The sequence below is a fragment of the Providencia zhijiangensis genome (assembly GCF_030315915.2).
GTDB classification, from domain to species: Bacteria; Pseudomonadota; Gammaproteobacteria; order Enterobacterales; family Enterobacteriaceae; genus Providencia; species Providencia zhijiangensis.
In genome coordinates, this window is the sequence record NZ_CP135990.1 from 1,787,466 (window position 1) to 1,845,136 (window position 57,671).

At 42.1% G+C, this 57,671-nt stretch carries 52 protein-coding genes (1 of these 52 only partly in view); 26 read left to right on the forward strand and 26 right to left on the reverse strand.

Translation table 11 applies throughout. The annotated features are described in order from the left end of the window. Window positions 1-13: 13 nt before the first annotated feature. From QS795_RS08155 to QS795_RS08165, 3 genes are all read right to left on the reverse strand, one after another. A complete protein-coding gene (locus tag QS795_RS08155) occupies window positions 14-481 on the reverse strand; it encodes a YehS family protein (RefSeq protein ID WP_132495915.1) in 468 nt (155 codons plus the stop codon). A 101-nt stretch (window positions 482-582) separates the two neighbouring features. Then, entirely contained in the window at window positions 583-897 is a 315-nt protein-coding gene (locus QS795_RS08160) for an AzlD domain-containing protein (RefSeq protein WP_036948090.1), read from the reverse strand. Next, the gene (locus QS795_RS08165) at window positions 894-1,595 is read right to left on the reverse strand and encodes an AzlC family ABC transporter permease (protein WP_318627137.1); all 702 of its coding nucleotides are present in this window, start codon (window positions 1,593-1,595) and stop codon (window positions 894-896) included. Before QS795_RS08165 ends, QS795_RS08160 begins: the two co-directional genes overlap by 4 nt. A gap of 460 nt (window positions 1,596-2,055) precedes the next feature. On the opposite strand from QS795_RS08165, the gene leuE reads away from it, so the two are divergent. Further along, a complete protein-coding gene (leuE, locus tag QS795_RS08170) occupies window positions 2,056-2,697 on the forward strand; it encodes a leucine efflux protein LeuE (protein ID WP_154603838.1) in 642 nt (213 codons plus the stop codon). A gap of 211 nt (window positions 2,698-2,908) precedes the next feature. Beyond that, window positions 2,909-3,664, forward strand: a complete 756-nt coding sequence (locus QS795_RS08175) for a tetratricopeptide repeat protein (protein ID WP_318627138.1) — start codon at window positions 2,909-2,911, stop codon at window positions 3,662-3,664. 101 nt (window positions 3,665-3,765) lie between these two features. Here the strand turns inward: QS795_RS08175 and QS795_RS08180 are convergent, their stop codons facing one another. From QS795_RS08180 to QS795_RS08200, 5 genes are all read right to left on the reverse strand, one after another. Then, window positions 3,766-4,281: an efflux RND transporter permease subunit gene (locus QS795_RS08180; protein ID WP_418055371.1), complete on the reverse strand. Its 516-nt coding sequence runs from the start codon at window positions 4,279-4,281 to the stop codon at window positions 3,766-3,768. After that, window positions 4,211-5,379, reverse strand: a protein-coding gene (locus QS795_RS08185; protein ID WP_166685554.1) for an IS3 family transposase whose coding sequence is annotated in 2 segments (ribosomal slippage) — window positions 4,211-5,130 and window positions 5,130-5,379 — 1,170 coding nt in all. Because the reading frame shifts where the segments join, the coding sequence is not laid out codon by codon here. Before QS795_RS08185 ends, QS795_RS08180 begins: the two co-directional genes overlap by 71 nt. 67 nt (window positions 5,380-5,446) lie before the next feature. Beyond that, on the reverse strand, window positions 5,447-8,104 hold the full coding sequence (locus QS795_RS08190) for an efflux RND transporter permease subunit (RefSeq protein WP_286270829.1): 2,658 nt from the start codon (window positions 8,102-8,104) through the stop codon (window positions 5,447-5,449). Then, entirely contained in the window at window positions 8,101-9,192 is a 1,092-nt protein-coding gene (locus QS795_RS08195; protein ID WP_318627140.1) for an efflux RND transporter periplasmic adaptor subunit, read from the reverse strand. Before QS795_RS08195 ends, QS795_RS08190 begins: the two co-directional genes overlap by 4 nt. A 112-nt stretch (window positions 9,193-9,304) precedes the next feature. Then, complete coding sequence (locus tag QS795_RS08200) at window positions 9,305-10,216, reverse strand: DMT family transporter (protein WP_286270825.1); 912 nt, start codon at window positions 10,214-10,216, stop codon at window positions 9,305-9,307. Window positions 10,217-10,302: 86 nt separating this feature from the next. Here QS795_RS08200 and QS795_RS08205 point away from each other — a divergent pair, with 86 nt between their 5' ends. Next, window positions 10,303-11,640, forward strand: a complete 1,338-nt coding sequence (locus QS795_RS08205; protein ID WP_154603834.1) for an aminotransferase-like domain-containing protein — start codon at window positions 10,303-10,305, stop codon at window positions 11,638-11,640. 28 nt (window positions 11,641-11,668) lie between these two features. After that, the gene (locus tag QS795_RS08210; protein WP_318627141.1) at window positions 11,669-12,148 is read left to right on the forward strand and encodes an NUDIX hydrolase; all 480 of its coding nucleotides are present in this window, start codon (window positions 11,669-11,671) and stop codon (window positions 12,146-12,148) included. A 6-nt stretch (window positions 12,149-12,154) separates the two neighbouring features. Here the strand turns inward: QS795_RS08210 and QS795_RS08215 are convergent, their stop codons facing one another. Further along, window positions 12,155-12,778 (reverse strand): LysE family translocator, encoded by a 624-nt coding sequence (locus QS795_RS08215; RefSeq protein ID WP_318627143.1) that lies wholly within the window; start codon window positions 12,776-12,778, stop codon window positions 12,155-12,157. A 202-nt stretch (window positions 12,779-12,980) separates the two neighbouring features. Here QS795_RS08215 and QS795_RS08220 point away from each other — a divergent pair, with 202 nt between their 5' ends. Both QS795_RS08220 and ddlA read left to right on the forward strand, forming a co-directional pair. Further along, entirely contained in the window at window positions 12,981-13,856 is an 876-nt protein-coding gene (locus QS795_RS08220; RefSeq protein WP_286270822.1) for a LysR substrate-binding domain-containing protein, read from the forward strand. Between the two features lie 135 nt (window positions 13,857-13,991). Then, window positions 13,992-15,095, forward strand: a complete 1,104-nt coding sequence (ddlA, locus tag QS795_RS08225) for a D-alanine--D-alanine ligase (protein ID WP_286270820.1) — start codon at window positions 13,992-13,994, stop codon at window positions 15,093-15,095. A gap of 70 nt (window positions 15,096-15,165) precedes the next feature. Here ddlA and QS795_RS08230 read toward each other — a convergent pair whose 3' ends face one another. Then, on the reverse strand, window positions 15,166-15,954 hold the full coding sequence (locus QS795_RS08230) for a GNAT family N-acetyltransferase (RefSeq protein WP_154603829.1): 789 nt from the start codon (window positions 15,952-15,954) through the stop codon (window positions 15,166-15,168). A 522-nt stretch (window positions 15,955-16,476) separates the two neighbouring features. On the opposite strand from QS795_RS08230, the gene QS795_RS08235 reads away from it, so the two are divergent. Next, window positions 16,477-17,406 (forward strand): acyl-CoA thioester hydrolase/BAAT C-terminal domain-containing protein, encoded by a 930-nt coding sequence (locus QS795_RS08235; RefSeq protein ID WP_286270817.1) that lies wholly within the window; start codon window positions 16,477-16,479, stop codon window positions 17,404-17,406. 49 nt (window positions 17,407-17,455) lie between these two features. Here the strand turns inward: QS795_RS08235 and QS795_RS08240 are convergent, their stop codons facing one another. Further along, complete coding sequence (locus QS795_RS08240; protein WP_154603827.1) at window positions 17,456-18,238, reverse strand: GNAT family N-acetyltransferase; 783 nt, start codon at window positions 18,236-18,238, stop codon at window positions 17,456-17,458. 118 nt (window positions 18,239-18,356) lie between these two features. Here QS795_RS08240 and yqfB point away from each other — a divergent pair, with 118 nt between their 5' ends. Beyond that, the gene (gene yqfB, locus QS795_RS08245) at window positions 18,357-18,686 is read left to right on the forward strand and encodes a N(4)-acetylcytidine aminohydrolase (protein WP_181477151.1); all 330 of its coding nucleotides are present in this window, start codon (window positions 18,357-18,359) and stop codon (window positions 18,684-18,686) included. A gap of 1 nt (window position 18,687) precedes the next feature. On the opposite strand, the gene QS795_RS08250 is transcribed toward yqfB, so the two are convergent. Next, on the reverse strand, window positions 18,688-19,554 hold the full coding sequence (locus QS795_RS08250) for a LysR family transcriptional regulator (protein WP_318627145.1): 867 nt from the start codon (window positions 19,552-19,554) through the stop codon (window positions 18,688-18,690). Window positions 19,555-19,661: 107 nt separating this feature from the next. Between QS795_RS08250 and QS795_RS08255 the strand changes: the two genes are divergently transcribed. Beyond that, entirely contained in the window at window positions 19,662-20,585 is a 924-nt protein-coding gene (locus tag QS795_RS08255; RefSeq protein ID WP_286270811.1) for a DMT family transporter, read from the forward strand. Between the two features lie 45 nt (window positions 20,586-20,630). Here the strand turns inward: QS795_RS08255 and QS795_RS08260 are convergent, their stop codons facing one another. From QS795_RS08260 to QS795_RS08270, 3 genes are all read right to left on the reverse strand, one after another. After that, window positions 20,631-21,620, reverse strand: a complete 990-nt coding sequence (locus tag QS795_RS08260; RefSeq protein ID WP_154603824.1) for a D-cysteine desulfhydrase — start codon at window positions 21,618-21,620, stop codon at window positions 20,631-20,633. 15 nt (window positions 21,621-21,635) lie between these two features. Further along, complete coding sequence (locus tag QS795_RS08265; RefSeq protein WP_286270807.1) at window positions 21,636-23,063, reverse strand: Na+/H+ antiporter NhaC family protein; 1,428 nt, start codon at window positions 23,061-23,063, stop codon at window positions 21,636-21,638. 200 nt (window positions 23,064-23,263) lie between these two features. Further along, window positions 23,264-23,806: a GNAT family N-acetyltransferase gene (locus QS795_RS08270; RefSeq protein WP_286270806.1), complete on the reverse strand. Its 543-nt coding sequence runs from the start codon at window positions 23,804-23,806 to the stop codon at window positions 23,264-23,266. Between the two features lie 209 nt (window positions 23,807-24,015). On the opposite strand from QS795_RS08270, the gene QS795_RS08275 reads away from it, so the two are divergent. Beyond that, a complete protein-coding gene (locus tag QS795_RS08275) occupies window positions 24,016-24,858 on the forward strand; it encodes an AraC family transcriptional regulator (RefSeq protein ID WP_286270805.1) in 843 nt (280 codons plus the stop codon). Here the strand turns inward: QS795_RS08275 and QS795_RS08280 are convergent. Then, window positions 24,855-25,754: a LysR substrate-binding domain-containing protein gene (locus QS795_RS08280; RefSeq protein WP_286270803.1), complete on the reverse strand. Its 900-nt coding sequence runs from the start codon at window positions 25,752-25,754 to the stop codon at window positions 24,855-24,857. The genes QS795_RS08275 and QS795_RS08280 overlap by 4 nt on opposite strands. 107 nt (window positions 25,755-25,861) lie before the next feature. Between QS795_RS08280 and QS795_RS08285 the strand changes: the two genes are divergently transcribed. From QS795_RS08285 to QS795_RS08295, 3 genes are all read left to right on the forward strand, one after another. Continuing rightward, a complete protein-coding gene (locus tag QS795_RS08285; RefSeq protein ID WP_286270801.1) occupies window positions 25,862-27,046 on the forward strand; it encodes an MFS transporter in 1,185 nt (394 codons plus the stop codon). A 76-nt stretch (window positions 27,047-27,122) separates the two neighbouring features. Continuing rightward, a complete protein-coding gene (ada, locus tag QS795_RS08290; RefSeq protein ID WP_286270799.1) occupies window positions 27,123-28,187 on the forward strand; it encodes a bifunctional DNA-binding transcriptional regulator/O6-methylguanine-DNA methyltransferase Ada in 1,065 nt (354 codons plus the stop codon). 502 nt (window positions 28,188-28,689) lie between these two features. Continuing rightward, complete coding sequence (locus QS795_RS08295; RefSeq protein ID WP_286270798.1) at window positions 28,690-30,096, forward strand: aminotransferase-like domain-containing protein; 1,407 nt, start codon at window positions 28,690-28,692, stop codon at window positions 30,094-30,096. Window positions 30,097-30,193: 97 nt separating this feature from the next. On the opposite strand, the gene ydeE is transcribed toward QS795_RS08295, so the two are convergent. Together ydeE and QS795_RS08305 are read right to left on the reverse strand one after the other, a co-directional pair. Further along, window positions 30,194-31,387: an efflux MFS transporter YdeE gene (gene ydeE, locus QS795_RS08300; protein WP_286270796.1), complete on the reverse strand. Its 1,194-nt coding sequence runs from the start codon at window positions 31,385-31,387 to the stop codon at window positions 30,194-30,196. Between the two features lie 266 nt (window positions 31,388-31,653). Further along, on the reverse strand, window positions 31,654-32,466 hold the full coding sequence (locus tag QS795_RS08305) for a helix-turn-helix transcriptional regulator (protein ID WP_318627146.1): 813 nt from the start codon (window positions 32,464-32,466) through the stop codon (window positions 31,654-31,656). Window positions 32,467-32,568: 102 nt separating this feature from the next. On the opposite strand from QS795_RS08305, the gene QS795_RS08310 reads away from it, so the two are divergent. Then, a complete protein-coding gene (locus QS795_RS08310; RefSeq protein WP_154638482.1) occupies window positions 32,569-33,987 on the forward strand; it encodes an MFS transporter in 1,419 nt (472 codons plus the stop codon). A 42-nt stretch (window positions 33,988-34,029) separates the two neighbouring features. On the opposite strand, the gene QS795_RS08315 is transcribed toward QS795_RS08310, so the two are convergent. Further along, on the reverse strand, window positions 34,030-35,187 hold the full coding sequence (locus QS795_RS08315) for an iron-containing alcohol dehydrogenase (protein WP_154638481.1): 1,158 nt from the start codon (window positions 35,185-35,187) through the stop codon (window positions 34,030-34,032). Between the two features lie 282 nt (window positions 35,188-35,469). Between QS795_RS08315 and QS795_RS08320 the strand changes: the two genes are divergently transcribed. The 3 genes from QS795_RS08320 to QS795_RS08330 all read left to right on the forward strand — a co-directional run bounded on the left by QS795_RS08320 (window position 35,470) and on the right by QS795_RS08330 (window position 37,639). Continuing rightward, a complete protein-coding gene (locus QS795_RS08320) occupies window positions 35,470-36,132 on the forward strand; it encodes a CerR family C-terminal domain-containing protein (protein WP_286270790.1) in 663 nt (220 codons plus the stop codon). A 103-nt stretch (window positions 36,133-36,235) separates the two neighbouring features. Beyond that, window positions 36,236-37,120, forward strand: a complete 885-nt coding sequence (locus QS795_RS08325; RefSeq protein WP_286270789.1) for a 4Fe-4S binding protein — start codon at window positions 36,236-36,238, stop codon at window positions 37,118-37,120. Then, window positions 37,121-37,639, forward strand: coding sequence for a ClbS/DfsB family four-helix bundle protein (locus tag QS795_RS08330; protein ID WP_286270788.1), 519 nt, complete (start codon window positions 37,121-37,123; stop codon window positions 37,637-37,639). A 119-nt stretch (window positions 37,640-37,758) separates the two neighbouring features. On the opposite strand, the gene QS795_RS08335 is transcribed toward QS795_RS08330, so the two are convergent. After that, window positions 37,759-38,652 carry an alpha/beta fold hydrolase gene (locus QS795_RS08335; protein ID WP_286270787.1) on the reverse strand — a complete coding sequence of 298 codons (894 nt, stop codon included), beginning with the start codon at window positions 38,650-38,652 and terminating at the stop codon, window positions 37,759-37,761. Between the two features lie 136 nt (window positions 38,653-38,788). Continuing rightward, a complete protein-coding gene (locus QS795_RS08340; RefSeq protein ID WP_286270786.1) occupies window positions 38,789-39,976 on the reverse strand; it encodes an MFS transporter in 1,188 nt (395 codons plus the stop codon). 110 nt (window positions 39,977-40,086) lie between these two features. On the opposite strand from QS795_RS08340, the gene QS795_RS08345 reads away from it, so the two are divergent. Then, a complete protein-coding gene (locus QS795_RS08345; protein ID WP_286270785.1) occupies window positions 40,087-41,013 on the forward strand; it encodes a LysR family transcriptional regulator in 927 nt (308 codons plus the stop codon). Here QS795_RS08345 and QS795_RS08350 read toward each other — a convergent pair. The 3 genes from QS795_RS08350 to QS795_RS08360 form a co-directional block, all read right to left on the reverse strand. Then, window positions 41,010-41,639: a helix-turn-helix transcriptional regulator gene (locus QS795_RS08350; RefSeq protein WP_154638475.1), complete on the reverse strand. Its 630-nt coding sequence runs from the start codon at window positions 41,637-41,639 to the stop codon at window positions 41,010-41,012. The genes QS795_RS08345 and QS795_RS08350 overlap by 4 nt on opposite strands. 85 nt (window positions 41,640-41,724) lie before the next feature. Next, entirely contained in the window at window positions 41,725-42,693 is a 969-nt protein-coding gene (locus tag QS795_RS08355; RefSeq protein ID WP_286270783.1) for a threo-3-hydroxy-L-aspartate ammonia-lyase, read from the reverse strand. A gap of 44 nt (window positions 42,694-42,737) precedes the next feature. Next, on the reverse strand, window positions 42,738-43,169 hold the full coding sequence (locus QS795_RS08360; protein WP_286270782.1) for a RidA family protein: 432 nt from the start codon (window positions 43,167-43,169) through the stop codon (window positions 42,738-42,740). Between the two features lie 388 nt (window positions 43,170-43,557). On the opposite strand from QS795_RS08360, the gene QS795_RS08365 reads away from it, so the two are divergent. The 5 genes from QS795_RS08365 to QS795_RS08385 all read left to right on the forward strand — a co-directional run bounded on the left by QS795_RS08365 (window position 43,558) and on the right by QS795_RS08385 (window position 54,280). Further along, window positions 43,558-47,292 carry a DUF4132 domain-containing protein gene (locus QS795_RS08365; RefSeq protein WP_286270780.1) on the forward strand — a complete coding sequence of 1,245 codons (3,735 nt, stop codon included), beginning with the start codon at window positions 43,558-43,560 and terminating at the stop codon, window positions 47,290-47,292. Window positions 47,293-47,329: 37 nt separating this feature from the next. After that, window positions 47,330-48,439, forward strand: a complete 1,110-nt coding sequence (locus tag QS795_RS08370; RefSeq protein ID WP_154603801.1) for an ATP-binding protein — start codon at window positions 47,330-47,332, stop codon at window positions 48,437-48,439. A 63-nt stretch (window positions 48,440-48,502) separates the two neighbouring features. Next, complete coding sequence (locus QS795_RS08375) at window positions 48,503-51,061, forward strand: DUF5682 family protein (RefSeq protein WP_286270777.1); 2,559 nt, start codon at window positions 48,503-48,505, stop codon at window positions 51,059-51,061. Then, window positions 51,054-52,214: a VWA domain-containing protein gene (locus QS795_RS08380; RefSeq protein ID WP_318627147.1), complete on the forward strand. Its 1,161-nt coding sequence runs from the start codon at window positions 51,054-51,056 to the stop codon at window positions 52,212-52,214. The genes QS795_RS08375 and QS795_RS08380 overlap by 8 nt, the downstream gene beginning before the upstream one ends. Beyond that, entirely contained in the window at window positions 52,211-54,280 is a 2,070-nt protein-coding gene (locus QS795_RS08385; RefSeq protein ID WP_318627148.1) for an SWIM zinc finger family protein, read from the forward strand. The genes QS795_RS08380 and QS795_RS08385 overlap by 4 nt, the downstream gene beginning before the upstream one ends. 49 nt (window positions 54,281-54,329) lie before the next feature. On the opposite strand, the gene QS795_RS08390 is transcribed toward QS795_RS08385, so the two are convergent. Continuing rightward, entirely contained in the window at window positions 54,330-54,815 is a 486-nt protein-coding gene (locus tag QS795_RS08390; protein ID WP_286270774.1) for a MarR family winged helix-turn-helix transcriptional regulator, read from the reverse strand. 84 nt (window positions 54,816-54,899) lie between these two features. On the opposite strand from QS795_RS08390, the gene QS795_RS08395 reads away from it, so the two are divergent. The 3 genes from QS795_RS08395 (at window position 54,900) to QS795_RS08405 (ending at window position 57,597) form a co-directional block, all read left to right on the forward strand. Continuing rightward, the gene (locus QS795_RS08395) at window positions 54,900-55,778 is read left to right on the forward strand and encodes an EamA family transporter (RefSeq protein WP_154603797.1); all 879 of its coding nucleotides are present in this window, start codon (window positions 54,900-54,902) and stop codon (window positions 55,776-55,778) included. Window positions 55,779-55,838: 60 nt separating this feature from the next. Then, window positions 55,839-56,480 (forward strand): DNA oxidative demethylase AlkB, encoded by a 642-nt coding sequence (gene alkB, locus QS795_RS08400; protein WP_318627182.1) that lies wholly within the window; start codon window positions 55,839-55,841, stop codon window positions 56,478-56,480. Window positions 56,481-56,571: 91 nt separating this feature from the next. After that, window positions 56,572-57,597, forward strand: coding sequence for a threonine aldolase family protein (locus QS795_RS08405; protein ID WP_286270771.1), 1,026 nt, complete (start codon window positions 56,572-56,574; stop codon window positions 57,595-57,597). Between the two features lie 47 nt (window positions 57,598-57,644). Here the strand turns inward: QS795_RS08405 and QS795_RS08410 are convergent, their stop codons facing one another. Then, on the reverse strand, window positions 57,645-57,671 hold the 3' portion of the coding sequence (locus QS795_RS08410) for a TetR/AcrR family transcriptional regulator (protein WP_286270770.1). 561 nt of this gene lie beyond the right edge of the window; only the last 27 of its 588 coding nucleotides appear in the window; the start codon falls outside the window, past its right edge; it ends in the stop codon at window positions 57,645-57,647.

Consider the following 57,671-nt stretch of genomic DNA (forward strand, 5'->3'; position numbering starts at 1 on the left):
ATGGTGATCTGAACTATTTATTTCCGCGTAGGCGCAACGTTAAGCCTTTTAATAGGTAACGTAATAGTTGGTCGCCACATTCACGATAATTTTTATGTTCTGGGTTACGGAAAATAGCACTTAATTCTGGTTTGGAAACTCGGAAATCAACAGATTGATAGATATCCAGTAAATCAACGTCTTTAAGTTCAAAGGCAACACGTAATTTCTTGAAAATAATATTGTTATTGATTCTATCTTCAACTTCTGGAGCTGGGCGACTTTCATCTTTACCACGGCGATGATAAATCAATCCATTCAGAAAATGACCGAGCACAAGGTCACTACATTCAACGTAGTCGGGGTCGGTATCTTTCTTTAACCAAAGGCTCATTTCTTCTTTTGTGACTGAAAAGTCTGCAAGTTTTACGATTTCAACCATCTGAGCATCACTCAAATCCAACATATAACGAACACTTCGTAAAACGTAATTATTTAGCATGGGGGTAATTATCCAACGGATCGATTAAAAAACAGGCTTCTGTTAGCCATGAAACGTCATTATAAAGCAAAGGTAGCTACCGATGCTTTATAAATTATTGGTTAGCCCATAAAGTAAATAAGTCCATAGAAAAAGACTAAAGTTAATCCGACAGTGACCAACATATTTTTCAGTAAAGATGCTGCTACAACGCAAAATAGCGCTCCCCAGAGATAAGGATTATCAGGGAAACTACGTAATTCATGATTTTCTAATAAAATGACAGGGGCACAAATTGCAGTAAGCAAACAAGGCGCAGAATAACTGAGTGCTTGGCGTACAATTAATGGTAATCGTATGGGTAATTGAGGGATCAGAAAAATATAACGTAGAGAGAAAACAACAGCCGTTAAACTGATAATTAAAATCCAGATCATTTTTCTTCCCTTAATAAACGAGAGACACCAACAGAAACAAACATCCCACCAACGCCGGCAATTACAATTGCACTACTGATCGAATACATCGATAGGGCAATCGCAGTAATTAGTGAAAATAAAACACCACAGGCGGTACTTATTTTTTTAGTGAGTGGAACGACAATGGCTAATAGTGTCGCGACAACTGAGAAATCTAAATGTAATTTACTTAAATCACCCACCAAATTTGCCATCACAATGCCGCATAGGCTGGTGACTAACCACACAAGATAGAAACTAAACCCCGCACCAAATAAATAGGCAAAGCTGAGTGCTTGTCGCTTGGCTGCACTAATGGCGAATAGCTCATCAGTTAATAGAAAGCCAATGCTTAAACGTTGTGGTGTCGTGAAATCTTTTACGTGAGGACGCATGGTTAACCCATATAAAAGATGCTGCGATGTAATAAAGAAAACAGAAATCACAATCGTAATATAGCCAGCTCCTGAATTGAGCAAACCTAGAGTGACTAACTGAGCTGCGCCTGCAAAAACCATGGCAGACATTGCGATGCTTTGCCAAAAAGAAAGCCCTGTTTCAATGGCCATGGAACCCGCAAGAACCCCCCACGGAATAACTGCAAGATTTAAGGGTAATGTGTGGACGGCTCCATCCATCATTGCGCGTTGCCATGGCTTTGGTTGTTGAGACGACATCGATGTGCACCTGTATGTTGAAATGTCATTCATTGAATAAAAGTCTAAACAAAGACAATGTTGATTTAACTACAGGTATTTAGAGTAAAAATCATTATTCGATACACTGTAGGCATCCATTGTTATATCGTGAAATGTGGAACAAATCACTATCTCTACCTACAAGCTTTAATTAGCATTAATAACTTACTTTTATTTAATTTATGAAGTTTTATATCATTTAAAAAATATTTTTAGCGCGCTGCTGATTAAGTGATTTTGATTGAAATTTAATTTCAATTTTAAATGTGTAAATCTATACAAATGGCTGGCTATGCAGTAATTAACTAGATTTATATTTCATATATAGATCTGTTAATGGTGATATCTTTTATTAAAAATAAAAGGTGTGTATCATGGTATCCATTAAGCAACAATGTGAATTAATTGTTATAACTTTTATTGAGTTAGCGGGTTTATTATGCTTGAAAATTTAGGTATTACAAACTTATGGACTTATCTTATCGGTGTGATTTTTATTACATTGGTACCAGGCCCTAATTCTCTATTTGTTTTAACGAGTAGTGCAAAATATGGTGTGAAAAATGGTTATAAAGCAGCACTTGGTGTATTTACTGGTGATGCATTGCTCATTTTTTTATCATTTTTAGGTGTTGCGTCTTTAGTCAAAACGTCTCCTATATTCTTTAGCGTGATCAAATATGCAGGTGCTGCCTATCTATTTTACTTAGGTATTAAAACGTTATACTCAGTATTGCATAAAAAAGAATCTGCAGCAGACGTTGATGGGATCATATTAGAAACAAAAGGGACTTATAAGAAAGCTGTCTTTTTAAGTTTGCTAAATCCAAAAATGATCATTTTTTATGTTTCATTCTTCATTCAATTTATTGATCCAGCGTACCCAAGTGCAGGGGTGCCGTTTTTTGTGCTCGGCGTGATATTAGAAGCATGCAGCATGTTTTATCTATCAATGCTGATATTTGGTGCTGTTGCAGTGACCAACATGGTAAAACACAATAAAAAACTATCAAAATTTTCAAATAGCTGTATTGGTGCCGTCTTTTTAATGTTCGGTGCGAAATTAGCATTAACAGCCTAATTTATTGATTTATAAATTTTTATCATAGAATAGCTGGCGAATGTGCCAGCTATTTTTTTGTTTCTAATTTATCTTTTCAGGTTTTTTCCTGTTTGCCTTCAGAGTGATGCCTGTCATCATGGTGCTAATTTAGTCACGACTAAGCAAGCCGCTGTACAAGGAAGTATGAGTACGGCCCAAAACCATCGAGTTGATATTCATTGAGGTTGTTATGCACATTCTGGGATTATTAATCTATTTTATTCCTGCGATTTATTTTGCGGTCCATTCAATAAAGAGTAATCAAAATTCTTATTGGTTGTTCATTTTATTTGTTTTCCCAATCTTGGGTTCAGTTGTTTATGCGCTAGTCATTTGGATGCCAGCTATGCGTTATTCCCGTCATGGGTATAAGTTAGAAAGAGCGATTAAAAAACAATTAGCACCCAATAAAAGCATTAATCAAGCTCTAAAAGAGTATGAATTAAATCCGACCACGAATAGCTGTGTAACACTAGCTGATGCATATACCGATAAAGGTGACTATCAAAATGCGATTAAATACTATCAAGAATCACTGCAAGGAATTAATCAGTATTCACCGGATATTATGTTGAAATATGCAGATGTACTGTATGAAGCGGGGGAATACGCGCGTTGTAAAGAGACGCTAGACTTATTGTGTGAAAAAAATCCAACGTTCAACTCGAATGCGGGGCATTTTTTATATGCTCGTTCTTTAGTACGCTTAGGGTTGGTTACAGAAGCTGATAATGAGTTTCGTGCCTTATTAAGTCATCGTGATCATATTGAATACAAGGTTGCTTACGCTGAGTTTTTATTTGAACAAAAACGAGTAATTGAAGCGATGCCACTAATTGATGAAGTGATTAAAACCTATTCACTTTTACCCAAAGCGGCACAGAATTATAATAAGCACTGGTATCAAACGGCTGTAAAACTAAAAAACAGTAAGTTAATAGAGTAAGTTGGCCTTAAAAAAAGCATTAACGAAACCCTTTTATTGGCTCTCCAGAGTTCACATGGAGAGCCAAATCATCGCAGTTATTCTTAGTATCGTAATTATTCTTACCAGCGTTTTATATTTCTATCAGATTGAGTGACAGATGTACATTTCGCTAATAGCGGCAATGTTTTCTTTTTCAAATCATCCATCAAGCTATAAATAACGGGAACAAACAGTAAGCTGAGTACCGTTGAGCTCATTAACCCCCCGATAACTGCAACTGCCATTGGCGCCCTAAATCCTGCATCGGCTCCCGTTGTGAGCACGAGGGGGATCATTCCTGCAATCATGGCAAAAGTAGTCATAATAATTGGACGAATTCGCTCCTGACCTGCTTCGATAATAGCTTGTTGTCGATTTAAGCCAGTTCTTTCTTTTTCAAGAATAAACTCCACCAGAAGTATCGAGTTTTTGGTGACGATCCCCATCAACATTAAAATACCGATAATGACAGGAAGATCTATCATCGCACCATATAACACTAAGGCGATAATAGCTCTGTAGTGGTCAACTAAAATTGGCCACGGTTTTAGAGTTTTTCCGGTATTGGTTTTCTGATTCGTTTGGTGGTAATCCACCGTTATATTCATGCGGCCTGACTTCGCTGTAATACCCGACGATATAATCCGTTATTGCATGGGCTGCTTCACTGAAGCTGATGTAGCCGGTCACCGGCACCCACTCATTTTTCAGACTTCTGAAGAAGCGCTCCATCGGGCTGTTATCCCAGCAGTTACCACGCCTACTCATACTTTGTTTTATCCGGTATCGCCACAGTAACTGTCGGAACTGCCTGCTTGTATAGTGGCTACCCTGATCACTGTGGAACATGAGCCCGGATGGCTTATTTCGTATTTCCCATGCCATTTTCAGCGCTTTGGTTGTCAGTTTGCTGTCCGGAGAAAATGACATTGCCCAGCCCACGGGTTTCCTTGCGAACAGGTCGAGTACAACGGCCAGGTATGCCCAGCGTTTACCGGTCCAGATATACGTTACGTCGCCGCACCATACCTGATTGGGCTCTGTCACTGCGAACTGTCGCTCAAGGTGGTTCGGGATAGCAATGTGTTCATGACCGCCACGTTTATACCGGTGAACAGGCTGCTGACAGCTCACCAGCCCCATCTCCTTCATTAGCCGTCCGGCAAGCCATCGTCCCATCCGGAAGCCCCTGTGTGTTGCCATTACAGCGATACTTCTTGCACCTGCTGAGCCATGACTGAGGCCGTGCAGCTCCTGAACCTGACTACGTAATACGGCTCTCCTGCCGTCCGGATTGTCAGGCCGGTTTTCCCGGTATCTATAGCTGCTGCGGTGAACTCCGAACACGCAGCAAAGAGTGGCCACAGGATAATGCGCTCTGAGTTTCCCGATCACCGAGACCTGTTCAGGGAGTCTGACATCAAGAGCGCGGTAGCCTTTTTTAATATTTCGTTTTCCATTTCAATACGTTGAATTTTTTTCTTCAGCTCACGTATCTCAATTTGTTCCGGCGTGATAGGGGATGCTTTCGGTGTTTTGCCTGCCCGTTCGTCCCGTAATTGCTTTACCCACCGCGTCAAGGTGGAAAGCCCGACATTCATGGCTTTCGCGGCATCTGCAACTGTATAGTTCTGATCCACAACCAGCTGGGCTGATTCACGTCTGAATTCTGCACTGAAATTTCGTTTTTTCATTAAGGCACCTGTGTTGTTCTGAGGTGAGCATATCACCTCTGTTCAGGTGGCCAAATTTATTAAACCACTACACTCCCCCGATAGAGAATGGTAGTGCCACCAAAATCGTTATAGGTTGCATAAAATCTTTAAACAGAATAATGAGTATGGCGAATACCAGCAGTACACTGAAAAGCATTGTCGTACTAAAACGTTCAAACATGTCGAGCATGAACTCCATATCACCATACTCTAATGGCTCAATGCTTTTTGGTAGTGATTGATATTCAGGAAGTTCGACAGCGTGTTCCAATGCTTCGCCAAGTGATAACCCATCTAAATTACCTTCAATAGACATTTTTCTGGCACGATTTATGCGGTCAATCTGTGATGGTCCATCGCTAAAATTAATGTTAGCAACGGATTTAAGTGGCACAGTTAAATCATTACCGCTACGAATATAGAGATTACGCAACGCGCTTACGTCATTTTTTTGATTGTCAGGTAAAACAACCTGTAACGTTAATTGTCTATCCGGTAAATTAAACTTAGCGCTGCGAGAGTTTGATTCTCCCATTGTAGCCACTCTTAATGTATTGGCGATTTCTTCTACATTAACTGCAGTTCTTCCTAAATCTTGCAGGTCAGGGGAGATAATCAGCTCTTTACGTAAAAGTGGTTTAACAACACGCACATTATTAATGCCATTTACGTTGGCAATTGCATCGCGTAGCTTATGCATTTGAATTTCTAGCTCTTTGGGATCAGCTCCTGTAAAGGTTAATGAAAATTCTTTATTTCCTTCGCTATTACTGAAGGTATAGCGTGCATCTGGAGTTTGTTGTAATAGATGCGAAATTGAGTTTTCAAACTGTTTTTGTGACATTTCACGTTCATTTGGGTCTGTTAGTGTCAGAATTATTTGACCTTTATGCTGAGCGATTCCATCGGCGTCATCACTGATCCCCGCAATGGTATAGATTGACTTTATTTCAGCACGTGACTTCAATTGTTCAGCCATATTCCTAACCGCGTTTTGAGTTTCTTCGACAGGGGTTCCCGGCGGTAATTCCACTTCAATCTGGCTAACACTAATATCGCCTTCAGGCATAAAGCCAATAGGCAGATAAGTAATACTGGAGATTGAACCAATCAAAAATATAAATGCGAATGAAAGGGCGAGTTTGCGATGTTTCAATGTCATCACTAACAATTGAGAATATCGATTGATCCAGTTAGGTACAGAATGTTCGGCCGATTTCTTTTTTGCGGGTAATAAGACATAGGCTGCCATTAATGGCGTGACTAATCGGGCTACTAGTAATGAAGATAAAACAGCCGCGGAAACGGTAATACCAAAAGGCACAAAGTATTTACCAACAAAGCCGCCAATAAAACTGACGGGTAAGAATACCGCTACAATAGTGAGTGTGATGGCGACAATGGCAAAACCTATCGCGTCCGAGGCTTTTAAAGCTGCTAAATAAGGGCGCTCACCTCGCTCTATGTATTTTTGAATATTCTCAATTTCGACAATGGCATCATCGACCAAAATACCGATGACTAATGTCAATGCAAGCAGTGTCATACTATTAAGTGAATAGCCAAATATTGCCAATACCAAAAAGGTGGGAAGAATAGATAAAGGTAATGCAATCGCCGCGACTAAGGTAGCTCGCCAACTTTTTAAAAAGAAGAAGACAATGATAACGGTTAAAAACGCACCTTCTAATAAAGTTTGGATCGTTAAATGGTAGCTTGATTCTGTATATTTCACGGTTGATGAAACAAGCTGAATAGAAATATCTGGGTGTTTCAGTTTTAATTGTGCAAGCTCATGTTCAACATTATTTGCTACCTCGGTATCACTGGAGCCTTTAGCGCGAAATACGGCAAAGCCAACTACATCTTTGCCATTTAATTGCGAAATAGTTTTGGCTGTTTTTTGTCCTTGATAAATTGCAGCAATATCCCCGAGCTTAATCCACTGCTGATTACCAATAGGCAATTGGATATCTTTAATTTCATCCACATCCTTTTTTTCACCTAAAATCCGAATCGTATGTTGTAGGTCATTATATTTAGACGAACCACCCGCGGAGTTTTGATGCACGCTTCTGAGTAATTCATTAATGCTCAGAATAGACAATCGTAATGCTGCAAGTTTATCGGCATCTGGCTCGATGCGAATAACGCTATCAGCACCACCAAGGCGACTGACTTTTTGTACTCCGTGGGCCGTAATTAACTGCTTACTGACTGTATCATCAATAAACCAAGATAAATCGGCAAGGGATTGGCTATCTGATGAAACGGCGTAACGTAATATTGCACCACCTTCGATATCAATACGGTTAATTAATGGTTCATCAATCGTTTGCGGTAAATCACTGCGGATTTGTGCGATTTGTTCACGAATATCATTGGTTGCAATATAGGCATCCACGGTTAAATCAAATTCAACGGTGGTGGTGGAAATGCCTTCTGTGATGGTTGAGGTAATATGGCGGATCCCTGGAATACCAGAGACCGCACGTTCAACGGGTTTCGTGATGGCGTTTTCCATTTCCGTTGGGGATGAGCCATCTTGCGTAATGGTCACTGTGACTATTGGAAAATTAACTACCGGGTTTGCAGTAACAGGCAATTGATTAAAAGAAAATATACCCGCAATCGTGAGCGCTAAGAACATAACGATAGTAGGAATAGGGCGTGTGATTGCCCATGAAGATAGCTGGAGTTTCATTGACTATCCTTGACTGGGGTCACAGTATCATTTTCAGTTAAAAAGGCTTGGGCATTGGTGACAACAACGGCATCAGGCGAAATAGGGGACAAAATCTCGATACGGCCATCATGAATTTTTCCGGTCGTTATTTTTTGCTGCTTCACTTTATTATCAACGACAGTAAAAATAACTCGTTCACCATTATCTAGTGTTCGAATGGCACTGTATGGGAGCGTAGTTTGCAGTTTTTCTGAATTGGAAATAATCGCTGTACCTGATTCTCCGGCTTGCAGATTGTCTTTATTTTCAGCAAGAGAGATACGAACTTTTCCTTGTTGTGAAATAGGATCTACTTTTGGCGCTAAGTAACGTAATTTTCCTGCTATTTGCTGATTATTAGGCGTTTTTAATTGAATAGACATCAGATTTGATAAACGTTTTAATTCTGAAATATGTGCTAAAGCATCAAATTCAATGTCACCATCTTCAATGATTTTAAACAGTAATTGGTTATCTGTTAGCATTCCTCGGATAGCATGGCGCTCACTAATAACGCCAGAAATGGGCGCAACGATCCGTGATTTATCTTGCTGACTTTTTTCTTTGGCAAGCTGTGCTTGCAGTTGGCGAAATTCCGCTTTATTAGCTTCCAATAGCGCATTCGCCGCGACAGATTCAGATTTTGCTTTTTCAAAATCATTAGCAGAAATAACCCCAGTTTTAGCGAGAGGCGCAAGGCGAGAGAGTTCTTTCTGCGCCTGTTCTGCCACGGCTTTTTGCTGCTTAATATAGGCTGTGGCTTTTTCAGTTTCAGCTTGTAACTGACTTACAGATGCATTTTGGAGTGGGGATTCTAATATAGCCAGTAGTTGGTCCTTCTCAACCCATTGACCTTCTTCAACCAGTACATCAATCACCATTTGTTGCTGCAAAGGTGAGCCGATCGCAATCTCATTTTTTGCAACGAATGTGCCCGGTAAGGTCAACGTTTCCACATAGGGTGTTTGTTTAGGCGAAGTCACATTCAATCGCATGGTTTCAGAAAGAGAAACTGGCGATATAAACAGCATGTAGAATAACAAAGAGGTAATACTAAGACGTTTCATAAACCGATAAACCCTAATCGTGATATTGAGGGTAAATTAATGAAATCGCCTCAGCATTACCATAAACCAAAGTTAAACCTTAATTTTCCGTTAAGGTTAGTTATTTCAATACCTAACGTGAAAAACGTTTTGAACCTGCAACACACAAAATGACACCAAGCGTAGACATGATCATGATGCTATTAACTGTTTCATTAAGCAGCCAAGCAGAAAGCACTAAACCAATAAATGGTTGTAATAGCTGCAATTGACTAACGCCCGAAATTCCGCCTTCAGCAAGCCCTCGATACCAAAAAAAGAAACCAATTAGCATACTAAATAGAGAGACATAACCTAGGCCCATCCATGCTTCAAATGGAACAGTAGAAAACGTTGATGGTAAGCGCAAAATACTGAATATCAGCATGATGGGTAACGCTAGAACCAACGCCCAGCAAATGACCTGCCAGCTCCCTAATGATTTTGAAAGTACCGCGCCTTCTGCGTAGCCCAATCCACAGACAATCACAGCAATGACCATATATAAGTCACCTTGCCATGCGTGAGTGGCTCCTTGAAGAATTGCGAAGCCGATTACAAATAAACTTCCCATGACTGAAAACAACCAGAACAATTTGCGAGGGCGCTCGCCTGCTCGTAAAACGCCAAATAAAGCGGTAGACAAAGGAAGCAGTCCTAAATATACAATGGAGTGAGATGAGCTAATGTACTGTAATGCCACCGCAGTTAAGAATGGAAAGCCGAGTACCACACCAAATGTCACGATAAAAAGAGGAATCAAATTTTGTCTTGCTGGAATTTTTTGGCGTAGAACTATCAAAACAATCAGAGCCAAAATCCCAGCGATGGTAGCCCGCAGAATGGTCAAATAATCGGGTGAAAATCCACTGATAGCCAGTTTGGTTGCGGGAAGTGAGCCACTAAAAATAGCAACGCCAATAAAGCCACTGATCCAACCACGAGTGGTATGAGAGGGAGTCGTTATGGAAGCACCGTGCGATGTTAATGATTTACTTTGATTCATAATTGACCGTTATTATTTGTAATTGAGTTTTGCTAAGCTAATCGACATAATCATGACAATCAAAAAATTGTCATAGGTACAATTTCATGACTCAGAATCGTTATAAGCAGTATGTTGACTTGCTTTCAGCGCAGATCATGAGTGGCGAATTGAAAGCGGGCGCTCGTTTACCAACACATCGCCATTTTGCGGAAAAATCGGGAGTTTCTTTAGTCACAGCTTCGCGAGTATATCGAGAGCTTATTGAGCGGGGCTTGATCATCGGGGAAACTGGGCGTGGTACCTTTGTTCGAGATATCAATCTATTGCCCAAGTTAAGTATTGAGCAAGATGTCGCTAAAAATACATTAGACCTGAATTTCAGTTATCCGATTGCGAAAGAACAAACCAAACTATTACGGGAATCGTTACGGGAAATAGCGGTTGGGGGTGATTTGGAAGGAATTCTTTATTATCAACAGCATACAGGGCGAGAGCATGAAAGGCAGACAGTCGCTAAATACTTAAAACAGCGTGGATTAACTCATGCAACGGCAGATACCGTCGCTTTAGTCAGTGGTGGGCAACATGGTTTAGCAACCATTATTTTAGGTATGTTCAGTCCTGGAGATATTATTGCCGTCGATGCTTTAACTTATCCGGGGTTTAAAGCTCTAGCGAAAATCTACCATTTAGAGCTTATATCCGTGCCTACGGCAGAAAATGGTCCAAACTTACAAGCGTTGGATAAGCTATGCCAACAGAGAAAAATTCGAGCCTACTATGCGATGCCGACACTGCATAATCCGCTAGGTTGGGTGATGAGTTTATCGGAACGTAAAAAGCTGGTGGACTTAGCTAGGCAGCACCAATTTTTCTTAATTGAAGACGGGTCTTATGCCTTTTTGCAGCGACCAGCAGTTGTCCCATTAGCAACGCTTGCACCTGAAATTACATTTTATACAACAGGTTTTTCGAAGAATATTGCAACTGGCTTACGTGTCGGTGCGGTACTGGCACCCCAGCAATATATTGAAAATATCGAGCGTATCATCCGAATTACAACATGGAATACACCGGCAATAACCACTGCTATCCTCTGTGATTGGATCGAAAAAGGTGAGGTCGATAGCATTGAAAAAGATAAGCGGCGAGATGCAAAGATCCGGCAAAAAATAGTCCAGAAAATTTTCACTGATATACCCTATATTGCGCATCCAGCCAGCTATTTTGTTTGGCTACCCTTACCGGAAGGTGTGCGCGCAGATGTAGTGGTCAGTGAATTAAAAAAACAAAATATCGCGACTAGCAGTGCGGAGTCTTACAGCACATCAAACGCGGTACCGCAGGCGTTAAGAATAGCAATTAGCACCTTAACCCATGAAGAGTTGGCAGTGGCAATCGAAGCAATTAGGCGCGTTGTATTGTATTTGATTGATTTATAAAGATGATAAGTATGAAGGAATAAAAATAGTGGAACATATCAAACATTTTACTGCGACAGCGATGATCTGTAATGCTCGTGGGGAGTTTCTATTACATGAGCACCCTAAGCTAGGTATTTGGCTACCGCCTGGTGGCCACGTTGACCCAAATGAAGAACCACAAGATACCGTTGTTCGTGAAGTGTTTGAAGAAACAGGTTTACGGTGCCGAGTGATTGACTGTCGCTATCCGTTATACTCGAAGGTTAATGATTCAAAGAATACACTCTCTTTAGCTATTCCTTTAGCTATTTTAAAAGAATTCATTGCTGATAAACACCAAGGAGATCATTGGCATATCGATATGGTTTATCTCTGTGAGCTAATAGATGAAGAAACCCAATGCAATGCGAATTTTCATTGGGTTTCTCTGAATAAAATGAATGACTTAAATCTTCCTAAAGATGTGTATGAACTCGCTATTATGGTTAATGAATACTTTCAAAATGGTTCGGCTCATTCGAAATGAATTCAGTCATGATGAAATATTAAAAAAGAGCAAAGAGATACCTAGCATAATTAATAAGGCACCAATAACTCTATCCATAATGAATTGATATTTAAGAATTTTATTTCTAATCAACGGTGCTGCAAAGAATAGAGCAATTAAACTAAACCAAACCCAATGTGCAAAAGAAATAAATAATCCGTAGCTGAAGTTTAACCATTGAGAGTTACCAGCTTGGATCACTTGGGTGTAGACCGAAACAACGAAAAACATCGTCTTAGGGTTGAGTGCATTAGTTAAAAAACCCATTTTAAATGCGGAAAATGAAGAGGGTATTGATGCCGGATTAAGGTCATCGCTGGCGTTAATTGCTGTTTTGTTTGTTAAGGATTTAAAACCAATATACACCAAGTAAGCGACACCAAGGAGTTTGGCTGTCATAAATAATGTAGGGGAACTCATAATGATTAGAGTTACGCCAAAAATGGTATACAGCACATGAACTTGTACTCCAGCAGCAATACCAAGGGCGCTGAGTAAACCCGTTTTGGTGCCGTAGGAGTAGCTATTTCTGGTGACCATAGCGAAGTCGGGACCAGGGCTAATAACCGCCAAAATAGTGATGGTGGCAACGGCGATAATTTCATTCATAGTGAGATCCTAATGGTAATAAAAACTGACTTAATTTCTGGATGGAAAATGGATTTGATTAACTTGAAGTGTTGATTATCAATAGATTGTAAATAGAGGAAAAGCGATTTATTCTCAATGAAACCTGTCAGTTTTCGTTACCTATTTAATTGTGAAGCTACTCATTTTATAAGCCCCTTAATTTTATGAAGACATTAATTCTATGAAACTGCCTCCATTAACATCGTTACGGTTTTTTGATGTTGCTGCACGCTATGAAAGTATTATTAAAGCCGCGCAAGAGCTGCATGTAACGCACAGTGCAATTAGCCGCCAGATAAAATTACTTGAGGAGCATCTTGGGGTTTTACTGTTTGAACGACGTAACCGAGCTATCTTTTTAACAGAAGAAGGTAAATTGTTATTTCAAACGACGACGCATTTATTCCAACAACTTTCTGATACCGTCGAAATAATTACTCAGCGTCCTCATAACCGAGTTGTTAGTTTATCGTGTGAGCCGACCATCGCTATGAAATGGCTGATCCCTCGTTTAACCAGTTTTTATCAGCAATATCCTGAAATTACCGTGCATTTAATCGCCGCTGGTGGTCCGATTGATTTTAATAAGGCGGGAGTTGATCTTGCTCTTCGCCGTAATGATTTCACGTGGGATGACAATATTTATGCGAAGAAAATATGCGCGGAATGGATGGGTATCATCAAGAAAAATGATAGCCAGCCTTATCATGAGATGAACTTGCTTGTACCGGCCTCACGGCCAAATGTTTGGCGTACATGGCAAGCCCGTAGTGGCATTAATTTACAACATAATAAACAAATTAATTTCGAACATTTCTACCTGTGTTTGCAGGCTGCATTAGCAGGACAGGGTGTTGCTATCGCATCGTTCCTAATGGTTGCTGATGAAATGAACACACAACAATTAATGGCTCCAGAAGGTTTTATTGAAGATGGTTCGGCATATTACTTGCTTTCACCTAAAGAAATAAAAGCAGACACCCCAGCAGCTATTTTTATGGAATGGTTGGAAACAAACGTGAATCAAAGCCTATTGTTGACTCAGCAATCGGCATAAAATTTGTATAATTTTAAGGGTTTGGTTATTTAATCACCGAACCTACTTGCGTAGTGAAGTTTTTATGCCCTAACTATTTCGCTGCGTGCTATATTTCCCAGAATCGTTTTTGATGTCTTTATGTTGGAGTAAATAATGAGCAAAATTCGGGTTGGTGTCATTTTTGGTGGTAAATCCACTGAGCATGAAGTTTCGTTGCAATCAGCTAAAAATATTATTAATGGATTAGATCGTAGTAAGTTTGATGTTTGTCTCATCGGTATCAATAAAGAAGGGCAATGGCATGAGTATGATGAAGCAAACTTCCTGTTACATGGCGATGATCCCGCTCATATCGCGTTAAATACTCCAAAGCGCAGCATTGCCGTTGTTCCGGGCAAACAAAGTGAACAATTCATTTCTCTAGAAGATGCTAAACCTCTCCCGCAAATTGATGTTATTTTCCCAATTGTCCACGGTAATTTAGGTGAAGATGGCTCTTTACAAGGTTTACTGCGTATGGTGAATCTGCCGTTTGTTGGACCGGGTGTTCTAGGCTCATCAGCTTGCATGGATAAAGATGTCACCAAACGCCTTTTAAGGGATGCAGGGCTGCACATTGCACCATTTATTACGCTGCTGAAAAGCAGTCGTGGTGAAATAAGCTATGCTGCAACGGTTGAGAAACTGGGCTTACCATTATTTATTAAACCAGCTAACCAAGGTTCATCGGTTGGGATCAGTAAAGTTAATAATGAAAGCGAGTTTAACGTGGCATTAGATTTTGCATTCTTATTCGACGTAAAAGTGCTGATTGAAAGCGCAGTAAAAGGGCGTGAAATCGAGTGTGCTGTTCTTGGAAATGAACATCCATTAGCTAGCCCATGCGGTGAAATCGTACTGCATGACAGCTTCTATGCATATCACACTAAATACATTGATGAAAATGGCGCGTCTGTTGTTGCTCCAGCGGATTTAGAGCAAGATGTGAGTGAAAAGATCCGTACAATTGCGCTTGAAGCTTATCAAGCTTTAAACTGCAGCGGTATGTCTCGTGTTGATGTATTTTTAACTGAAAAAAATGATGTTGTGATTAATGAAATCAACACATTACCGGGGTTCACTAATATCAGTATGTACCCGAAACTGTGGCAACAAGGCGGTATGACTTATCAAGAATTGATCAGTCGTTTAATTGAACTTGGGATTGAAAAATTCCAGCAAACAGCCGCATTAAAAACAGCCTGTGATGACATTTAATCTCTGATATTTCTCGAAAACTTTGCCGATAGCAGGCTGCTGTCGGCAATATCACGCTAAAGCTAACGCATTAATTCACAACGTTTTTATTACACCAAACATAATTGATGTAACGGAATAACGGCTCAAATCCAAATTTTTTATATAAATCAAAGCCTGCTTCTGAAGCATCTAAGAAGCAATGTTCGACTCGTTGTTGACGACAAAATGCGAGAGCATAATCAATAAGCTGAGAAGCATAACCTTTACCCTGAAACTTAGGTTCAGTACCGATATCGTCGAAACGCGCCAATTCTCCTTCAATGGTCACTGTCATGGATGTTGCGGGTTCTCCATTGACCAATAAGACGAAATGGAACTGTGGTGCGCCTTGCTGCAGGGCATCTTCATGGTAGCGAACATACTCTTGGATCACCGTATCGTGTTCTTCTGAAAGATAGAACGCAGAAACTAATGGTTTAGCCCAAAGGGATAAATCATGGTTTGCGAGCACGATATCTACCTGATTATCAGGCAAATCAACTTCTTTTTGCTGCGACAAAGTTAGCGCCATGGCTGTCGTGACGCTGTCACGTTTATAGTTAAGTGCTTCAATATCTTTGACGACTTTTGGCAGCATCTCTTCGGGGATCACCAAAGTGTGGTTCTTTTTCTGCGATACGAACAGGTTGTATGCTTGCATAAAAGCATGATGAGTAGAGTCGGGTTGCAGATAGATAAAATTGAACGCCGGGGAATTTAATGGCGTTAAATAACAAATTGTATGTTGTGCAATCTGGATACTGTGCTCACAAATCGAAGTCCAAAACGTCTTTTCGATCGATTGGTAATGTCGTAAATAGTAGAGCGGTATATTCATTAGTCAGTTACCTGATACAAAATGTGTTAGTCAAAATGGAGCAAATAACAAATCTAACCCCATGTAAAATTTTGTTAACTTATTGGCAGTAAAGCCTTTGTGAACTATCTATTGATAATAACTAAACCTTTAAAATCAGCAACCGTTGCGGCAGTTGTCATCTTATCTTTGGCCTGAGCTCTCACTCTTATGCAACGTTTTCAGTGTCATTAATCAATATCTATAAAGTAAATTTAAAGATGAATTAAGGCGTTTCGTGCGATATGCAGATAGATTGTCATTTAATGCTATCTTACATTGCACATTTACTCTATAAAATGTCATGTAAATTTATAAAAAGCTTTGTAACTCAATGAGATTATCTTATGAAATTCTCCATTATGATAGTAGAAATAAAGAGATCGTACCTGCATAAATATGCTAAATAGAGTGACGTAAATAAGATAAATAGAGTTGTAAACGTTATATTTTTCAATGTATTGTTTTTGAAAAATAAAAGATGACTGAGGTTACGTTAAGGTAATGCAAAAATTTATATTAGGCGCCCTGTGTTTAGTGAGTTATTCAGTGTTTGCCGAATCAGCTGAAAATCCTTTTGATAGACAAATACTGAAACACGATGGCAAAGAAACTCATTATTACCTGCTTAAAAGTGACTCTAACCCCTCTAAAGAATTATTGGTATTAATCCAAGGCTCCGACTGCAAAAGTGTCGTTAATAACCAAAATATGATTAAGAATTTTAGGGGAGTATTACCTAATAGTGATGTGCTTTTAGTAGAAAAAACAGGCTTAACACCTGATGTGGGGCTAGATGATCCAAATGCCTTAGAAGAGGATTGCCCTGTAGAATATATGAAGAGCGACTCTTATTTTGAAAGAGTGGATAACTATATTGCTGTGCTGAACCAGTTGAAAAATCAGTATCAGCATATTGTTATATTGGGTGGTAGTGAAGGGGCGATAGTGACGAATATTATTGCGTCTAAAGTTGATTTTATTGATGCTGCTATTTCGCTAAATGGTGGCGGACAATTTTTTATTAATGATGTGATTTACAGCATTAATAAAAGTTTACCTGCTGAAGAAGCGCAAGGTGCAATAGAAGGGTTTAACCAGTTTGCAGATGCGGTTTTGCATGACCATTTAGACGATGACCAATTCCCCAGTAATCACGGGCAAAATTGGTGGTATGAAGCCTTAACGATAGATAATAAAAAACTACTTCAAGGTGTTCGTAAACCCCATTTAGTGATCCAAACGCTCACCGATATTAATGTGGACGTGGAAGGTTCACAAAAAATGATGAGTGAGGTTAATAACCCAAATATTACGTATAAAACATATTCCACATTAGACCATTATTTTAAAGATGGTCAGGACAATAATCAGACAGCCGTGGTTATTGCTGATATTCAGGATTGGTATACAAACTTAAATATTAAAAGATAGGTTGGGTAGATACCCAGCTAAAGAATTCTTAGTTGGGTATTTAGGGATTCTATTCTGAAATGTAGCTGTGATATTTAAAAATCGGTTTAAAGCCTAGTTTTTGATAAACCGACAAACCATCGCTAGACGCTTCCAAATAACACTGCTTGATTTTATGTTGAAGACAAACCTCTAAGGCATGTTTAATCAATGCCGTGGCAAATCCTAGTCTCTGGAATTCAATATCTGTACCAATATCATCTAAGCGCGCAACGTCATTGTGTAGCGTGAGTGTTAGTGATGATACAGGGGTCTGCTGATTAAATAAGACAAAATGCATGATATTAGTTTGCTTGTCTAACGCACGCTGGTGATAGCGAATATATTCATCAATGATGGATTCATCATTATCACAATCAAGTTCATTGACTACAGGAAACGCAGTAATAAGCGGTTTCGACCAGTCAGAGAGATTATGATTGCTAAGCTTTATGTGATAGCCATCTGGTAACTGATTTCCCGTTTTGAGTTCATTTCCCGTAAGGTCAAAGACCATCGCTGTTGATTCACCATCATCAATAAGATCATGTTGTTGTATACAATTTGAAAACTTGGGTAATTCATCGGTGTGAACAACTAAAATATAGGGTTTTGATTGTTGTTGAAACAATGTATTTGCCGCTTCAAAGCCAGCAATAGTTGCTCCTGAATGCAAGTAAATATAATTAAAAGCGGGAGTTTTTAGCTCAGTAAAATAGGCAAACGTATTTGGCTCTACATGATGAGTCCTTAGGCAAATAGCAGACCAAAAAATATCTTCTAATGAGTAAAAACACGCTTCGTTGTGAGTCATTTCATGGTGTCCTAATAAATTAACTGAACGTTCCTAGTCTATTGAGGAAATTGAGATTGCTGTCACCATGGTACATGGGATAGCATTTGTTTAATTAAGAAAAGATTAAGGAATATCTGTGAATAATATCCCCGAAACCATCACGTTCTTTGAGCGTTTATTACCGCTAGTTGTTTCCGGTGAAAAAGTGATCACCATTCGTGATGAAAGCGAGAGTCACTACGTACCAGGCTCGGTTGTCAAAGTACATGCTTTAGAAACAGGCAAGTACTATACCGACATTGAAATACTTTCTGTTGAGCCACTAAACTACGATGATATTTCCGAATATCACGCAACTCAAGAAGCGATGACATTAGAGACGTTGAAAGCCTTAATTCGTGAAATTTATCCCACTGAAAACTGCCTGTATGTTATTCATTATCGATTAACAACCGCAAGCGCTTAAATCACGATAATTGTTTTTTCACTAGTTTGATAAATGCTTTTGTGGCTGGAGACGCATCACTGTAATTATTAACAGCGAAGGCAATATCCCGAGTTACGCTGGGAATTAATGGTTTTACGACGATGTTGTTAATATTTTCGGGGATTGCGAGTTGAGCCACAATCGATACGGCTTCATTTCGTGCAACCAATGAAAAAGTGCTAAGAAGCTGGCGAGTTCTAAATTGAATTTTAGGTGTCAGCTTTTGTGCAGAAAATAGTCCCATCACAATTTTACCTGAGCCGGCTTGAGTTAAGTTGAAAGGGTACTCACACAATTGTTTTAGTGTAACCCCGTTGTACTGAGTCAATGGATGGTTTAGCGGCAAAATAGCCACATATTGGTCGTGCTTTATGGGAAAAGTATCAAACCGTTCGTCTGGCAAGACCACAACACCAATATCTATGCGCTTTTCTTGTAACCATTGAGCCACGCTCTCATCATCGCCCTCATCAACAATAATTTCAATGCTGGGGTATTGCTGACGAAAGACCTTTAATAATGGGGGCAGAATACCTGTTGAAGAGCCGGGGCCGAAAGATCCTATCCGTAAAACACCTTTCTTTAATCCATTGGATGCTAGCGCTTCTTGCCGCATTGCTTCTTGAAGGCTCAGTATATGTTGGGCGCGATTTAACAGCGTATTACCAATTTCGGTCAGAGTGACTCGATTTTGTTCCCGCGTAAATAGACTGACATTGAAATCTTTTTCGAGAGATTTAATGGCATGTGAAACCGCAGATTGGGAAATACTCAAAAACATTGCCGCTAAGGTAAAACTTTTTAGCTCAGCAACACGGGTAAATATTTCCAGTTGGCTTAGTGTCATGAGTGAATACTCATTTGATTATGATCTTCGATAACAAATACCTTATCTGTATCGAATGATTGAGTCAATAAAGCGCACAATATCTGATCTGGATGGGGAATATCGCGATGGAATTAAAAATAACAAAAAGGCAAGTTCAACAAAAGTCAGTCAATATTGTTGTTCTGAAAATGATTTGTGTCTCGATTTTATGGGGGGGAACGTTCATTGCTGGTAGGGTGTTACAAACCGATATATCACCATTATTTTCAGCGACGGTTCGCTTTATTTTTGCGAGTGTTTCATTGGTTATTTTGCTGAGCTGCACTCGTATTGGTTGGGTTAGAGTGAATTCGCATCAGTTTTTTCAAATTCTAATATTGGGATGTAGTGGCGTATTTGTCTATCAGGTATTTTTCTTCTATGGATTACAGCTTATTCCGGCATCACGAGCAGCATTATTAGTTGCAATAAACCCCGCAATGATTGCACTAATTTCCTACCTATTATGGCGCGAAAAAATCACGAAAATTAAAGGGGTGGGCATTAGTTGCTGTGTATTAGGCGCCATCATATTACTCTCAGGGAAGAATTCAGATGCGAGTGACTTTTTAATAAACCAAGGGGATCTTGCCATATTGGGCTGCGTGGTGAGTTGGGGTATTTATACTGTGGCGGGTAAAAATGTGATCCGTGAAATTGGCGCTATACATACGGTTGCTTATGCTGTGCTATTAGGAACCGCATTATTGGTTATCGCGTCAAGTATCACGGGGCAATTAACACTTAGCGCGATTACATATTTAACAAATATCGATGTTATGAGCCTGTTATACCTTGGTGTATTAGGCTCTGCATTAGCTTATATTTGGTATTACCAAGGTGTTGACCTGTTAGGTGCAGCTGGGGCTGGTTCATTTATTGCACTTAATCCGTTGACGGCGGTAATAATAGGAACGTTGTTTTTAAATGAAGAAATTACATTCTCTGCGCTATTAGGTGGAGTGGTGATTATCTTCGGGTTATGGCTAACCAATAAACCTCGAGTATAAAATAGGCGCTCTATGGAAATAATTGACTCCATAGAGCGATATTCATTATTTAATGGTTTTGTTGATTTCTGAATAAGCGAACAGGGCTTGAGCTCCGCCAGTATGGACAAATAATACCGGTGTTTTTTCAGTGGAGTTGTCTAAATAATCAATTAAACCTGCCATCGCTTTTCCCGTATAAACTGGGTCAAGAAGGATCCCTTCTTTTTGAGCTAATAGCGCTATTGCATCTAAACCACCGCGGTTTGGCATGCCATACATTGGTGCGAAAAAATCATCCCAAAGTGTAATGTCAGGTGTTTTTTTAATTTGCAGTAATTCTGCTAATTCATTTTGCAGTTTTTCAACTTTTGGTGCCTGATCTTGCTGTTTACGAGAAACGGTGACACCAATGAGTTGTGAAGTAGGGAGTAATTCTTGTAAGCCAATCGCTAAGCCAGCGTGAGTTCCGGCACTGCCGGAAGCTACAATCACTTTATCGAACTCAATATTGGCCGGTTTTTGTTGGGCAATTTCAATCGCACATTGAACATAACCTAATGCGCCCAGACCGTTGGAACCGCCGACAGGGACGATATAAGCATCTTGCAAGTCTAACGATTTAATTAACTCTGCCATTTGTGCTTGTGGATCGGTTAATTCGTCACACATGACGCATTGAGTGCCAAATAAATCGGTCAGTAATTTATTTCCATTATGCAGGAAATTACTGTCTTCGCTTTGAATAGGGTTTTCTAATAGAGCGACACATTTTAGCCCATACATGGCAGCAACAGCAGCAGTTTGACGCACATGGTTTGATTGAATCGCGCCCGCTGTCACGATAATCTTTGCATTTTGGGCTAAGGCATCTGCCATTAAAAACTCAAGTTTACGCAGTTTATTTCCGCCCATTGCTAACGGTGTCATATCATCGCGTTTAATGTAGATTTCTCGACCATATAAACGCGATAAATTATCGAGTCGATTCAATGGGGTCGATGCTTTAAGCAAGTCAACTTTTGCGAATTGAGTTAATTTTTGTTGAAGAGACATCTAAATTCCCCTGTATTAATTGGTAAAGCCTAAATAGAGATAAATGGCAAGTACGAAGCTTGCTGTTACTAATGCATAAGGCATTTGAGTACGGATATGTTCAATATGATCACAATCAGTGGCCATAGAGGCAACAATGGCATCTGCAGAAATAGGTGAGGTCATGTCACCGAAAATAGATCCTGAAATGGCTGCGCCAATCATATATTCAATTGGCATACCGACGGATAACCCTAATTGGACACCAATCGGGATCATAATGGCAAAGGTTCCCCATGAGGTGCCCGTAGCCAGTGACATAATGGCGCTAATGATAAAGATAAAACCGATAGAAAAACCGGGTGCCATAATACCTTGGGTAACCTCAGCAATATAGGCACCAGTATTCAGTTCAGAAGATACATTTCCCATTAGGAAAGCTAAAATCATAATTGAACTGATTTTTAACATGCTGGCATAGCCAACAAATAGCTCTTTAAAGAAGTTATCAATATTTAATAGCCTTCTTCCGATAAACCAACAAAAAGAAACTGCGGTACCGAACATAACGCCCCAATAAACGGACGTTGAGCCGCTCCCTTTACTGAAATCTCCATCACCTGTGATATATAAGGCGACTGGAACCATTAAAACAGTCGAAAGAATAGGGATAAAAAAGTTTAAGGCCGAATGGGCATTTGGGTGCTCAATAATCTCTTCCTCTTCATTTTTACGTGAAGATTCGGCTAATTTTCCTGCTATGAAATTCTCTTGATATTTCATTTCGGCTTTTTTCATTGGCCCCCACGAAATATTGGTGAACACATAGAATAAAATGGTGGCCAATGATAGCCATGCCATTAAGTTGTAGCCGATAGATTTAATTAAAATATCGAAGGGTTCACCCGAAATAAGACCTTGGGAAATTTGCACACCAATGAGGCCCATAATCACCGCACCCCAACCATTTATAATGGCGGATGAACAAACAGAAACGCAGGCGGTTTGAATAAGATAGGACATTTTTTCTGGGGCAACGCCATATTGTCTGGCTAAATTCTTAGTGGATGCTCCCGCAACTAGTTGGTTAATGGAACTTTCAATAAAAATTAAGGCCGTGATGACAATGGCGAGTAATTGCGTCGCGGTTCTATTCTTAATTAATTTTGTTTTATTTGTCAGTAACTGAACTAATGCACGAACGCCACCTGTGACGACGACTAGGCGCATGATCCCACCAATCATGACCATAAAGACGATGGTGCGAGTATTGCCAGCAGAAGAAAATGTATCGATGATGCCATCCACCGTTCCGCGAATACCGAGTAATACATTGTGATCATTAATGACGGTAAAACCGACTAAAATACCGAGCATTAATGAAAGCATCACCTGTCGAGTGAGAATTGCCAAAAGGATAGTGACAATTGGCGTAATAATTGTCCAAATACCATAGTCGTGCATGTGTTTACCTTGGATATTTTTATTGTATGACGTGTAGTTTGTAAGTATCAGGAAATCATAGCATTGATGGAAGTGGGCTGTCGGATATTTTCATTGTATTGCAGTAGATTGTTACAAAATCCATGCTAAAAGTCAGATAAACTGCAAGATTATGGTATTGAAGGGGACGCTATCCTTTTGAGATAGCGTAGTAAGGGTTATTAAGCTTGTGATTGCCACTGCTGATAAGTGATACGACTAATTTCTTCTGTCTTTGTCTCGCCAATAAGCTCAATAAATTGTGGAGCTAATGTTGCGTAATATTGGAAACCGCATTTTTCTTGAGCAATTTTAGATTGTTGATTGCCTTGGAAATAACCGCACCATAAATTATCCAGTTTGAGATTTTTAAATCCATGTCGCATGATTTCTCTGATAGCTTCAGGAATAAAACCTTTTCCCCAAAACGGTACGCCTATCCAATAACTCACTTCTGCATCGTTGTCCCCAATTGAAAAATTACTCTCTTTTCCGATAGATAAACCAATCAAGCCAATGGCTTTATTATCTTCTTTTAGCGCAACGGCAAATACACCATCACGCATGAAAATGGATTGAATAATTTCCGCACTTTCTTCGACGCTCTGGTGAGGCGGCCAGCCTGCAATAGGGCCGATACGTTCATCTTTTGCATAATGATAAAGGTCTGCCGCGTCAGTAATATTCCAAGGGCGTAAAATCAGCCTTTGTGTATATAAAATCATGTTATTTTCTCTTCATTGCCTTGATAGTTATGCCACTTATTTTAGGTATTTATTTGCTTCAGGTAAGGGTAAAATCTAGGGGATTTAGGTACTTTTGAAAACTAATGTTTTGAAAATAGATATTATTGAAAATAGATATTATTGAAAATAACTGCGTAGAACCGGTCAATAAAGCGAGTGATGTGGGTGACGCGAAGGTGGATTAAGTCATGAAAGAGCTGCAGCAGGATCAATCTGTATGGGAAGGGGTAGTCAGCATTGGTTCGACGACACTGGAAAAATTGCAAAATACAGTATTGTCTCCAGACTATGTGACGCTATGTATTTGTAGGAAAGGGGTTGGGGTTTTCAATATTAATTTTAAGCGCTATGCCTTACGCAGAAATGAGCTCTTTGTTTTGTATGACGACACTTTTGTTATGCTACAGAAGCGTTCTCGGAATTTTATTATTGATTACATCCATATTGATAAGACGTTTGCCACCGATATCGCATTTGTTTTACCTAATTCATTGTTTGCCTATTTTAATTTTCAACCACGTTTATCGATGTCACTGGTACAATCCATACTATTTTCACATTGGTATCAGCTATTTTTATATTACCAACAAGAACGTGCGGAGTATGGGAAATTACAATTACGCCAACATTTACAAAATCTCTTTTTAGAAATTGCTAATCAAGTCAATCATGAACAATCCCATTTTTCAGATGAACGTAGCCGTAAATCACAATTATGTTGGCAATTTTGGGCATTAATAACCCAACATTGTAAACAGCAAAGAGAGGTTAAGTTCTATGCGAATCAACTTGCGATTACACCGTTTTATTTATCGCAAATTGTGAAGGACTTCTTCAATGACCCACCCAAGGCACTGATTGATAGACAAGTGGTTTTAGAAATTAAAGCCCTGTTAGAGAGAGGAACGTTCACCATTCAAGGTATTGCTGATGAATTAAATTTTGAAGACACCTCGTATTTATGCCGCTATTTTAAGCGGCATACTGGCGCGACATTAAGTGAGTTTAGAAAACGAGTGAATAAGCATTAACTAGGATCGATTTTTGTCGAATGCTTTTTAATAAAATCAATAAAACAGCGAAGCCTTGGTGAAACGGCTTGGTTACGATAATAGACAGCATTAATCGGCTGTTTCATTGTTATTGTTTTTTGTTCGAGCACCTTCACGAGTCCACCATTGGCAAAAGCATCTAAGCTTACAAAGTCGGAAGAAGAGAGAATACCCGTTCCTTGCAGCGCTAAATGATGGAGAACTTCACCACTGGCGCAGGCGATATGGGGGGTAATTTTGAGTAAGCTGCCATCGGTGTTTTCGAGTGGCCAATAATTTAATGACTCTGGTGTTGTGAAACCCAGTAAACAATGCTTATGGAGATCCTCTATCGTTTCCGGTATTCCATATTTTTCTAGGTAAGCGGGGCTAGCAACTAACCTTTTTTGGGTATAACCCAATAGTGTTGCACTGAGTGAAGAATCCTTTAACGTACCAATTCTAAACGCGACATCCGTTTTTTTCTCTAATAGGTTTGTCACGCCTTCATAGTTATTTATTTCTAACTCAACTTGGGGATACCGTTCATAAAATAGTGGGATCAGCGGAGCGATTACATGGGTTAAAAATGGGGTTGAAGCATCAATGCGTAGCTTGCCTGATGGAATCGATTGGCGAGCGGATAGCAAATCTTCGGCTTCTTGAGCTAGCCGGACTATTTCTCGCGCTTTTTGCAAAAATGCGGCACCTTCATCACTGAGTTTGATGGCGCGAGTGGTTCGGTAAAGTAGCGTGGTTTTGACTTTCTCTTCTAAACGCAATAATGCGCGACTCACGGTGGATATCGTCATGCATTGCTGGTCGGCTGCCGCTGTAATAGAGCCGTAATCGACTACGCTGATAAATGTTTGGAGCTCTTCTAATGTGATTTTCATTATTGCATTTCTCGCAAAAGTTATTCTCACCATAATGGGTTTTTCAACCTCTTTCAATATGGAAGAATTGCCGCCGGTCAATTGAGATTGGTTTATAAGGCATAAAAATGAGAATAAACACAGCATTGCTCGCGTTATCCGTTGGCGCATTCGCCATTGGTATTACCGAATTTTCTCCGATGGGAATGCTTCCCTATATCGCTGAAAATCTTAATGAAAGCATTCCTTCTGTCGGTGCGATTGTGGTGATTTATGCGCTGGGAGTGATGATTGGAGCGCCGATCATGACGCTATTATTAGTGAGTAAACGTCCAAAGGTTGCGTTGGTTTTTTTAATGGCTATTTTTACGGTGGGGAATTTATTATCGGGTTTAGCGCCTAACTTGGTGACGTTGTCACTTTCAAGGTTAATTACTAGCCTAAATCACGGAGCATTTTTTGGTTTAGGTGCCATTGTGGCGGCCAGTGTAGTTCCAGCAGGTAAACAAGCGAGTGCGATTGCAGCGATGTTTATGGGATTGACCATTGCGGGTATTGGTGGAGTTCCATTAGTCACTAAAATAACGCAATTAATCGGTTGGCGTGAAGCATTCTATTTAATTTCGGGTATTGGATTGCTCACGATCGCCAGTTTAATTTTTGCTATTCCTGCGCATTTACAAGGTAGCCAGGTTAACGTTAAAAATGAATTGCGTATTTTAAGACGCCCATTAGTGATGTTAGGTATGTTATCGACGGTACTCGGAGCAAGTGCAATGTTTACCTTGTATACGTTTATAACACCAATGTTGATGAATATCATTCAGGCATCGGACCAGACAATTACAATGATGTTAATGGTCATTGGTGTTGGTTTTAGTATCGGTAATTATCTTGGTGGTTATTTTGCGGATAAGAACTTATATCCAACGTTATTAACTTTGTTTGTATTATCGGCAATAAGCATGGTGATATTCCCAATAATTGCGACAAATATCGCTGGGGCTACCGTGGGTTTATTATTCTGGAGTATTGTTAGTTTTGCACTTGTTCCACCCATTCAAATTTTAGTGATGAATGCGGCTGTTGGCGCACAAGCGCTAGCATCTTCCGTGAATATTGGCGCATTTAATTTGGGAAATGCCATTGGAGCGGCTGTTGGTGCGGCGATTTTATCCCATGGTTACAGCTACACGACGATGAGTTTTATGGGAGCATTATTGGCGATAGTCGGGTTTATAGTGATTTTGCTGATCGTACGTCGGAAAAATAGCGAAACACAAACGCAGGACGTAATGTGTAGTGCGAATTAAAAAGCAAGGTTTGGAGTGTTCGACATATAATAACCAGAGATACTGATCACGGTGAAATCAGTAAAGGGTTAAATATATGTCGACGAAAAATCAATGGGTCACAGATGAGCAGCGCTGGAATGCGCTGAAACTACGAGATAAAACCGCAGATGGTTATTTTGTGTATGGTGTGAAAACATCGAAACTTTATAACCATCCATCCGCTGCGGGACGATTACCGAAGAGAGATAATGTGCTGTTTTTTGATAATGAACAGCAAGCGATAGCGCAGGGATTTCATTCGGGAAAACGTCGTCGTCATGAAATGTCACAGCAAGCTCAGTTTTATCAAGAAAAAATTGAACTTGCTTGTCGGTATATTGAGCAAAATACCCAGAAATATACATTGGCTGAGTTAGCTGATTATGTCGGAATAAGCCCGTTCCATTTTCATCGATTATTTAAATTACAAACTGGATTAACGCCTAAAGCCTATCGCGATGCTTATCTTCATCAAAAAGTACAAACGCAATTGCAGGAAAATGAGCGGATCACTGATGCCATTTATGATGCGGGTTTTCATTCGAACAGTCGTTTTTATGAAACAGCTAATTCGCGATTGGGGATGACGCCGACAGCATGGAAATCAGGTGGTGAAGGGAGCCAAATCTATTTTGCTCTGGCTGTTTGCTCGCTAGGAAATGTACTGGTTGCACAAAGTCCGATAGGCATTTGTGCGATTTTATTCGGAGATGACCCTGAGCAATTGCTAAATAACTTACAAGATAAATTTCCCTATGCTCAGTTGATTGGTGGAAATAAAGCATTCGACCAAGTGGTTTCTAAAGTTATTGGGTTTATTGAAGCCCCAGAAATAGGTTTTGATCTTCCTTTGGATATTCGAGGAACTGCATTTCAGCAACGAGTGTGGCAAATATTAAGAAACATTCCTGTTGGGGAAACGGTGAGCTATCGTGAAATTGCAGAAAAGATGGGTGCACCTAAATCGTATAGAGCAGTGGCGAATGCATGTGGTGCGAACATGCTAGCGGTGGCGATCCCATGCCATCGAGTGGTGAGAACGGATGGTGGGTTATCGGGATATCGCTGGGGGATCGATCGCAAGCGCGCATTATTGCTAAAAGAATCGGCGAAAAAATAATAAAGCCTGTTTTGAAAAAGAATAAAGCTGCGCCAAGATTGCTATTGTCGCAGCAATTTTTAATATAAAAAGCATATATATTCTCTAATTAGATAGTTTGTTTTGAAATTAAATTATATTTTGCTATTTATTATAGTATGCAGTTTCTGTTTTATATCCTTCAAAAATTAATTTAATTAAAATCGTTTTGGTTTTTTTAAATAAACCCTTAGATTTTTTGGTTTTTATATTTTTCATGTTTTTTCCTTATAAATAATGATGTTACCCACCGAAAGATGAAAGTGATTGGTTGGGCTAATATAAATTTTGGGTATGGTTTGCCCTTTATGTTTTTTTCATATTCCATAAATGAAATCCTATTGCTGTATTTTGTTTATTTAGCTTCGCATGAGAAATTGACTTAAAAAAGTGACAGATTGGCTTTTTTGTAAAATACAGATCATCTCGGCAAAATCTGTATTACATTACAGATACGGGATTCGATTTTAAGGAAATGAGTGCGATGCTCTATAAACAAATAGCTCAAATGCTGCAGAGCAAAATCCATCGAGGGGAGTTTCTTGGTGGGGAGAAAATGCCGTCGGTACGTGATATTAGTCGCTGCCATGATGTGAGCATCACCACGGCTCAACTGGCTTATCGTGAACTGGAACGGTGTCAGCTCATTTATGCAGTACCGAAATCGGGTTATTTTGTGATCCCTGAAAAGGCCACGGCACCATTGCCTAAAGTGGCTAACTATATTCAAAAGCCTGTTCATATTGATAAATGGAACCCGACGATGGACTTCCTGCGTGTTGAAGAGCGTGCAGGAGTCACATCATTATCGTGTGCGGTACCTAATATTGCAGATAAAACCTTAGAACCGCTATGGCAAGAAATGAATATGGTGGCGCGACGTCGTAATCCGCTAACACTTGAGTATGATAGCTTACAAGGGTTAGCAGCACTCAGGGAGCAAATCTATCATGTGTCCGATTATCGTCAGTCATTTACCCCCGATGATATCGTGACAACTACCAGTGCCCATCAATCACTTTCTATTGCAGTTCAAGCATGTACACAAGCTAATGATGTGGTTGCTGTTGAATCACCGACGTTTCCCGGATTATTGCAAACGCTTTATGGGCTGGGCCGTAAAATCATCGAAATTCCAGTTGATCCCCAAACAGGGATTAACTTGGATAGGTTAGAAGAAGCTTTCCAATGTTGGCAGGTCAAAGCGGTGGTGGTCACGCCGACGTGCAATAACCCGATGGGCAGTATTATGCCGGAAAAGAATAAGCAAAGGTTGCTCGAGATGACTAATCGATATCAAGGTACAGTTATCGAGAATGATTGCCTAGCACCTCTTGCTTATGCCTATCCGCGACCGTCAACGATCCAATCTCTGGATACCGAAGGTCATGTGATTCTGTGCAGTTCATTTTCTAAAACCGTTGCACCGGGAACACGGACGGGGTGGATCATCCCCGGTAAATACAAAGAGAAAGTTATGCACTTAAAATACTTATCGCATTGTTCTGGCGAAGTTTTTATGCAGCAAGTGATGAGTAATTTCTTAAAAGAAGGACACTATTTTTTGCATTTACGCCGAATGCGTCAGCAATATCGTGAATTACAGTGCCAATATCGAGAATTAGTTGAAACACATTTTCCTGCTAATACTCGAATTTCTCGCCCTCAAGGTGGATTTTCATTATGGGTCGAGCATCCTGCCACAGATACGTCGAAATTGATGGAGATTTTGCATCGCAATAAAGTGACGGTATTGACGGGGGCCCACTTTGCTACAGGCGATTGTTACCCAAACCATCTGCGTATTAACTATGCTTTAGAACTGATCCCAAGACGGCGCAATGCGATAAAAATTCTCGGGGAAACTTTAAAAATGAGCATGCTGAAATAGGGCGGAAATAGAAAAAAGAAACCCGCTAATAATAGCTATTAGCGGGTAATTAAACATAAGGAATATTATTTATACAGCAAACTACGTTTACTGCAGTTTATATTGCCAATGCGAGAGTTTGTTTATTTTTAATTCGCATGCCGTTGAGCATACTTAACCATGCCAGCACTGTCACCACCATTAAGATAATAAATATAAAATACGGAGGAAGTTCAGTCAGAACGAAACCCGTCATCATAGGGTTAAATGCCCCGCCAAGTAATCCTAGCGCCTGAGCAGAAAAATAGCTGGATTTCATGCCTTCAGGGGCAATGCTATCAATTAGCATATATTCCCCCGGTGCGTAAATGAGTTCGCCCAAAGTGAAGATAAATGAGCCTAGCGCCCATAAATAGAGGTTATCTCCAGATCCCATAAAGACAGCTAATCCCCCTAAAAAGAATATGCTACCAATGGTCATTAAGCGTCTTAAGTTATCCGGCGTAATACGTTTGCCTACCGTATATTGCAAAGTGACAACGACGATGGCGTTGACGGGTAAAATCACACCAATTACCGCTTGTGCAAAATCACTGTTGGCTACAGTGATCACATATTGGGAGATCCACGTGGTAAAAGAGCCAAATACGAGTGAACCAAGAAAAGTGGAGAGAATAAACCAAGCCAATGCACGGTCGTTGAGCATTGCTTTGGGATTCCACACTCGAGGTTGACCATCAACATGGCTAGCAGGTTTGGTGCTTTGAACAAACCGCTGAATAAAAAAGATTGGAGCGGCTGCGGAGACCGCCGCCAGCCAAAATGGCAAATTAATGCTGTACATTAATAACCATGTGCCCATTGGTGGCCCGACCGTCCAACCGATATTAATAAAGGTGTAGTTGAGCGAAAATACTTTAGTCTTTAAGGAAAATGACAAAGTATCTGCAAAATAGCCTTTTAAAACAGTTGAAAAAACCGAATAAGAGCAGTTAATTAGTGAGAAAAATATAATCACCAATAGTGCATTGTTCATGAGCGGAATTGCGATAAATCCACAAATAAAGGCGATCACGGCAATAAGCATGCAGCGTTTTTTGTCGACTTTATCCGCCAACATGCCAAATCCCATACTGAATAACACACCGACCGTTAAGGCGATAGTCATAGCAACACCGACGATATCGATCGCCATATGGTATTGGCGTGTCAGATAGATCGCCATAAATGGTAATGTGGCGCCGCGTCCGATGGTTAATAGCAGCGAAGACGCGAGCAGGGCAGTATTCGAGATATTGGATTTAGAAAACATGGCTCACGACCTAGGAGTACATTGTTGTTATAAAAATGGTTGTTATAAAAATGATAGCTATAAAAACGATTGTTATAAAAATGTTTTATGTGATTTTGTTATATAAAATACATAAAATTACGGCACCAAGAAACGGGTTATTAGGGCGGGAAATCAAAACAATATTTTGATCATGCTATTGTGCCATTGCCAACCAATTATCTGGCTAAAGATAGCGACGGCACAGATAGTAGAGTTATCTGCTATCAGCTTAACTGCATAAAAAATCAATTAATTATTGACTCATCATCCGATTTAATCGGCATATAAACCAAGAGTCGGTTGCCTTTCTCAATATCAAAAGTTAGCGAGGTATAATCATATTGCTGAGCGCGACCTTGATAAATAATATCTCGGACTCCAGTACACGGCTGGTAAATCTCATGGCGATGCCATAAATCATAGAATGTCGATGATTCCGTACTTAACGTTTCAATGAGTTTTTTAATATTAGGATCGTGTTTGGTGCGTGCATAATCTCGGCGGAAACTGGCTAATAGTTGCTGTGCGACCTGTGACCAGTTTGCAAATCGCTCTTGATAACGCGGCTCCATAAACAATAAATACAAAAAATTACGGTAGTAAGGTTCGGCTTGTGAGAAATGGAAATGTTCGTCTGCTTGTGAGTTATAGGCCAATACATCCCAGTGCAGATTGAGCACATAGCATAAATAGTGACTCGGAAAATCTGCGATTAATCGTGAAATTGCAGGAGGAACCGTATGCTCAGTATTCGCTGAAACGCTAGGTTCACGGTTTTGAGTAAGCAGATATAAATGTTGGCGTTCTGCGCTATTCAAACGTAATGCCTGAGAAAGACTGTCTAAAAATTGATTAGAAACGCCAATTTCACGTCCTTGTTCTAGCCACGTATACCAAGTTAGCCCAACTCCCGCTAATGCAGCGACTTCTTCTCGACGTAATCCTGGAGTACGGCGGCGCGTCGAGCAGGGTAAACCTACCTGTTCTGGCGATACGCTTTCACGTTTGTTTTTTAAAAAATTGGCGAGTTCAGGACGAGTTCGTTGTCTATTTTTCATAGCCTAATACTTTTAGTAATAGTATAAGTGGTTAAATTGTAACAGGATAATAGGTTGATTATAGTCCTCATTTATTCATCTGTCTTGGTTAATGAGTGTACTATGAATCAACAACAAAGAGCGGCATTAGGTGTTTTATTATTGGCCGGGTTTGTCACCATATTTGACCTGTTTGTGGTGAATGTCGCCATCGTGAGTATCGAGAAATCGTTAAATGCTAATTTGACAGAATTAACGCTAATTATTGTCGGCTATGAGCTGGCTTTCGGTTTATTGCTGATTACGGGGGGACGACTGGGGGATATTTTTGGTAAGCGAACGCTATATCGGGTTGGAATGTTTTGGTTTGTATTTTCATCATTATTATGTGCGATTGCGCCGACTGCTTTATTACTCGTTGCAGCACGTCTCATTCAAGGATTATCTGCCGCGCTACTTTTCCCGCAGGTGTATTCCAGCATTCGGATTAACTTTACAGAATACCAAGCTAAAAAAGCGTTTGGTTATTTAGGTATGACATTAGGTTTAGCTGCAATTGCGGGGCAGGCATTGGGTGGTTGGTTAATTACGCTTGATCTTTTTGGGCTAGGATGGCGAACTATTTTTCTGGTTAACTTACCGATTGGCGTTATTGCATTAGGGTTTTCCCGTTATTTACTCGAAGGGGATAAATTGCAAATTAATCTTGATTGGTTGGGTGTGCTGTTATCCAGTGTTGGCATTGGTTGTGGATTATTGCCGTTTTTAATGCTGCCAGTATGGGGCTGGAATATGATGAGTAGCGGGTTATTCGCAGTGGGTTGTTTGGTTTTAGGTGGCTTTGTTTATTACGAAATTGAGCGAGAAAAACGCCAATTAACACCTTTATTCAGTATGCGAATTTTGCTCAATATACCTTTTATTATTGGGCTAATGGTCGTCATGAGCGTGTATGCAACATCATCAGCATTTCCTTTGTTACTTTCTATTCTGCTGCAAAATGGGTTTGGCTTAACGCCACTTACTGCAGGGTTGGTGTTTGTTCCTTCCAGCATTGGATTCGTTGTATCGTCTTTTTTGACACCAAAATGGGTTTACCGCTGGGGAGATAAAACCCTGTTATGGGGAGCTATCCTGTATGGGGCAAGCTATCTTTTGTTAATCGTCGCGTTAAGTGGTGGCCAATTTGGTGCCGGAATTTGGGCGTTATCACCCATTTTATGTGCGATTGGTTTTACTCAAGGCATGATTATGACGCCAATGCTTAATTTAGTCCTTTCCAAAGTGTCTCACAGAGAAACGGGAATGGCTTCAGGTTTGACTGCGACACTCCAGCAAATAGGTGCAGCGGTTGGTGCTACGGTCGCTTCGGTGATCTTGCAGTATGGATTGATTCATTTCGAAGATGGAAATTCTCTGGAAACTTTACGTCAAGCAACATGTTTAAGCTTGAGTTTCAATGTATTAATGGCGATATGCGCGGCGTTGTTGCTGAAGTGGTTGGTTGCGAAAGTGAACTTCAAACCCTGTTCGAATCATTAAAAAGAGCGCAAGGGAATGCGCTCTTTTGATAATACACGGGCGTTATAATGAAGCGAGATAAATTCGGCGGCTCACTTCAGGGGTAATATCACGATGTTCTCCGAGTGTCACCATGCTATGTGCCACAAGGCTTTCGACTAAAGGCTCTACGATTTCTTGGTTGAGCTGATAATCTTTAAAGCGTGTTTTTACTTGCATTGATTCGAAAAAGTCTCTTGTTAATTCAATGGCTTTTAGTGCTTTTTCTTTTTCGCTGCCTTCACGGATATCCCAGACACGTTCCGCATACTGCGCCATTTTCGCTTGTTTCTGAGGCAGTTTTTCTTCCATTAAGGAAGGCAGGATGATAGCTAAGGTTTGGGCATGATCTAAACCGTAGAGAACGGTGATTTCATGACCTAACATGTGGGTTGCCCAGTCTTGCGGTACGCCAACACCAATTAAACCATTTAACGCTAATGTTGCTGTCCACATTAAATTGGCGCGAACATCGTAATTGGTTGGATTTGCTAAGGCTTTCGGACCAATATCGATCAAAGTTCTCAGTAGACCTTCAGCAAATGCGTCTTGAACATTGGCATTCACAGGGTAGGTGAGGTACTGCTCGATAACGTGTACAAACGCATCCACAACCCCATTACTGATTTGGCGAGGCGGTAATGTGTAGGTTTTAACGGGGTCTAAAATAGAAAATTGTGGGAAAACTTTATCACTCATAAAGGCTAATTTTGCATGTAATTCCTCACGGGTGATCACAGAACCTTTGTTCATTTCAGAGCCAGTTGCAGGGAGGGTCAACACTGTACCAAAAGGTAATGCGTGTTTAATAGTGGCACCACCGCTGGTCACTACTTCCCATTTATCTCCTGCGTAATTGACTGCTGCCGCGATAAATTTAGTGCCATCAATGACGGATCCACCGCCAACGGCCAGTAAAAAATCATAACCTTCGCGTTCAATCTGCGCGACAGCTTTGATTAAGGTTTCATAGCGAGGGTTGGCTTCAATCCCACCAAAATAGCCAATTTGGCGATTTTTCAATGCGCTAGCAACTTCATCGAGGGTGCCATTCTTGCGAGCACTTTCACCGCCAAATAGCACAAGGACTTTTGCATTCGCGGGAACCAATCGGTCCAATTCACTTATTTTACCTTCACCAAAAACAATGCGCGTTGGGTTGTAAAACTCAAAATTATTCATATACAAACCTTTGGTTGGGAATGGTAGGGGATGTCATTTGGCATCGGTTAGGGTTAAAAACGTTGAGATCACATTAGTATACACTCGAAACTATTCAAAGGATGATCAAAAAGTTTGATTGGGACTTGGTTTATTTATCGCTGTATTTTCAATTTACTATCTTAGGCGGTACCGTGATTGTGGGAAAAGATAAGGGGATAGAATTAAATAATAATTCGACACATTTAATGCGTGCCGACGTATAATATGACTCATTTAGTGTAATTAGGGTTTCAGCTGCATATGACAGAAATAAATAAGAACACACTCTCTTCGGAGTTGACGAAAGAAAAATTAATCAATGAAGGCATCAAACAGTTTGCTCTTTATGGTATTAATGGCGTAAGAACTCGTCAACTGGCTGAAAGTGCGGGAGTTAACCAATCTGCCATCCCTTATCATATGGGAGGAAAGATGGGGGTCTATGCCGCTGTTATCCATAAAATTGCGGCAGATCTTGCCCAAATGAGCAATGTGAACGTATTTGATGTGCAGTTTGAGCAATTAAAAGCACAGGCAAGTCATGAGGCAATAGAAGCTGAATCATTACTCCGGTTATTAATAAAAGGGCTGGGGTTGGCGTTGTTGTCACCGGGGCATGAATATTATTCCATATTAATCCTAAGAGAGCAGTTGGAGCCTACCGAAAACGCCGAGATTATTTTTAAAGAGTTTATTGAGCCTTTTCATTCTCGATTAACGTCACTTGTTCAATTTATTACGAATGAAGATCGGGCGACGGCGATTATTTCTGCACATGCTTTAATTGGGCAAGTTTTGGGATTCGTGATTGCGAAAAAATCACTATTAAAACGATTGAATCAAGAAAATATTGATAAAGATTTATTGGATAAAATCCTAGAGCAAGTGAGTGTATTTGCGTGTAATGCCATCATATCTCGTTAATTTTTAATTTATGTCATGTTAATTTTAAGCCGTTGCATTAAGATGATAGAAAGCGATTAAGCTTAATCATCAAAGGTAAACATCAAAGGTAAACGAATAGATTATGCGGCGGTTCATTCAATTAGATCTTCCTCCAGAACCTGTTATTAATGAAAAGTGTGTCCATAAGCGCTTGAAAAATAGTGTTTGTGACAACTGTGCGAGCAGTTGTCCAGTGGGTGCGATTTCTTTTGGTTTTATGGATGCTAAAATTGATAATGAACTGTGTTATCAATGCGGTAACTGCCTGTTTACCTGTCCAGTCGATGCCATTGAGAATATTCAACCTCATGAACGAACCTACCAAAATGGTTTTTTGGTTATCCGCCATGATGAACCTCTCGCCAGTCCTGAAGAACTGATTGTTTGGCATCGCCAATATGCTATTCGAGGTATGCAAATTCCTGAACCGCTGGTGGACAAATGGTTGCCAGCCTTAGCTGCATTAAATTTAAAATTGGAAGCATTACAAGAGCCTATTTGGAGTTTGACCATCACCAAACCTGCGGAAGTGGACAGTGGGCGTCGTAGAATGCTTTTTCGTCAAAAATTGGATAGTCAGCCATTAGACAGTGGCAAGGTCAAAACGGGATTGAATGCCAGAAAACAGTTTTATCCTGAAGATAGCTGGTTCCATATTGCATTAGATACGGCGAGCTGTATTTTATGTGGTGCGTGCGCGAAAGTGTGCGATGAGCAGGCGATAGAGCTTGAAGACCATCAATTTAGTTTAGACGATAAGCGTTGTACAGGCTGTATGAGTTGCCAAGTGGTCTGTTTCCCAAAATCAATTCAAGTTCATCCTCATGTTGCAAAAAATAGCGAACCACAGAATTTCCATTATTTCGATGGAACATGCCAAAAATGCCAATTACCTTTTTCGGCATGGACTGCGGAAGAAACTCTGTGTCCAATTTGCGCACAACATAAACAGCAAGGCTGGTTATAAATGAGTGTGCCGCAAACAAAAGCTGAACTGCTTTTAACTATTGATAAAAACTTTAGTAAATTAATTAGTTACCTCAACTCAATCCCGCCAAAAATGACCTCAGATAACTCAATGGATGGACATGCCAAAGGAACGGAAATGAGTGTTCGTGACCTCGTTTCGTATCTGATTGGATGGAATGCACTTGTTGTAAAGTGGATCACTTCTGATGCTAAAGGCCAGCCTGTCGATTTTCCAGAAACTGACTATAAGTGGAATCAGCTTGGTCTTCTTGCTCAAAAGTTTTACTCAGATTACCGTGAGTTAAGTTATGAATTGTTAGTGGTTGAACTTCAAGCTGTAAAAAATGAAGTTGTGAAGCTTATTGATGAGCGTACCGATGATGTTTTATATGGAAGATCATGGTACACAAAATGGACGATGGGGCGAATGATCTCATTCAACACATCTTCGCCGTATGCCAACGCTAATGGAAGATTAAGAAAGTGGGCAAAAAATAATAATATCAGTTTAAAGTAAGAATCAGAGTGAAATTATATGGACGAAAAATCGCTCTATGCCTAAATTGTTAACCTGACTACTTTTAATGTATAAAATAAGCGCCTTTATTCAGGCGCGTATTTACAAACTTAACGTTATTAATTCACTTCACTCTCTCGCATATTCTCAATAATCATTTCAGCAATTTGAGGGTTTAATGCGGCTGGCGTATCGTGCCCCATACCTTCAATCACTTCTAATTTTGCTGTTTCAATATTATCAAAAATATCCTGACCTGAAGTGACGGGGAATAATGGGTCAATAGAACCGTGGATCACCAGCGTTGGGGCAGTGATAGCACCGAGGAGAGGTCTTAGATCACCCGTTACTGCAACGGCAGCTAACTGACGTTTAGTACCTTCAGGGGAGTAATTACGCTGGAATGCTTGTGTAATATAGTCACGGCAATTTTCTTCATCGAACGGCACGCACGTTGAACCAATACGACGATAAAATGCGAGTTGCCCAGCAACGTATCCGTCAAAATCTTGTTTAGGATCTACACTAGGAGACATTAGCATTTTCATGACATCCGGCTCGCTTTGCGGCAATTGAGGATTGCCAGTTGATGACATAATTGGGCAAAGTGAAAGAGTGCGGTTCGGAACTTTTGATGCAACCACTTGCGCTATCATTCCTCCCATCGAACGCCCTACAATATGGGCTTTCTCAATGGATAAGCTATCTAGCAAGGCGATAATATCATCGGCCATTTCAAATAAGGTGTAGGGAACATCGACATGCTCGCCGTTTTGTAAGCGCTCAGCCATTTCTCCGATATTTAGTGGCGGGTAATTATCTAAATGTGGCGATAAACCCGCATCACGGTTATCGGGACGAATAATATAAAAACCTGCATCGGCAATTTGTTGGCAAAATTCTGATGTCCAACTAATGTTATGTCCACCTAACCCTGCAATAAGTACGATTGCAGGGTGTTCTGGCTGACCAAAGGTATCGTAATACAGTGTTAATGGTGCTGTTTTTGTCATTTTATTTCCCTATTTTTGGCGATAGCTATTTATGCAATAACTCAGCAAGAAAGGCTAGCGCTAAAAAAAACAATCGTTACCAATTTAAACGCCATTTACTTTAGTTATTAATAATAAATCGACTTTGTTAGAGAACTTAGAGAGCTTTTTTCTGGTAATAATTGATCCCTAACAGCGCAAGCGCAGCCACAAATGACAATACCGCGACATGTAAATTGCCCATTAATCCATACAGAGAGACGAAAACACCACCAAGCGCAGAGCCTAAGGCGATTCCGCTATTAAAAAAGGCAATATACAGGGAGCTTGTGGCTTCAATATTGTGGGCGCTGTAACGCATCATCCAAGTCATTAAGGCGACAGATACGCCACCATAAGCAATTCCCCAAAGCACCATAGTGGACAATACCATCCATACACTCATTGGAAAGAATATATATGCGCCTAAACTTAAGATAAGACCGCTGGCTATCATCACGACCACAAAATTTAAGTGTTTGTTGGCGGTGAGCCCAAATAGAAAGTTACCTACGATACCTGCCAACCCGTAAATCAGTAAGATGCCCCCTAAAAGGTCGTTTGAAATCAAACCATTACTGGATAGCAGCGCACGAATATAGGTAAACGCCATAAAATGCCCGGATACAATAAGCAGCGTTATCAGCAGCCCATTGATAATGATGGGACGCTTAATTTGAGTGATAAACGTTTTAAATGTGGGAGACGTCATCGCGGGAAGAGAAGGCAATTGTGTGAGCAAAGAGAATAAAAGTAACAATGAAATAAAGGACATTGAGGCAAATGCGGCACGCCAGCCTAGCCATTCGCCCATTAAAATGCCGAAAGGTACGCCCAGTACAGACGCTGCTGCCACGCCACCAAAAACTAACGAAGTTGCTAGCGCGACAGAGGGGGCTGCCACTAAGCGAGGCACTAACCCGCCTGCTAATGCCCAAATAATGCCAATACAAACGCCAACAAAAAGACGACTGATCAAGAGTAGCCAATAATACGGTGTTAAAGCCGCCACTAAGTTACAAAGGGTCAGTAAAATTGCTCCAATCAATAACAGTGTTTTGCGGTCAACAGAACGCGTAAATAACACAATCAGCGGTGAGCTGATGGCGGCGGTGATAGCAGGAAGTGTCATTAAGAAACCGGTGGTTGCTAAGGAAACAGAAAAATCCTCCACAATTGGCGTTAATAGCCCTACGGGGATCATCTCGGTTGTCACCACACTGAAGGTCGCCAACATGAGCGTCAGAATAGCCCCCCATCGCTGTTGAAAAGTTGCATTGCCTTCAATCGTTATTGTGTTCGTCATATAAAGTTCCAAATAATTGCGGTCAGTAAATAGTTTCAAGCGTGAATTGATCTTATCTGGGACATTATTGATAATAAATATCACTTCTGTGGCTTCATTGGGGACAAATCGTGTCTAATTCAGCGTCATTATTGATGGATAATTTATTGGATTTAAAAGTCTTTGTGGATGTGGTCGAAACGGGAAGCTTTACGCATTCAGCGGAAAGGTTGGGTATTTCACGTTCGGCCGTGGGGAAATGTGTCGCGCGATTAGAAAGCCGGCTACAAATTCGCTTATTGCATCGTACGACCCGCAGCCTTCGCTTAAGTGATGAAGGGCAAACCGTATATGAAGGGGCGCTCAAGATTTTACGTGAAGTCGCCGATATCGAAAATGAACTGAGTCAGGGACAACTACAACCAAAAGGATTATTGCGTATTACGGTTCCAGTCATATTTGGGCGTTTGTACATCATGCCTATCGTTAAAGAATATGTACGGCGCTGGCCTGATGTGGAGGTAGATGTTCATTTCTCGGATGACTATAGCGATATTGTCGGGGAAGGGTTTGACCTTGCTATTCGTATTGGGGGAAATGATGATAACCGGCTGATCCGCAAAGTCTTAGCGCCGCATCGACTGATCACTTGCGCATCCCCAGCCTATTTACAACAGTATGGCACTCCACAGAGCATTTCAGAGTTAGTGAAGCATCAAAAGTTGGTATTTAAACATCGGGGTAGTGCTGTTCCATGGCAATTTCATACCCCGCATGGAAAGCAATTATTACCCGTCTCTGGGCGCATGACATTGAATGACACACAGGCAATTTTGGATGCCAGTATTGAAGGCGAGGGAATTTGCCAATTAGGGGCTTTCTTAGTGGGAAACGCTATCCAGCAAGGGCGACTGATCCCAATATTGAGTGAATTTTCTCGTCAAGAATCCTCGATTTGTGCGTTATATCCGACAAAACGTTATTTGCCGCTCAAAGTGAGCTACTTCTTAACGTTGATCGAGGAATGCTGGCAAGGAAAAGCGATTTGGGACATTTAACTGTCTTTCTTGGCATATAAATAGACCGAAGCCCGAGAAACCCCAAGGTGTTGCGCGATGGTATCCATGGATTTTTTAATATCAAGAAGGCCTTCTTTGCGTAAAATTTCGATTAAAGCAACGCGGTCATCCGCCTTCAAGGTACGCGGAGTGGCGGCGATAGAAGCGGCGTATTGATCGATGCGAGTACGGATTGCTTCGCTGCCATTAGGTTCCAGATGCTCTTTAACGGGGCTGCATCCCACTTCTGTAAATTGTGACAGCATGCTTTGCATACTGCGAAACTGGGTCATATCTAAATTGAGGCACAATGCGGCAACATATTGCCCAGTTTCATCTTTGATACCGATGGATGTACTTTTGGCTGGGCGTCCATCTGGAAATTGATTGGCATAATTGGAGATGATATTGGGGAAATCGGCAGATTCAATACGGGCGAGACCCAATTCGGTTGTTGGTTGACCCTCTTTGCGCCCAGAGAGGTTGTTATGAATCGAAATAATCGAATGCTCAGGGTTTTTCAGATCATGGACCACCACTTCACAGAAAGGGGCAAATGTTTCACTTAGCCCTTGTGCTATGGCTTCAATTTGTGCCAATAAACTGTTTTCTTGTGGTTTTGCCATAACTCTACCCCTTCATCTATTTTGGATATCTCTTTAAATATTAAACTATTTTTTTCAATTCTAATAGAGAAGGGGCATAAATTGCTTAAGCTAACATTAATTCTGCGAAGCGCTTAATGTCCACATTTCCGCCGCTGATAATAATCCCAACGCGTTTGCCGTGCAGCTGTCCTTTCATTTTCAAGGCGGCAGCGAAAGAGAGGCAACCGGTCGGCTCCACAATCATTTTCATGCGTTCAGCATAGAACTTCATGCGATCGACTAATTGCGCATCGGTCACGGTTAAAATGTCATCCACATTCTGTTTGATCAGCTCAAATGTGTAGTTCCCAACATGTTGAGTTTGAGCGCCATCCGCGATAGTTTTCGGAGTTTCAATATGCACGATTTTCCCACTACGGAAAGATTGTTGCGCATCATTGCCCGCTTCAGGTTCCACACCGTAGATTTTGCAGTTTGGTGATAAAGCTCGTGCTGCCAACGCACAACCAGACAGTAATCCACCACCGCCGAGACAAACAAATAGGGCATCAAGCTCGCCAACTTCCTCGAACAGCTCTTTCGCGGCAGTACCTTGACCCGCAATAATGTCCACATGGTCGTAAGGTGGGATGATGGTCAGCCCTTCTTTTTCTGCAAGATCGCGACAAAGTTGCTCTCTATCTTGGGTATAGCGGTCAAATCTAATCACTTTAGCGCCATAGCCTTGGGTGGCGGCAACTTTGACTTCTGGAGAGTCAATCGGCATCAATATGGTGGCTGGAATCTTCAACATTTGCGCCGCCAGCGCGATACCTTGCGCATGGTTTCCTGACGAAAATGCGATAACTCCCGCTTTCTTTTGCGCAGGGGTGAGCTGTGAAAGGGCGTTTAACGCGCCGCGAAATTTAAATGCCCCCATACGTTGGAAGTTTTCACATTTAAAGAATAACTCAGCGCCAAACTCATTGTTGACTGTCGTGGACGTCATCACTGGGGTTTTGTGTGCAATACCTGCAATGCGCTGTGCTGCGGCTTCGACATCTTGATAGGTCGGTAATGTTAATTCAGACATGATATACCCCATTATTAAATGGCTGATTGGTAATAACTTGATTTTTATAACAATGAACTAGCCGCTACAGCGGTTGCTTCAATTTCGATCCCCGCACCAAAATGCAGTTTACTGACACCCGCAACAGCGCGAGCAGGACGAAACTCGCCAATCCAATTGGCATAAATTTGATTAAATACCGGCCAATTGTCCATGTCCGCGATATACACCCGAACTTGAACCAATTGTTGCCGACCGACACCACTGGCAGATAAGCAAGCCTCTAAATTTGCTAATACAAGTTCAGCTTGCTCGGCAAAGGGAGCATCTGCATGGACATTTCCTTGGCTATCTGTGGGTAATTGTCCCGATATAAACACGAAACCATTCGCCGTGACGGTGTGGGAATAGTGCCCTCTTGGTGGAACCAACTGGGAAGCATTAGTGTAAACAATATTGCTGCAAACGATATTGGTAGAAACGGTATTTTGGCTCATTGTTTTTCCTCATTCGGAAATTTAATTTATACAATTAGTCTAATATTGGACCATGTGTTTAGTCAATGGCTTTTTTGCTGTTTAAATGAACTAAAAATTTTCGTCAAATTGCCGATGATATCTGTGCAGATCAGTCTAAAACTGAGAAAAATTGTTATAGACGGTATTTTGCTCACGACTTTATACATTGCTGGCCAATCTTCCATAATTAGGGGGATTTGGCGCAAGAATTGGGAAAATAGCGGGGGAATATTTAAATTATTGGTATTTAATTCCAGATGAATAATTAAGCAGTAAAGTTAAATAATCAGGAATAAGAATAATCAAATTGAGATGAATAACTAAAAATGATAAGAAGTTGTTATATAACTACATTTAGGAAATTAACATGGCTAAAATTACCTTTGACCTTCTGGCTATTTATGGCGAAAAAGGGGACACTGCAGGATTACAATATTTACAAGAATCCCTGCTTCCTTTCGCTGCATTTGAAGAAAGCTTACCCAAATCGCTCTTTGATTATGTGATGGAGAGTAAATCCCCTGAAATTCTTATGAAACTGGGGCAGTTGGACAAAGAAAAAGCCACAATTTTGTTAGACAAACCGGGAACGGTGGATTGGTGGTGGGGAAGCCACAGTTTTGATGCCGGCTCGTATAGCAAAGTGATCCGCCAAGGTAAAAATGCTCGCCATAAACTGTATTCCAAAGTGGGTGATGATATTACGCCAGCGCAGATCGCGCGTTTTGCAAAAGTGGTCGCGGCGGCTTGCCAAGAGGTGAATATCAAAATTCTGACGCCAGAATTGCCGTCTTGGATGCTGTATTTACTGTGTGATGCGTTTGTAACCACCTTTGAAAATTCACGCCATGCTAAATATGAACACCGTAAACACTGGAACTACGATCTGCTCAGTCAGTTAGTGGAAAATGAAGCCGAACAACCGGGTAACACCGTGCTATACGGTATTTTTGATAGACAAAACCTGTCTGATTATCACTACGAAAATATGGCGTTATTATTCGCTATCCCAGGTTTAAAAGAATACTTAATTGCTGAGCAAGATTTTATTCGCCAAAGCCTGCTGAGCAATTTATCCGCCAGTGGTCAGATCCAATTGATCGATATCCTGAGAAAAGACGAGGCGCTGTATAGCGTGTTTGCCGATATTTTAGTGCTATTGGCAACCAGTTCACTGAAAACCGTGCGCTCAGCGGCTGAGCCAGTAATGTCTATTCTGCCGGAAGAGGCGGTTAAAACCCACTTAACCAAAGTACTGCTTGAAGGAACGCCAAAACAGCGTACGCAAGCGGCGGATCTGTTTGCCCGTATTGGTAAAGATAGAGATATTCTTGAAGCAGCATTGAAAGGGGAAACCAACAAAACTGTCCTCAAGAGTATTGAAAGTGCTATTTCTCGTTTTGATGTGATGGATTGTGCGAGCGAAGTGGAAGCGGTAGAAATTCCAGACGTTATCCCGATGGAAGATACGCCATTGCCAGCAAGTGCCGTCGATATTTTGGTATCTAACTTCCGTGAAATGCTGCAAAAAGCCAAAGAAAATGCTGAGCGTGAACTGGAAGAAAATAAGCAAGAAAAGCATAAATACACGTGGTCACAACGCCATTACAAAGAGTTCAGTCAACACAGTGAAGACGAGTGTGCTGGCTTATTAGCTAAATTAAACTCGGGCGTTGGGGTGATCACTGATCATGAATACAATGTCATCAAGCACAAAGAGCGCATTAATAATTTACCGGAATTCACGCTATTCCACGCGTTGCGTTTACTGAGTCATAACCGTTCTGATGTTGAGCATTTTTCTCACTATCAACTCACTCGTGAAGTTCCCGTTCGCATCCTGTCGCAGCTCGATTTACGTCAATTAGAAAAAGGGCTTGAGCAGTGCAATTTTAAAAATGCGAGCCGCTTAATTGCTGACTTATGCCTGCGTTCATACAGTGATGGATTAGGGCTATTTAGAGCGCCGGAACAAATTTGGCCGTTCTTTATGCAGTATCCTGATTTCTTAAGTGAAGCGCTGGGTCTTATCCCGCAGCACCAAGGGCATCGTTATTACCAAGAGTATGATGCGTCTAACGCGGTAACCATTTTGGGTAAATACCCGACCATTCCAGCGCGATTCATTCCTCGCATTATGGAGTTGGCGCTGGGTGAAAACAAAACCCACCGTTTAAGCGCTCAAAAATTGCTGGAAACCTTACCAAGCATTCACGTGAATGCGGCAGAAGGCCTTGATTCTGGTAAACAAGAGATCCGCGTGACTGCCATCGAATGGTTAGCTCGATTAAAACATCCAGATTCCCTAAAACCGCTGTACGCGTTGCTGAAAAAAGAGAAACGTGAAGTGGTAAGAGCCGCATTATTAACGGCATTAGAGCAATTTGGCGAAGATATTTCCGGTTACTTAGCACCAAAAGTTTTGCTAGCAGAAGCGCAAAAAGGCTTAAAAGCCAAAGCACCGGCGAGTATGGCATGGTTTGATCTGGACGCTATTCCAGCCATGACCTGGCAAGATAATAAAAAGGTGGACGCGGACATCATCCGCTGGTGGATCATTCTGGCGGTGAAGTTAAAAATGCCTGCGGGTAATGGGCTATTACAGCGCTATATCAGCTTATTATCATTAGACAGCCAGCGTAAGTTAGGTAGCTTTATTCTGAACAGTTTTATTAGCCAAGATGTGGCGGGACCGTCACTGGAAGCGGCGATGGCGGAAGCGGAAAGAGACGCGCCATCACGCTTGAAAAACTACCAAGATTGGCTAAAACGCTGGCCTGAATACTATGCCAAGTATGAAAACTTCACCCTTGAGCAGACCATCAACGAGATCAAAAACGAAGTATTAGGTCGTTATTTAGGCTCGGCTATCAGTGAAAAAGGGATGCTTGCGCTGATTTGTGGTGTGGAGGGACATGTTGCCGTAACCATGCTGCGTAACTATATGCGAGACCATTACCAGCGTCGCGCTCAAATTGAAGCGATGATTGACGCGATTGCCGTCAGTAACGACCCGCTGATCATCCAGCTTTTATTATCACTATCGCGTCGTTATCGTACCGCATCGGTCCAAGAAAAAGCTCGTGGATTAGTCTCTGATATTGCGCAGCGTAACGGTTGGAGCGCGGATGAACTGGCAGACAGAACCATCCCAACGGCAGGTATGGACGAAACTGGCACCTTAGTACTGGAATATGGCGATCGCACGTTTACCGCCAAACTCGATGCTCAGCAAAAACTGGTGTTATTTAACCCAGAAGGCAAAGAGATCAAAGCACTGCCAGCGGCACGCAAGACTGATAATGAAGAGCTGATTAAAGAGTCGAAAAAACTCCTGACATCCAGCAAAAAAGAGCTTAAGCAAGTTATTGAATTACAGACTGCGCGTCTGTATGAAGCGATGTGTGCAGAGCGTCTGTGGAGTACGGCAGATTGGCAGGAATACATTCAAAATCACCCAGTGATGCGTGGTCTGATTGAACGACTGGTTTGGTTAGAAGTGAAAGATGGCAAAGTGATCAACCAATTCCGCCCATCCGATGATGGTTGCTTATTGAACCTCGATGATGATGAAGTCGAATTAAGCGCAGACTCCAGCATCAAGTTGGGTCATGCGGCGTTACTGTCTGATGCAGACCGTAAAGCGTGGATTGCCCACTTTAAAGATTACAAAGTTAAATTCCTATTCTCGCAGATGGATCACACCATTCCAGATCTGGCGTTAACATTAACCGAAATCGAAGATAGAAAAGGCTGGCTAACGGATACCTTCACCTTACGCGGCGTGTTAACCAAAATGGGGTATCAGCGCGGTCAAGCGGAAGACGGCGGAAGCTTCTGTCATTACTTCAAATATTTCTCCAGCCTAGATTGCTATGTGTATATGGAATTCAGTGGTAGCTATGTCCCAGAAGAAAATATCCCTGCGGTGTTGTACTCCTTGAGTTTCGACCAAGCACAAAAAAGCTCGTGGGATAGAGGCTATGTGGAACTGAAGAACGTGCCGCCGATCCTGTTAGCCGAAAGCTATGCTGACTACCTGAAAGTCGCGGATGCCTGTAGCGGTTTTGACCCTGAATGGGAAAAGAAAACCCCGTGGTAATCATTGAGTAATCGACGCATAAATTTAGGAAACCAACATGGCTAAGGCGAAAAAAGTAACAGAAGGCGTTCTGCGTGAAAGCGCAGAAGTGCGCTTTGCGGATGAATTAGAGCGATTAACCCAAGCGGATAAAGCCAACCCAAAACCACAAGGTTGGCTACGTTCCCCACGAGCGGTGCGACAATTTATTCTTGGGGATGAAGCGCTGCAAATTACCCCCAAGTTTTTTGGTGACGATGCGCTAGTAGATCGCGCCATTGTGACCTTACTGGGTAAACAAGGGTTAATGCTGGTAGGGGAGCCGGGTACGGCGAAATCCATGCTGTCCGAGTTATTAGCGGCGGCGATCAGCGGTGACTCCGGTTTAACCATTCAAGGCACGGCGGGTACCACGGAAGATCATATTAAATATTCGTGGAACTACGCGCTGTTACTGGCGGAAGGTCCAACTGAGAAAGCATTAGTGAGTTCACCGCTCTACCAAGGAATGCAACAAGGCAAAATTGTGCGTTTTGAAGAGATCACTCGCTGCCCACCTGAAATTCAGGACGTGCTGGTCAGTATGATGTCTGAGAAGCAAATGATGATCCCTGAAATGAAAGATAATGCGCGGATCAGCGCCAAATCAGGCTTTAACTTGATTGGTACTGCCAACTTACGTGACCGCGGTGTGCATGAAATGTCATCGGCACTTAAGCGTCGATTTAATTTCGAAACCGTCAAACCCATCCAAGATCCGGCATTTGAAATTGAACTGATCAACAAACAATTGACCGTTGAACTTGGCGAGCTGGATGGCAAAGTGACTGTCCCAACAGATGTGATCGAATTATTAGTCACGACGTTCCAAGAATTACGTTCAGGCAATACCAAAGATGGTGGGAGTATTAAAACCCCAGATGCGGTGATGTCTACGGCGGAAGCGGTTAACATCGCTTATGCCTGTGCATTGGAAGCGCATTATTTAGGGGATGGCACGCTGAGCGCAGGCGCGGTCGCGCGCCAGTTGATTGGTGTGGTACTCAAAGATAATGCGGATGATATCAAACGGATGCGTTATTACATTGATAACGTTGCCCGCGAACGTGCGAAACAGAGCGAAGCATGGAAAGCCTTTTTCGATGCATCCCGTGAATTCTGGCAATAATATCCGTCGTCGCAGTGTGGTGGTAAATACATCACCACACTGTCCCTATGAGAGACATCATCGGTGAGTTTATCAAACATCACATTGCCAGAACGGCTACAGCAGGCGCTTGAACAGTGGAAAACACTGGGGGATCAACAGCTCTATTTTGCCCCCGTTCGTCACCATAGTCCCGCCTGTGCTTATAGCGTATTGAGCTTAATTGAACAGGTTAAGCCTGATTACGTGCTGATAGAAGGTCCCGACAGTTTTAACCCATTAATCGCGGGTTTATTGGATAAAGAGACTCGGCCACCAGTGGCGATTATGGGGCAAACTACCCTGAAAAGTGCGCCCACTGAACAAGATGAAAGTGACGCTGTCACGAGGTCGGCTTATTTCCCATTTTGTGAATATTCCCCTGAGTGGCAAGCGTTACACGTAGGGCAGCAGCATCAAGCTCAACTGCGTTTTATTGACTTGCCATGGACAGCGCAGGTGGAACTTGACTTAGAAGGCGAGAATCAGCATCAAAGCTTGCAACGGGAACGTTATCTTGCCCATAGCTTATTTATTGCTCAGCTAGCGAAAAAGTGTGGGTGCCGTGATCACGATGAGCTGTGGGAACATCTGTTTGAGTTGCGCCCATTAACCTCGGTTGCCAATTGGGTTGATTTCTTCCGTGATACCTTTATTTGGTGTGCCTTGGCACGATTGGATTATGAGCCGGAAGTGCTTGCTTCTGAAGGATCAATTCAGCGTGAAGCCCATATGCAGGCGCATATTCAAGCGATTAAATCCGCAGAGCCAAACGCGAAAATTGTGGTCGTGACGGGCGGTTTTCATACCCTGGCACTGCTTGAAGGGCTTGGGGATGGGGCGGCGCAGCAATTTAAACTCTCTTCCGAGCAACAAAAGCAATTTACGGCTCAGCAAAAGTTGGCAGAACGCGACAGCGCTTGGCTTATCCGTTATAGCTTTGACCGGCTCGATGCATTAAATGGTTACGCCTCCGGCATGCCTTCTCCCGCATTTTATCAAAAAGTGTGGGAAGGGTTGTTGGCGCAGCGAGCGGATCAGGCAGTGCAAAAAGTGGCAGCGACGGCTGCATATCGAAATCAGCTCGGTATTCAGTTTTTGGCTTACGTGGCTGAAGTATTACGAGAAAAGCAATTTGATGCAGCGCCGGGATTCTTATCCGTCAAACTCGCCGCAGAACAGAGCTTGAGACTTGCCGCATTTCGTGGGCACACGGGGGCGGGTCGCTATGATTTATTAGATGGGCTGCAAAGTGCGTTTATCAAAGGCAGCTTAGATGAAAGCCAAGATGAGCTGTGGCAGCAAATCAAAACCTGTTTTTCTGGCTTTACCTTGGGGCAGATCCCCAAAGGCACCATCACACCGCCATTGGTGTCTGAAACCTATTCATTGGCGAAAGGCTTTCGCTTTAAATTGGATGATACGTTAGCCAAAGTTAGCCGCTTAGATGTGTACCGTAATAAGCAACATCGCTTACGTAGCCGTTTTCTGCATCTTTTGAGTTTCTTAGAGATCCACTTCGCCAAACCGCTTTCTGGACCTAATTTTCTTTCAGGCAACCAGATGGATTTACTGTTTGAAGAGTGGCAATACGCGTGGACGCCGAATGTAGAAGGGGAGCTGATCGCGCTTTCAGAAAAAGGCACCCAATTAAAAGCCATTGCGCTGAATAAAATTTTGGCAATGGAAAAACAGCTTGAAGAGCAAGGCATCAGCCGTTCAAGCCAAAGCGCGGTGACGTTGTTGATGCAGGCAGCGTTGATTGGACTTCACCAACGCATTCCAAGGCTGTTTACCTTGTTAGACCGTTATATTCAGCACGATAGCCAGTTTGAATCATTAGTGGCCTGTGGCCATAAGCTGGTGCATCTATGGCGCGGGCGTAGCTTTTTTGATCTTGAAGAAGAAACGGGCATCAAACGGCGGATTGATAAAGTACTCTCTCAGGCTTTTTTCTGCTTAGATCAGGTGGCTCAAGGGGATGAACAGCAGCAAGAACACTATTTTAATGCGTTACTATCTTGCCGTGAATTAATTACCTTTATGCCGGAAATAAGCCGCAATACGGATTATTCCACAGAATTTTATGCACAATTGAGCCGGTTGGATGGGCGCCTTAATCACGCGCCGCTGATTAAAGGGGCGGTTGATGCTATTCGTTATCTTGGTGGCCAAATTGATGAATCGGTACTGACCCAGGAAATTCAGCGGACGTTCAGTTTAGGTAGCGACCCGGAACTGGCTATCGGCTACTTCATTGGCATTATGCGTACTGCACCGGAATTGGTTGTGCGTTTACCCCTATTAATAGAGTTACTCAATGAACTGTTGGGTGAGTGGGATGATGGACGTTTCTTGCAAGTGTTACCGGATCTGCGCTTTGCGTTTAGCCAATTAACCCCGAAACAGAATGCGCAAATGGCGCGGGTGGTCGCGCAAAAACTATCGATGGATACCCAAGATTTAACTCTCCATCAGACACAATTTAATCAGCAACAATTACTCCAAGCCATGGAATTAGAACAAAAAATTCAGCATCAGATTGAAAATCAAGGGTTAACCGAATGGTTTGCGCTGCAAAATGAGGGGCTATCTCATGGATAAGCAGCCAGAAGATGCGCAATTAACCGAAGAACAGCTTCAATTAGCAAAACGCTGGCGTCTTATTTTAGGTCAATATGCGGATGGTGCACTGGGGCAAGCGGCGCTAAATGGCGATGAGCTTAAAATCGAACGGTCATTGGATTTTTTATATCGTCGTGAATATCAACGTCGCGGTTTACGTCAGGAAGGTGGCCGTCATGGATCGCTAGATGCGTCCCAACTGACAGCGGTTAACTGGCTGAACCAAGCCCGTAAATTGTTCCCAAACAGCACCTTTGAGCGAATGCAGTCGCAGGCATTAGAGCGTTATGAAATCAGTAGCTTATTAAAAAGTCCGCAAGCCTTGAATGCGATGGAGCCCACCAAAGCCTTAGCCAAATCGTTATTAAGTTTGCGCGGTAAAATGAGTGAGGAGACGCGGGATGCGGTGAAGAATATTATTCGCAAAGTGGTGGATGATATTTTAAGCCAGATGCGTAATCAGTTTCGCCAAGCGCTAACGGGACGTCGTAACCGTTTTAAGCGATCGTTACTCCCCAATAGTCGTAATTTTGATTGGCGAGCTACTATTGCCGCGAATTTAAAGAATTATGATCAACAAAATCAGCGCTTAGTGATTAAAACTCCGCATTTTAACTCCCGCCAGCAACAGCATTTGCCGTGGGATGTGATTTTGTGCGTCGACCAAAGTGGCTCGATGGCGAGTTCGATTATGTATGCGGCGGTGTGTGCCAGTATTTTAGCGGCATTACCGACGGTACGTGTCTCTTTGGTGGTGTTTGATACTCAGGTGGTCGATCTCAGCCATTTAGCCCACGATCCGGTAGAAGTACTAATGACCGTGCAGCTCGGCGGGGGTACTGATATTGCGAAAGCGATGCATTATTGTGAGAGCTTGATCCGTAACCCGAAACGCACGGTGATTTCGTTGATCAGCGACTTTGAAGAAGGCGGGGCGTTGAATAACCTGCTCAATTGCACGGAGCGCTTGAATAGCCAGCAAGTGAAATTGTTGGGATTAGCTGCTTTAGATGATGATGCATTGCCAGTTTATGATACGGAGATTGCTCAGAAGCTGGCGGATCGCGGTATGAGTGTGGCGGCGTTAACCCCAGAGCATTTCGCTCACTGGTTGGCTGAGGTGATGCAATGAGTTGGAAAACCGTTTATTTACATTATGATGATGACGCATTGGCTGTATTTGCCAACGTCGGATTGCTGCGCCGAGCTCGTAAGGATCTGGAAAGTAGTAAAGTTTCTCCGGTTTGTTTAGCGGATGGAACTTTTACCAGCGATGGCCAGAACGTCACATTAGATCCTCAAGGGGTTCAAAAAGCCAGCTGCGACTGTTCGGCTTCGGGTTGCTGCAAACATATTCTGGCGGCGGTACTTTGGGTACAAACAAACAGCGATGAACAATCGATTGATTCTACAGAAGATAGTTCGGAGTCTGTCGATATTGAACCACTATTACCTGAGCTGTTGGCATTCGATGTTCCCACATTAATCAAGCAAAACAGTAAGCCCGATTGCCGCTTGGCGGTGAAGATCTTACAGGATTGGCAAGATCACACCGTGATCTTAGACGACCAAGCTAACCAACTGAAAATCACGATCCCTCAGTACGACGAGCCAATTATCTATATTCGGGGTAATGGTTTTCAAGGGATGCTGTCGTCACTACCTGAGAAGCAGCAAAAAGCCCTACATTTGGCCGCGATCGCTAAGGTCTTTCTTCAGCATAATCAGCCGTGGAATTGGCCTGACGATCTGATGCCTAACCGCGAGGCCACGCTAGCATTGAGCGACGATGAGCAAGCGGTGATTGCGACTATCCAGCGTTTTATTCACGATATGCTGCGTCAGGGGCTTTCCCATATAAGCCAAAGCAGCGCCACGCAGTTGCATTTATTGAATATGTCTGCGCGTGCGGAAGGTTTGCCTCGCTTAGCCAATTATTTAAAGCGTTTAAGCTATCAAGTGAAATTATTAGCCCAGCGCCATTTCACGATGGATGAAGGGCCGGTTTTGCGGTTTATCGCGCAGATCAGTGGCTATCTTTACCAATTAACTCACGCCAGCGACGATAAAATTGCACAATTGCGCGCCTTTGGTCGTCGCCAATATGACAGTAAAACGGACATTCTTTCTTTGATCCCGATTCATGCCGAGTGGTGGCAAACTCAAAGTGGCGCCATCGGGGGAACATTTAGTTTTTGGGATAACCAAGAGAAAAAAGTGGTGCAGTGTAGTCAAGCGCGGGCCAATACCCTCGACCCGAATTTCACCCGTCACACTGTCTGGCAAACGCTAGCCATTTGGAAACAAACGGCAGATAGCCTGATGCGCAGTGGTTTTGAATTGCACAATCCACGCTTATCCGATGAGGGTAAACTTGCGGCTAGCGGCGATAGTTATGCCGTCAGTAGCAGTGCAGTTAGCCAAGCACCGCACATTTCATTCGATGATTACCAAGCATTGAAAAGTGAGCTGGGGTTTGATGATTGGAAATCGGCAACGGCCTATTTCAATGCGCTCACTGATGATGCCCAGTTTGAACCGGTTGTGCTGCATATCGACAGCTACGAACCGCTGCATTGGAATGAAATCGAGCAGTGCGTCAGTTGGGCGGTGCTGGATGGGAACCAGAATCGGGCATTTTTGCGATTAAATTGGCAAGGTACAGAAAACCACAAAATTGAAGAACTGCGTTTTATCACTCAGAAAGGTTGGGAAATTAGTGCGGTATCCGTTCAAGTCAGCGTGTCTCAGCAGCAATTACAGCTTACGCCGAAAACGCTTTGGTTGAAAAAAGAGCAGGGTATTGAGCTATTTTACCTCGACTTTGAATCGGTACCTCGGAAAAAACAGTCATCCAAGTTTATGACGTCGATTGCTGAATATATGGCGAAAAAGCAGCAAGACCGCACGGCATTTGCGCCAGTGCCAACACTGGCACAGCAGATTACCCGCCCAATCTTGGCGGTATTGGAAACACAAAGTTGCACAGGGCGCACACAATTATCAGCGAGTCAAATTGACGAGTTAAACTTTGTGGTCAGGACATTGCAGGATTTGGGGATGCTATGGTTTGCTAAGCAACTGGCACATTACTTAACGCGGGAAAATCAAACCGCCGAGAATTTACTGCGTTTGGTGTATCTTTGCGACCAATTTGAGCGTTCGCAAAAATTGATGCCTTTTGAGTTGAATAGCTAATTTAGCTCGTAAAAATAGAACGGGGAAAAGGAATTCCCCTCTCTACATTCTATGATTCTAAATGACCTAGAAACGTCCGTAGTAGCTGATTCAGCGCTTGTTGCTCTTCATTCGTCAGTGACGCCACCAAACGGGATTGATTTTCGGTATGGGCTGTCACTACGCGGTTGATCAAATCCAACCCTTCAGTTGTTAAGCTCACCAAAAAACCACGGCCATCATCCGGATTGACATGACGCGCGACATAACCGGCTTTCTCGAGCTGATCGATGCGGTTGGTCATCGTGCCAGATGTCACCATCAAGGTCGCTAGCATATCGCTGGGTGATAGTGTGTAAGGGGAACCTGCACGGCGCAAAGTGGCGAGCACGTCAAAACTTGATCGGTTTAGACCAAATTGGGTAAATACCTTTTCCATTTCACGGGTCAGGTGATGGGCAACGTTACCTAAGCGACCAATCAGCCCCATGGCGCTGATATCAAGGTCGGGGCGTTCACGTTCCCACTGTTGAGTGATTTTATCGATTCTATCCATAGGCAAATCATACAATAATCTATCTTGACGTCAAGGTAGTTTGAATTTATCTTGACCTCAAGATAAATCAACGTGAGTGTATTCATGAATAGATATTGGGTTCTGTTTTTAACGGCATTAGCACCGATAGTCTGGGGAAGTACCTATTTGGTGACCACGGAAATGCTGCCTGCGGGTATGCCTCTGACGTTAGCCATGCTCCGCGCCTTGCCGGCGGGTTTGCTGTTGTTGCTATTTTTACGCAAATTGCCTCAGGGGATTTGGTGGGGACGAGTACTGATTCTCGGCATTTTAAATTTTTCGCTATTTTGGTGGTTGTTGTTTATCTCCGCATACCGTTTACCGGGTGGCGTGGCGGCAACGGTGGGAGCGATTCAACCGCTGATTGTGTTATTTCTTAGCCGTTGGCTATTAAGCAGCCCGCTATCGAGTATTTCGATATTTGCCGCACTGAGCGGTATTTTCGGGGTGGCTATTTTATTATTGACGCCAAGTGCTGCGTTAGATTTAACGGGGATTATTGCGGGCTTAGCTGGGGCATTTTCTATGGCTGCAGGAACGGTACTGAGCCGTCGTTGGCAGCCTCCAGTCTCAGCATTGACCTTTACCTCGTGGCAATTAACCGCAGGTGGGTTAGTCTTACTGCCTTTCGCCCTATTACTTGAACCTACGTTACCTTCCTTGAGTTTGTTAAATATCGCGGGTCTGAGTTATTTAACTTTGATCGGTGGCGCACTGACTTATGCATTATGGTTTCGTGGTCTCGCTATCTTAGGACCCAGCTCAGTAGCATCGCTGGGATTCTTAAGCCCGATGAGCGCTGTTATCCTCGGGTGGCTGTGGCTAGACCAACAACTCAGTCCATTACAGTTACTCGGCATGTTGGTGATTTTACTCAGTGTTTGGGGTAGCCAAAAAGCAGAGCGTCAATTGGCCTTGAAAAGGCAGCAACAAGCCGTTTAAATATCAAGGGCACTTCTAGGTGCCCATTTTTAATGCGTGGTGACTATATGTGTGGTGACAATGTTATTTCCTGATGAAGAAAATACGATTGAGATTGCGCCTGATGCTTATCTCCTTAAAGGCTTTTTGCTTGGGCAAGTGGAGCCGCTATTGGCTGCATTGTTTGAGGTGATTGCTCAAGCGCCTTTGCGTCATATGGAAACCCCAGGCGGGTACGCCATGTCTGTGGCAATGACCAATTGCGGTGATTGGGGCTGGGTTACGGATAATAAAGGTTATCGCTATTCTGCCGTCGACCCGATGACTCAGCGGCCATGGCCCATGATGCCCGCGCTATTTAAACAGCTGTCGGAGAATGCCGCTGAAAAAGTGGGTTTCTCTCATTTCGATCCCGATGCTTGCCTTGTTAACCGCTATGGTGTCGGGGCTAAAATGTCGTTACATCAAGATAAAGATGAAGCAGATTTCTCCCAACCGATTGTTTCTTTTTCATTAGGATTGCCCACTATCTTTGATTTTGGAGGAAAGACGCGAAAGTCTCCACGTCAAGCTGTTCCATTGGAGCATGGCGATGTTCTGGTATGGGGCGGGCGTTCGCGGCTCAATTATCACGGTGTACGACAAATCAAATCAGGCGTTCATCCTCAACTTGGGGCTTACCGCTTTAATCTGACCTTTCGTCGTTCGCAACCTAAGAAGTGACTCGTTTCTGCAAGCCAAAAAATATCATTGAATATTGAATAATATCCGCATATAACTGTTGGCTTGTTTTTAACTTAACGGTAGGTTGCCAATGTACAGCTTTATTAATGATTATAATGAAATAGCGCACCCAGCAGTGATGGAAGAACTGAATAGTTTAGCGGGGAAGCGTTTTGAAGGGTATGGTACCGACACGTTATGCGCCAGTGTGGCTGAGCAAGTGAAACAGCGCATTGGACGCCCAGATGCAGATATCCATTTCTTTAATGGTGGCACGATCACCAATTTAACCACCATCTCCCATGTATTAAGACCTCATCAGGCGGCTATCGCGGTAGATTCAGGGCATATCGCGGTACATGAGACGGGGGCAATTGAAGCCACTGGGCATAAAGTTTTTACCGTTCCTTCAGCGTCGGGTAAATTAACGCCAGCACTGATTGAGCAAGTTTTGGCGCATCATACCGATGAACACTGTGTACAGCCAAAATTGGTGTATATCAGTAACTCGACAGAGATTGGTACGGTATACCGTAAAGATGAGCTGGTTGCGTTGCGTAAAGTATGTGATGAGCATGGCTTATGGTTATTTATGGATGGCGCGCGTTTAGCTTCTGGCTTGATGTCCCATGCGAGCGACGTAACGATTGAAGATATCGCTCAGTTGACGGATATTTTTTATATCGGAGGCACTAAGATTGGCGCATTGACCGGTGAAATCCTCGTGATTTTAAACCCAAGCTTGAAGTCTGATTTCCGCTTTAGCATCAAGCAAAAAGGGGGGTTACAGGCGAAAGGTTGGTTATTAGCGGCTCAATTTAAAGCGCTGTTTAAAGATGACCTTTATTTCAAACTGGGTAAGCATCTCAATGAGATGGCGATGCACTTAGCGGCATTCTTTACTCAGCAAGGTTTTGAGTTCTTAGCGCCTGTTGAATCAAACCAAGTGTTTGTGGTGCTACCGGATGATTTGGCGAAAAAATTGCTGAAACATTATGTTTTAAGCAGTATGCCAGCGCCGGAAGCGGGTAAAACCTGTGTGCGTCTGTGTACTTCATGGTCCACAAGCGAACAAGATGTCGAAAAATTTATAAGTGTATTTAAATCACTGCGTTAATCTCAAGTCAATAACGGTAAGCCCATATAGCGGGCTTACTTTTGTTATTATTCTGCTGGTTTTTTTAATCCGTT

Bases quoted from the DNA above. Each gene is read 5' to 3' on its own strand.
- QS795_RS08155 (WP_132495915.1), bottom strand. From the start codon at position 481: ATGCTAAATAATTACGTTTTACGAAGTGTTCGTTATATGTTGGATTTG.
- QS795_RS08160 (WP_036948090.1), bottom strand. From the start codon at position 897: ATGATCTGGATTTTAATTATCAGTTTAACGGCTGTTGTTTTCTCTCTA.
- QS795_RS08165 (WP_318627137.1), bottom strand. From the start codon at position 1,595: ATGTCGTCTCAACAACCAAAGCCATGGCAACGCGCAATGATGGATGGA.
- leuE (WP_154603838.1), top strand. From the start codon at position 2,056: ATGCTTGAAAATTTAGGTATTACAAACTTATGGACTTATCTTATCGGT.
- QS795_RS08175 (WP_318627138.1), top strand. From the start codon at position 2,909: ATGCACATTCTGGGATTATTAATCTATTTTATTCCTGCGATTTATTTT.
- QS795_RS08190 (WP_286270829.1), bottom strand. From the start codon at position 8,104: ATGAAACTCCAGCTATCTTCATGGGCAATCACACGCCCTATTCCTACT.
- QS795_RS08195 (WP_318627140.1), bottom strand. From the start codon at position 9,192: ATGAAACGTCTTAGTATTACCTCTTTGTTATTCTACATGCTGTTTATA.
- QS795_RS08200 (WP_286270825.1), bottom strand. From the start codon at position 10,216: ATGAATCAAAGTAAATCATTAACATCGCACGGTGCTTCCATAACGACT.
- QS795_RS08205 (WP_154603834.1), top strand. From the start codon at position 10,303: ATGACTCAGAATCGTTATAAGCAGTATGTTGACTTGCTTTCAGCGCAG.
- QS795_RS08215 (WP_318627143.1), bottom strand. From the start codon at position 12,778: ATGAATGAAATTATCGCCGTTGCCACCATCACTATTTTGGCGGTTATT.
- QS795_RS08220 (WP_286270822.1), top strand. From the start codon at position 12,981: ATGAAACTGCCTCCATTAACATCGTTACGGTTTTTTGATGTTGCTGCA.
- ddlA (WP_286270820.1), top strand. From the start codon at position 13,992: ATGAGCAAAATTCGGGTTGGTGTCATTTTTGGTGGTAAATCCACTGAG.
- QS795_RS08230 (WP_154603829.1), bottom strand. From the start codon at position 15,954: ATGAATATACCGCTCTACTATTTACGACATTACCAATCGATCGAAAAG.
- QS795_RS08235 (WP_286270817.1), top strand. From the start codon at position 16,477: ATGCAAAAATTTATATTAGGCGCCCTGTGTTTAGTGAGTTATTCAGTG.
- QS795_RS08240 (WP_154603827.1), bottom strand. From the start codon at position 18,238: ATGACTCACAACGAAGCGTGTTTTTACTCATTAGAAGATATTTTTTGG.
- QS795_RS08250 (WP_318627145.1), bottom strand. From the start codon at position 19,554: ATGACACTAAGCCAACTGGAAATATTTACCCGTGTTGCTGAGCTAAAA.
- QS795_RS08255 (WP_286270811.1), top strand. From the start codon at position 19,662: ATGGAATTAAAAATAACAAAAAGGCAAGTTCAACAAAAGTCAGTCAAT.
- QS795_RS08260 (WP_154603824.1), bottom strand. From the start codon at position 21,620: ATGTCTCTTCAACAAAAATTAACTCAATTCGCAAAAGTTGACTTGCTT.
- QS795_RS08265 (WP_286270807.1), bottom strand. From the start codon at position 23,063: ATGCACGACTATGGTATTTGGACAATTATTACGCCAATTGTCACTATC.
- QS795_RS08270 (WP_286270806.1), bottom strand. From the start codon at position 23,806: ATGATTTTATATACACAAAGGCTGATTTTACGCCCTTGGAATATTACT.
- QS795_RS08275 (WP_286270805.1), top strand. From the start codon at position 24,016: ATGAAAGAGCTGCAGCAGGATCAATCTGTATGGGAAGGGGTAGTCAGC.
- QS795_RS08280 (WP_286270803.1), bottom strand. From the start codon at position 25,754: ATGAAAATCACATTAGAAGAGCTCCAAACATTTATCAGCGTAGTCGAT.
- QS795_RS08285 (WP_286270801.1), top strand. From the start codon at position 25,862: ATGAGAATAAACACAGCATTGCTCGCGTTATCCGTTGGCGCATTCGCC.
- ada (WP_286270799.1), top strand. From the start codon at position 27,123: ATGTCGACGAAAAATCAATGGGTCACAGATGAGCAGCGCTGGAATGCG.
- QS795_RS08295 (WP_286270798.1), top strand. From the start codon at position 28,690: ATGCTCTATAAACAAATAGCTCAAATGCTGCAGAGCAAAATCCATCGA.
- ydeE (WP_286270796.1), bottom strand. From the start codon at position 31,387: ATGTTTTCTAAATCCAATATCTCGAATACTGCCCTGCTCGCGTCTTCG.
- QS795_RS08305 (WP_318627146.1), bottom strand. From the start codon at position 32,466: ATGAAAAATAGACAACGAACTCGTCCTGAACTCGCCAATTTTTTAAAA.
- QS795_RS08310 (WP_154638482.1), top strand. From the start codon at position 32,569: ATGAATCAACAACAAAGAGCGGCATTAGGTGTTTTATTATTGGCCGGG.
- QS795_RS08315 (WP_154638481.1), bottom strand. From the start codon at position 35,187: ATGAATAATTTTGAGTTTTACAACCCAACGCGCATTGTTTTTGGTGAA.
- QS795_RS08320 (WP_286270790.1), top strand. From the start codon at position 35,470: ATGACAGAAATAAATAAGAACACACTCTCTTCGGAGTTGACGAAAGAA.
- QS795_RS08325 (WP_286270789.1), top strand. From the start codon at position 36,236: ATGCGGCGGTTCATTCAATTAGATCTTCCTCCAGAACCTGTTATTAAT.
- QS795_RS08330 (WP_286270788.1), top strand. From the start codon at position 37,121: ATGAGTGTGCCGCAAACAAAAGCTGAACTGCTTTTAACTATTGATAAA.
- QS795_RS08335 (WP_286270787.1), bottom strand. From the start codon at position 38,652: ATGACAAAAACAGCACCATTAACACTGTATTACGATACCTTTGGTCAG.
- QS795_RS08340 (WP_286270786.1), bottom strand. From the start codon at position 39,976: ATGACGAACACAATAACGATTGAAGGCAATGCAACTTTTCAACAGCGA.
- QS795_RS08350 (WP_154638475.1), bottom strand. From the start codon at position 41,639: ATGGCAAAACCACAAGAAAACAGTTTATTGGCACAAATTGAAGCCATA.
- QS795_RS08355 (WP_286270783.1), bottom strand. From the start codon at position 42,693: ATGTCTGAATTAACATTACCGACCTATCAAGATGTCGAAGCCGCAGCA.
- QS795_RS08360 (WP_286270782.1), bottom strand. From the start codon at position 43,169: ATGAGCCAAAATACCGTTTCTACCAATATCGTTTGCAGCAATATTGTT.
- QS795_RS08365 (WP_286270780.1), top strand. From the start codon at position 43,558: ATGGCTAAAATTACCTTTGACCTTCTGGCTATTTATGGCGAAAAAGGG.
- QS795_RS08370 (WP_154603801.1), top strand. From the start codon at position 47,330: ATGGCTAAGGCGAAAAAAGTAACAGAAGGCGTTCTGCGTGAAAGCGCA.
- QS795_RS08380 (WP_318627147.1), top strand. From the start codon at position 51,054: ATGGATAAGCAGCCAGAAGATGCGCAATTAACCGAAGAACAGCTTCAA.
- QS795_RS08385 (WP_318627148.1), top strand. From the start codon at position 52,211: ATGAGTTGGAAAACCGTTTATTTACATTATGATGATGACGCATTGGCT.
- QS795_RS08390 (WP_286270774.1), bottom strand. From the start codon at position 54,815: ATGGATAGAATCGATAAAATCACTCAACAGTGGGAACGTGAACGCCCC.
- QS795_RS08395 (WP_154603797.1), top strand. From the start codon at position 54,900: ATGAATAGATATTGGGTTCTGTTTTTAACGGCATTAGCACCGATAGTC.
- alkB (WP_318627182.1), top strand. From the start codon at position 55,839: ATGTTATTTCCTGATGAAGAAAATACGATTGAGATTGCGCCTGATGCT.
- QS795_RS08405 (WP_286270771.1), top strand. From the start codon at position 56,572: ATGTACAGCTTTATTAATGATTATAATGAAATAGCGCACCCAGCAGTG.